This is a genomic window from Citrobacter sp. XT1-2-2 (assembly GCF_023516235.1).
In the GTDB taxonomy this organism is placed as follows: domain Bacteria; phylum Pseudomonadota; class Gammaproteobacteria; order Enterobacterales; family Enterobacteriaceae; genus Citrobacter; species Citrobacter werkmanii.
Genome location: NZ_CP097324.1, coordinates 4598595 through 4656265, shown reverse-complemented (window position 1 = coordinate 4656265; position 57671 = coordinate 4598595). Strand labels below are relative to the sequence as shown.

Genomic DNA, 57671 nt, shown 5'->3' with positions numbered 1-57671 from the left:
TTCAACAAATGGTCCGACAAAAACGTTGTCTTCCAGTATGCAGTCGTACAGGTTCGCCGGTTCATAAACCACCACATTCTCACCGCACGTGACGTTGCGGACAGCGGATTGACGAATATTCATCATTTATATCCTCTTAAATCTGCTTTTCCATAACGTACAAAATACTGGTCTGGGAGGCGGTAGTGAAAGCAGTTTCCTTCACAAGCGTCATCCCTTGCCGTTCATAGAACTGCCGTGCCTTAGGATTATCAGCCAGTACCTCAAGCCAGAGCCATTTTTCATCCTGCTCTTTGGCCTGGCGAATAACTTCGGCAAAAAGCTGCTCACCGTACTGTTTGCCCGTTGCATCTGGCATCAGGTAGATCTTATGTAGCAATGCCCCTGAACGCCCTTCTGGATCAATAGAGTGGCGGAGACTGTATTTGGCAAAGCCAACCGGCGCGTCGGCAAAGGCGATAAGCCAGAAGGTTCCGGGCTCGGCCAGACTGCTGGATATCGCTGGTAAGGAATATTCCTGCTCAAGATAAGCGTCGAGCTCGCTCGGGTTTTTCCACAAAGGCGCAAAGTGATGTCGATAGCTGATATAGCCCATTGCGCTTAGCAAGCTGGCATCGTCGACGGTTGCCATTTCAATCTTAAGCATTTCTATTCCGTTCAAGATGTTAGTGTCAGAAGCATTGTTGCACCATTATTGAGCTGCACAAAACATAAACAAAAAATGTAGATCTCTGTCACATTTCTGCGTTATACAGGAACCTTGTTACTGAACAGGAGGGGCCGTTATGACGTCGTTATCTCGTCCGCGTGTGGAGTTTATCTCCACCATCTTACAGACCGTGTTGAATCTGGGGCTGTTGAGTCTGGGCCTGATCCTGGTTGTATTCCTTGGGAAAGAAACGCTACACCTGGCGGATGTACTGTTCGCGCCGGAACAAACCAGCAAGTATGAGCTGGTGGAAGGGCTGGTGGTTTACTTTCTCTATTTTGAATTTATCGCGCTGATTGTGAAGTACTTTCAGTCAGGGTTTCACTTTCCGCTGCGCTACTTTGTTTATATCGGGATCACCGCAATTGTGCGGTTGATCATCGTCGATCATAAAGCGCCGATGGATGTATTGATCTATTCTGCGGCGATCCTGCTATTGGTGATTACGCTGTGGCTGTGTAACTCTAAACGGCTGAAGCGAGAGTAAAAGACAACACGCCGCAATCCGGCTGCGGCGTGTTGTATGTCAGGGTTACTGCGCAGAGGCTGGCTGGGTTTTCTCTGCTGCGGGTTCCCACAGTTCTTCAAGTTCTTCCAGCGTTTTGCCTTTGGTTTCCGGCACGAACTTCCACATAAACAGCGCCGCCAGAATACCCATACAACCGTAAATCCAGTAGGAGAAACCGTTGTGGAAATGGGAAACCAGCCACGAATTTTTGTCCATCATTGGGAAGGTCCAGGAGACGAAGTAGTTCGCCAGCCACTGAGCGGCGACGGCAATGGCGAGCGCTTTGCCACGAATCGCGTTCGGGAAGATTTCTGCCAACAGCACCCAACAAACCGGTCCCCAGGACATGGCGAATGCGGCGACGTAAAACAGCATCGACAGCAGCGCTATCAGCCCGGAAGCCTGGGTGTAAAACGCGGTGCCAAGGCTGAACATCCCAAGAGCCATACCCAATGCGCCAATTATTTGCAGCGGTTTGCGACCAAATTTGTCCACCGTCATGATTGCCAGCACGGTGAAGCTCAGGTTGATTACGCCGACAATAATAGTCTGCAAGAGCGCCACATCGGTGCTGGCCCCTAACGTTTTAAACACTTCCGGCGCGTAGTACAGCACGACGTTAATACCGACAAACTGCTGGAAGATGGAGAGCATCACGCCGATGACGATAACGCCCACACCAAACATCAACAGGCGTCCGCCGGTCTTACGACCATGCTCCAGTGACTGATTGATCTCCTGCATGGCCTGGGTGGCGAGGCTGTTGCCCATAATTTTGCGCAGAATGCCCTCCGCCTGCTCGTGTCTGCCACGCGCCATCAGCCAGCGCGGGCTTTCCGGTACGGTGTACAGCAGCAGTAAAAACAGCAGGGCGGGAATACTTTCGGAAGCAAACATATATCGCCAGCCATCGGTATTCAGCCAGTTAGCGTCACCGGAACGGGCAATAAAATAGTTAACGCAATACACCAGCAGTTGACCAAAAATAATGGCGAATTGGTTAAAGGAAACCAGTTTCCCACGAATATGCGCTGGAGCCAGTTCTGCAATATACATCGGTGAGAGCATTGAGGCTAAACCAACGCCAATACCACCAATGATGCGATAAATAACAAATTCGGGGACGTATCCGGCCAAATAAACAGGCACGGCATTATCTGGGTTAATCGTGGTAAATCCTAATTCTGGCCACGCAGAACCAATACCGGAAATAAAGAACAGCAGGGCGGCGATTTTCAGCGAGTCCCGGCGACCGAAGCGGTTACTGCAATAACCGCCCAGCGCACCGCCGATGATGCAGCCAATCAACGCGCTGGCAACGCAAAAGCCTAACAGCGAGTTGGCGGCGGATTCACTTAAATGTTGCGGGGCGACAAACACGGTATTTAAGGATTCTACCGTTCCGGATATGACGGCGGTGTCATAGCCGAATAATAGCCCTCCTAATGTTGCTACTAATGTAATCGAAAAAATATAACTGGAATTATATTGGGTGTTCATTCAGACCTGCCTTAGAGGATACAGCTCTTTTGATCAGTGTCGTGATGGTGGATTTAACAGGCAGGGAAGACAATTATCATTTTTTACATTGCAATTATGTTTTGTCTTTTCTGTGATCTTAATTCTGTTTAATTTGTCTGTTTTCAGGTGGTAAATATAATTGCAGTGATGGGGGCCACGAAAGGAAATAATCGTAACAGCAATGCAAAATAACATAAAAAAGGGCGCTCCGTAGAGCGCCGAATAACTGTCACAGGTTGGGATAACATAAGTTGAGGGTTGCAGTGGCATTGCCCGTTGCCGGGCAGGTACTTCGATAAAACTTAACCTTTCACACCACCCGCCGTCAGGCCGTTGACCAGCCAGCGCTGTGCCAGCAGGAACACCAGAGTAATCGGAATGGCTGAAAGTACAGCTGCGGCGGCAAAGTCGCCCCACAAGTAGTTCTGTGGATTGAGGTACTGCTGCATACCAACCGCAAGGGTGTAGCTGTTCACATCACGCAGCAGCAGTGACGCGACCGGTACTTCGGTAATAGCGGCAATGAATGACAGAATAAACACGACCGCCAGAATTGGTACGGAAAGCGGCAGCAGTACCAGGCGGAATGCCTGCCACGGCGTGGCGCCATCCAGCGCGGCCGCTTCTTCCAGCGAACCGTCGATGGTTTCAAAATAGCCCTTAATTGTCCACACATGCAGCGCGATACCGCCGAGATAGGCGAAGATCACGCCGCCGTGAGTGTTCAGGCCGATAAACGGAATGTATTGGCCCAGGCGGTCAAACAAGGCGTACAACGCGACCAGAGACAGCACCGCCGGGAACATCTGGAAGATTAGCATCCCTTTCAGCAGGGTCGCTTTACCCGGGAAGCGCATACGGGCAAAGGCGTAAGCACAGGTGGTGGAAAGCGTCACAATACCAATCGCGGTAATGGTGGCGACTTTCACCGAGTTCCACAGCCACAGCAGCACCGGGAACGGCGGCGGAGTGACGCGGCCATCCGCATGTTCTACGCTAAAGCCCAGCGCCAGTTTCCAGTGTTCCCAGGAAATATTATCCGGGATCAGGCTGCCGGTAGCGAAGTTACCTTCACGCAGCGAAATGGCGATGACCATCAGCAGCGGGAACATGATCGCCGCGATAAAAATCAGCAGCCCTAAGTGCGTTGCGAATAAACGTAACTTTTGTGATTTCGGTTGGACCATAGCCATGTTCGTTGTCTCCCTTAATCAAACTTCATACGTGTGGCTTTCAGGTTCACAATCGCCAGCGCGCCAACCAGCAGGAAGATCAGGGTGGCAATCGCCGCCGCCAGACCGAAGTCCTGACCGCCGCCGCCTTCAAAGGCGATACGGTAGGTGTAGCTGACGAGCAGGTCGGTGTAACCGGCAGGCGTAGTGGTGCCAAGACGGTCCGGACCGCCGTTGGTCAACAGTTGAATCAGCACGAAGTTATTAAAGTTAAAGGCGAAGCTGGCGATCATCAGCGGCGTCAGCGGCTTAATCAGCAGCGGTAATGTAATTTTAAAGAAGTTCTGGAACGGACCCGCGCCGTCCATTGCCGAGGCTTCATACAGATCGTCAGGAATCGCTTTCAGCAGCCCCATGCACAGGATCATCATGTACGGATAACCCAGCCAGGTGTTAACGATGATAATCATCGAACGCGCGGTGGTTGGATCGCTAAACCAGGCCGGCTTGATACCAAACAGCGCGCTGAGCATCATGTTGATTTCACCAAAACTCTGGTTGAACAGCCCTTTGAAAATCAGAATCGAGATAAACGACGGTACGGCGTAGGGCAGAATCAGCAGGACGCGGTAAATCGCTTTGCCCTTCAGAGATTCCCACTGCACCAGACAGGCCAGCACCATACCCACAGCCACGGTCAGAATCACCGTCAGGACTGAGAACACTACCGTCCAGATAAAGATGGCGAAGAACGGTTTCTGGATGCCCTCGTCGGTAAATACGCGGGTGAAATTGTCCCAGCCGATGGTGACGGTATAGCCCGGGCTGAGTTTTTCAGTACCCCAGCTACCGTCTGCGTTAATGGCCTGATAATAACCAATATCGTTATTAGCGCGGTACTTCACGCCGCTTTGGTTGTTGGTGAGCGTCCCATCATCGGCCAGGGAGTAGAGCGGCTGCGTACCGGAGAACTGACGCAGTGAACTCATGATGACTTTGCTTTCGTCCGGCAGAATGGCTGTTAGCTGAGTCAGCGCCTGACGATTCTGGGTGATGATGCGCAGCGTCGCACGTTCGCCCGCTGGTAGCGCCTCGGTTTCTTTTAACTGCAGCTTCTGTTCGCCGCCAAATTTAAAGGCGTCGGAAACATAATTTTTTCCCGTTTCACCGTCGGTGAGGGCCAGTTGCCACTCATCACCCGCCGGATACAGGCCAAAGTTGTAAGTTTTACCTGCCTGATAAGAACGATCCATCAGGACTTGTTGAGCACGTTCAAAGGTCAGTTGGTTGGTGCTGCTGTAGTTGGTAAAAGCAATGGCGATGGTACAAATGAGCGGAAACAGGACAAACAGCCCCATACCGGCCACGCCAGGATAAACATAGCGCCAGGCATAGGCTTTACGGTTAGCGAAAATATACAGGCCAACAGAGCTTAAAATTAGCGTCATGATGGCAAACAGATACTCCCCCTGAGCGTACATCAAAACAACAAGGTAACCGACCAGCAGACCAAGCAGACCCATTACTGACCATTTCAGCATGTCGCTTTGCCACCAGTGTTTCTTTTTAATGACATCCATGGGGTTCAATCCTCAACAACAATGAAAACCTGTTGGTCAGCGTGCCTGATGGCGCTGCGCTTATCAGGCCTACATACGTTGTAGGCCGGATAAGGCATGTATGCCGCCATCCGGCACGTTCACAACTGTATTACTTGGTGATACGACCCTGCGCGTCTTTCAGCGCGGCATCGACGGTCTGACGACCGCTGGCGGCGTTGATCACGGCGGTACGCACGGCATACCAGAATGCGGACATCTGCGGGATGTTCGGCATGATTTCGCCTTTCTGGGCGTTATCCATGGTGGCCGCGATACGCGGATCTTTCGCTAACTGTTCCTGGAAGGATTTCAGCGCAACCGCGCCCAGTGGTTTGTCCTTGTTCACTTCATCCAGACCCTGGTCGGTCAACAGGTAGTTTTCGAGGAACTCTTTCGCCAGTTCTTTGTTCGGGCTGGCGGCGTTGATACCCGCGCTCAGTACGCCAACGAACGGTTTAGACGGCTTGCCTTTGAAGGTTGGCAGCAGCGTAACGCCGTAGTTCACCTTGCTCTTATCGATGTTGGACCACGCCCACGGACCGTTGATGGTCATCGCGGTATCGCCTTTGTTAAAGGCCGCTTCGGCGATGGAGTAGTCGGTATCCGCATTCATGTGTTTGTTTTTGATCAGGTCGACCAGGAAGGTCAGGCCCGCTTTCGCGCCAGCGCTATCCACGCCCACGTCTTTCACGTCGTACTTGCCGTTTTCAAACTTGAACGCGTAACCGCCGTCGGCGGCAATCAGCGGCCAGGTGAAGTACGGTTCTTGCAGGTTGAACATCAGCGCGGATTTACCTTTCGCTTTCAGCTCTTTATCCAGCGCCGGAATTTCTTCCCAGGTTTTCGGTGGGTTCGGAACGAGGTCTTTGTTGTAAATCAGCGACAGCGCTTCCACGGCGATCGGGTACGCAATCAGTTTGCCGTTATAGCGTACGGCATCCCAGGTGAACGGATAGAGCTTGTCCTGGAACGCTTTGTCTGGCGTGATTTCAGCCAGCAGGCCAGATTGTGCGTAGCCGCCAAAACGGTCATGCGCCCAGAAGATGATGTCCGGGCCGTCGCCAGTCGCGGCAACCTGCGGGAACTTCTCTTCCAGCTTGTCCGGGTGCTCAATGGTAACTTTGATACCCGTGTCTTTCTCGAATTTTTTACCCACTTCAGCGAGGCCGTTATAGCCTTTGTCGCCGTTAATCCAGATGACCAACTTACCTTCTTCAATCTTGGCGAGAGCCGAGGCGGAAAACATCATCGTCGTTAATGCAGACAATGCGAGGATGCGTGCGCCAGTTTTGATATTCATAGTTCCCATCCTGTTTGGTGATTTTGCAGAGGTGGCTTAACGGGTACTAGTTTCTTTATACGGCAACCTCTTTCCATCCTCCTTACACCTACGCCCCACCCGTTCTTTATGTGATCTGTGTTACATAAATGTGAGTATTGCGCACTGGCGCACATAAAACCCCACCCATTTTTGCAAGCTGCATCACGAAATTCCTCTGAGGCTGGTGGTCCGGGTCTCAGACGCTGCGCTCTCATCCTCCCGCCTCCTCCCCCATAAAAAAGCTGGGGGGTGGAGGATTCACGCCCGTGAGGGATAACGCATAGTCAGTCCATCATGAATGTTGCTGTCGATGACAGGTTGTAACGAAGGGAGAAGGGCATGGCGAGCGTACAGCTGCGAAATGTAACGAAAGCCTGGGGTGACGTGGTGGTATCGAAGGATATCAATCTCGACATTCACGAAGGGGAGTTCGTGGTGTTTGTCGGACCGTCAGGCTGTGGTAAGTCGACCTTGCTGCGTATGATCGCCGGACTTGAAACCATCACCAGCGGCGACCTGTTTATCGGGGAGACCCGGATGAACGACATTCCACCCGCCGAACGCGGTGTGGGCATGGTCTTCCAGTCCTATGCGTTATACCCCCATTTATCCGTCGCGGAAAACATGTCGTTCGGCCTCAAACTGGCCGGCGCGAAAAAAGAGGTAATGAATCAGCGCGTTAATCAGGTAGCTGAGGTTCTGCAACTGGCGCACCTGCTGGACCGTAAACCGAAAGCGCTGTCCGGTGGACAACGTCAGCGTGTGGCGATTGGCCGTACGTTGGTTGCCGAGCCGCGAGTATTCCTGCTGGACGAACCGTTGTCGAACCTTGATGCCGCGCTGCGCGTCCAGATGCGTATTGAAATCTCCCGCCTGCATAAACGTCTTGGCCGCACGATGATTTACGTCACCCACGATCAGGTCGAAGCGATGACCCTGGCAGACAAAATTGTGGTGTTGGATGCCGGTCGTGTGGCGCAGGTCGGTAAACCCCTGGAGCTGTACCACTATCCTGCCGACCGCTTTGTCGCGGGCTTTATCGGTTCGCCAAAGATGAACTTCCTGCCGGTGAAAGTTACCGCAACGGCAATTGATCAGGTGCAGGTTGAATTACCAAACCGCCAGCAAGTCTGGTTACCCGTCGACAGTGCCCGCGTTCAGGTGGGTGCCAATATGTCTTTAGGTATCCGCCCGGAACATCTGCTGCCCAGCGAAATCGCCGATGTCACCCTTGAAGGTGAAGTCCAGGTGGTCGAACAACTTGGTCACGAAACACAAATTCATATCCAGATCCCCGCCATCCGTCAAAACCTGGTTTACCGCCAGAACGACGTGGTGTTGGTAGAAGAGGGTGCCACATTCGCTATCGGCCTGCCGCCAGAGCGTTGCCATCTGTTCCGTGAGGATGGCACTGCATGTCGTCGGTTGCACCAGGAGCCGGGCGTTTAAGGTCCCCATAAAAAAACGAAACGCAAAACCATTCGCAGTTTCAGAAGGTGGCAGCGTTTAAAGAAAAGCAATGATCTCAGGAGATAGAACGATGATTACTCTGCGCAAACTTCCTCTGGCGGTTGCTGTGGCAGCAGGCATTATGTCTGTTCAGGCAATGGCTGTGGATTTCCATGGTTATGCTCGTTCCGGTATCGGTTGGACGGGTAGCGGCGGCGAACAACAATGTTTCCAGGCAACAGGTGCACAAAGTAAATACCGTCTCGGTAACGAATGTGAAACCTATGCGGAAATCAAATTAGGTCAGGAAGTGTGGAAAGAAGGCGATAAGAGCTTCTACTTCGACACCAACGTCGCCTACTCCGTAGCACAGCAGAATGACTGGGAAGGAACTGATCCAGCCTTCCGTGAAGCCAACGTGCAGGGTAAAAACCTGATTGAATGGCTGCCAGGCTCTACTATCTGGGCCGGTAAGCGCTTCTACCAACGTCATGACGTGCACATGATCGACTTCTACTACTGGGATATTTCAGGTCCTGGCGCCGGTATTGAAAACATCGATCTGGGCTTCGGTAAACTGTCTCTGGCCGCGAGCCGTTCTCAGGAAGCGGGTGGTTCATACGCGTTCAGCAGCCAGAATATCTATGATCGTACCAAAGATACCGCCAACGACGTATTTGACGTTCGTTTAGCGCAGTTGGCAACGAACACTGACGGTATGTTGGAACTGGGTGTTGACTACGGTCGTGCGAATACGACAGACGATTACAGCCTGGCAGACGGCGCATCAAAAGATGGCTGGATGTTCACCGCTGAACATACTCAGAGCATGCTGAAGGGCTACAACAAGTTTGTTGTTCAGTACGCGACAGACTCCATGACCACGCAGGGTAAAGGTTTGAACCAGGGTTCTTACGGTTCTTCTTCCTTCACCATTACTAATCCAGATGGTAGTAAAACCAATTACGCCAATAACGTGATTAATAACAACGGTAGCCTGGTGCGTATTCTCGACCACGGCGCCATCTCCCTGGGCGACAAATGGGATCTGATGTACGTCGGTATGTACCAGAACCTCGATATGGATAACGATCTGGGTACCGAATGGTACACCGTCGGTATCCGCCCGATGTACAAATGGACGCCAATCATGAGCACCCTGATGGAAGTCGGCTACGACAACGTCAAATCTCAGCAGACTGGCGATCGCAACAGCCAGTACAAAATCACCCTCGCGCAACAGTGGCAGGCTGGCGACAGCATCTGGTCCCGCCCGGCAATTCGTGTCTTCGCAACCTATGCCAAGTGGGATGAGGAGTGGGGCTACGTCAAAAATGGTAACGACGTAACCAAATATGCAGCTGCAACGAACTCTGGTATCAGCACCACCAGCCGTGGTGACAGCGATGAGTGGTCCTTCGGTGCTCAGATGGAAATCTGGTGGTAATTCAGCACTAACCTGACGTAAAGACCGAAAGAGGGGCGTAAGCCCCTCTTGATTACGGTTTAGCGCGCTATTGCCTGGCCACCGCTGAACCCATGCTATCTGAGGTGATAACAATGAAAATGAAGAAAAGTCTCGTTGCCCTTTGTTTATCTGCAGGGTTATTTGCCAGCGCGCCTGGCATCAGCCTGGCCGATGTGAATATTGTTCCGCAGAACACTACCGCGGCGCCTGCTATTCCCACTGCAGCGTTGCAACAGCTAACCTGGACGCCTGTTGATCAATCCAAAACTCAGTCCACGCAGCTTGCGAGCGCGGGCCAGCGTTTGGATGTTGCTGGAATTACCGGTCCGGTCGCGGCCTGGAGCGTACCGGCCAATATTGGCGAGTTAACTCTGACGCTAACCAGTGAAGTAAACAAACAAACCAGCGTATTTGCGCCAAACGTCTTAATTCTTGATCAGAACATGACGCCATCTGCGTTCTTCCCCAGCAGCTATTTCACCTACCAGGAGCCCGGCGTAATGAGTGCCGATCGCCTGGAAGGCGTAATGCGTCTGACGCCAGCGCTGGGCCAGCAAAAGCTTTATGTTCTGGTCTTTACGACGGATAAAGACCTCCAGCAGACCACGACCCTGCTTGATCCGGCAAAAGCCTATGCCAAGGGCGTCGGTAACGCCGTACCCGATATTCCGGACCCGATCGCGCGTCATACCACCGATGGTCTGTTGAAATTGAAAGTCAAAACCAGCTCGTCCTCCAGTGTGTTGGTCGGGCCGCTGTTCGGTTCTTCCGGCCCTGGCCCTGTCACTGTCGGCAATACCGCAGCGCCTGCAGTGACTTATGCGGCTCCGGCAGCAGCGGTTGCCGCTCCTGCGCCGCAGCCGGTGAAGAAAAGTGAGCCGATGCTGAACGACACCGAAAGCTATTTTAATCAGGCGATTAAGGATGCCGTGGCGAAAGGCGATGTCGATAAAGCGCTGAAGCTGCTTGATGAAGCTGAACGTCTGGGATCCAAATCAGCCCGATCCACCTTTATCAGCAGTGTAAAAGGCAAGGGGTAAACATCTCCCCACATTGTTGATTTTGCAACAACTGGTGCGTCTCCTGGCGCACCTTTTTTTATCCTTCAGTGCGAATTGTTACGCTTATGTTGCTCTGCCGATCACTTAATTGTGTTTGCTCACCCCGTAATGCCTTTTCTGCGATACAATGCCTTTAGGTTATAAATCGGAGAGTAAGGCATGCCACACCCTGCGTTAACGCAACTGCGTGCGCTGCGTTATTTTGATGCGATCCCGGCGCTGGACCCGCAACTGCTCGACTGGTTGTTACTGGAAGATTCCATGACCAAACGTTTTGAGCAGCAGGGCAAAGAAGTCACCGTCACGTTGATTCGCGAAGCGTTCGTTGGGCAAAATGAGGTGGCTGAAGAACTGGCGCTGCTGCCTAAAGAGTCCCGCTATTGGTTACGCGAAATCCTGTTATGCGCGGATGGTGAACCCTGGCTTGCCGGGCGTACTGTGGTGCCTGAATCCACCCTGTGTGGCCCTGAACTGGCTTTACAAAACCTGGGGAAAACCCCGCTCGGACGCTACCTGTTTACGTCATCGACATTGACCCGAGATTTTATTGAGATTGGCCGCGATGCAGCGCTGTGGGGGCGTCGTTCCCGCCTGCGGCTGAGCGGTAAGCCGTTGATGCTTACCGAGCTTTTTCTGCCTGCATCGCCGTTGTACTGAGAGGAAGATAAAGATGGAGTGGAGTCTGACGCAGAATAAGCTGCTGGCGTTTCACCGCTTGATGCGTACGGATAAGCCAATCGGCGCCTTACTGCTGCTCTGGCCTACGCTGTGGGCATTATGGGTAGCAACCCCTGGCATGCCGCAACTGTGGATCCTGGCGGTTTTTGTCGCCGGCGTATGGTTAATGCGCGCTGCCGGATGCGTGGTGAATGACTATGCCGACAGGAAGTTTGACGGCCACGTTAAGCGTACCGCGAATCGACCGCTGCCGAGCGGGGCTGTCACCGAGAAAGAAGCCCGAACGCTGTTTGTCGTACTGGTATTGCTGGCCTTCCTGCTGGTATTGACGCTCAATACGATGACCATTTTGTTGTCCGTTGCGGCATTAGCGCTGGCGTGGGTTTACCCGTTTATGAAGCGCTATACGCATCTGCCGCAGGTGGTGCTGGGGGCGGCGTTTGGCTGGTCGATCCCGATGGCGTTCGCCGCCGTGAGCGAGTCCGTACCGCTGAGCTGCTGGCTGATGTTCCTCGCCAATATCCTCTGGGCGGTGGCCTATGATACGCAGTATGCAATGGTTGACCGCGATGATGACCTGAAGATCGGTATTAAATCGACCGCGATTCTGTTCGGCCAGAACGACAAGCTGATTATTGGTATTCTGCAGGTGGGCGTGCTGGTGCTGATGGCGCTGGTGGGCTGGTTAAACGGGTTGGGACTGGGCTATTACTGGTCTCTGTTAGTGGCTGGGGCGCTGTTTGTGTATCAGCAGAAACTGATCGTCAACCGTGAACGTGACGCCTGCTTTAAAGCGTTTATGAACAATAACTATGTTGGTCTGGTGCTGTTCTTAGGCCTGGCAATGAGCTACTGGCATTTTTGAGTTTGGCTTAGCCTGCAAAATAAAAACCGGTCATTTCGACCGGTTTTTTTATGCTTATTCGCCTTGTGTGGCGCTCTCGATGGTCAGACGCACATCCGACGTGACCAGTTCGGCCAGCATCTGATAGATCTTCATCGTCTCTTCCGGTTCGGCATCTCCGGTATCGCTGATATATCCCTCGTCACGCAGCGTCAGCACCAGAGAGCTGAACACGGCCTTGTCGAAGAATTCCGGCGCGTTAATGCCGTGCAGGACAGAAAGACGCTGAGCCACGGTGCGGCTCTCTTTCTCCAGCGTACCACGGTTGATAGATGGGTTAGCGCTCAGCAGCCAGAAGGTAATAGCGTAGCGCTGCAACGTCTCACGAGCACCCGCCGCCAGCAGTTGTAGCGTACGGGAGCGGGCCGGATTGATATGCAGTTCGTCATCGTCCAGGGTGATGAGTCCCTGGCGCTGCATTTCGCTGGCCAGTTCGTCGATCACGCCAGCGAGTTCGTCACGCTCCCAGCGCAGGAACAGCTCCGCTTTCAGCATTGGGTATAGCGCTTCAATATGCTGCAGCAGCGCGGCGCGTGAAATATGACGATGCTGGGTTACGATGGCCGCCATTAACGAAGGCAGAACCAGCATATGCGCAATGTTGTTGCGGTAGTACGTCATCAATACCGCCTGCTCGCGCGGCAGAATGATGATGTCGCCAATGGTGTCTTTCTCGACCTCAAACTTGTTCATCTGCAAGGCATGGTCAATCAGTTCACTGGCGCTCTGCGCAGGAACCGTCGCATCCGGGGCATACGGTACGTTGCGCAGCAGACTCAGATAGCAATCGAGTTGTTCAGTCAACTGCTCACGGGTCAGAGAGCGCTGGCGGGAAGCCAGTAACGCGGTACAGCACAGGTTCATGGCGTTGGCCGCGCCTGCGTTGTTAATGCGTACCATCAGATCGGCGGCAATGTTATTTACCGTCGGCGTCAGCCAGGCAGGACGGATAGACTCGATAGGATCGATAGATTCACGCCACTCCGGCACGTGCTGGTTGAGGTAAGTCATCAACGGCATCGGCTCGCCAAAGTTAACGTAACCCTGACCCAGATTACGCAGCTTGCTTAAGCCACGCAGCATTTGCGGCAGGCTCTCTTTCTCTTTCGTCGCGCCCCGCAGTTCTTTCGCATACGTGCCCACTTCCATGACGTGCTCGTAGCCGATGTAGATCGGTACGAGGGTAATCGGACGCGTACCGCCGCGCAGCATCGCCTGAATGGTCATCGACAGCGTGCCGGTTTTCGGGTCGAGCAAACGACCAGTACGTGAACGACCGCCTTCGACAAAGTACTCAACCGAGTAGCCGCGGCTGAACAACTCGCCCAGGTATTCGCGGAAAACGGTGGAATAAAGCTTGTTGCCCTTGAAGGTACGACGAATAAAGAACGCGCCCAGGCGGCGGAAGATCGGACCTGCTGGCCAGAAATTCAGGTTGATGCCTGCCGCGATGTGCGGCGGAACCAGACCCTGATGATACAGAACGTACGACAGCAGCATATAGTCCATATGGCTGCGGTGGCACGGAACATAGACGATTTCATGGCCATCGTGCGCCAACTGGCGTACACGCTCTGCATTATGAACGTTAATGCCCTGATACAGACGGTTCCAGGTAAAGCCCAGAATACGATCTGTCAGACGGATCATCTCGTAGGAGAAGTTGGCGGCAATCTCTTCCATCAGCGCTATCGCATTTTGCTGCGCTTTTTCGTGGGAGATTTTTTTACTGCGCGCTTCATCTTCTACCGCGCGCGCGATAGCTTTTGAGGCCAACAGTTTGTTAAACAGATCCTGTCGGGCAGGGAGGCGCGGACCGACTGCGGCCAGGCGCTGGCGAGCAAAGTGCATACGCGCTACGCGCGCCAGCTTCTGGGCGATAATTTTATCTGTACCGTGTTCATCCGCCATGCGACGCAGGGAAACCGACGGGGAGAAGCGGACAAAGCTGTCGCGACCCAGCCAGGACACAGCAAAGAATTTTTGTACGCCGTTCAGCATACGCAGCGGCGGGTTGACCTCGCCTTTTTCGCGTCCAGGCGCACGGCCAAACATTACCGAAACCGGCACCATCTGCACATCCAGGTCTGGATTGCTGCGATGCAAGTCGAGATAGTTATGGAACAGCTTAATAGACTCTTCTTTTGGCGTGTAATAGGTGAAGACACGTGGGCCGCCGTGAATAAACACGTAGCGCGGCAGTAGAGTTCCGTCTATCTCCAGCGGTTCCAGGGGATCCGGGAGATCGTGCGCCAGACATTGGGCGCGCAGCGTCAGCAAGTCTGCTTTGGAGTTGTACGGTAGGACGTACATAATGGGGCGAGAAGTATCGAGCCCCAATTCCGGTGCGGGTTCCGCCGGAATAGACTTGCTTTTTACCAGTACGCTTAATGGTAAATTCAGTAATTTGTAGTAAATTCGTGGCCAGCCGGACATAAACGATGTAAAGCCTCTGGTTAATAATGCAAATGCGCTGCAAGGATATCAGAAAGTTTAGTGAATTTCTGGTGTATCCGGTCATACTTCGCGCTGCTTTGCCACACCCTGAAACAAACGGGGTAACGTTACAATGACATTGACGCTAATAATGTAAAAAGGTTCTTTTTGATGGCCAATAATACCACTGGATTCACCCGAATTATCAAAGCTGCAGGCTATTCCTGGAAAGGTTTTCGCGCCGCATGGATTAATGAGGCGGCATTTCGCCAGGAAAGCGTTGCCGTTCTGCTAGGCGTTGCCATCGCCTGCTGGCTGGACGTCGACGCCATTACGCGCGTGTTGCTGATTGGTTCCGTGATGCTGGTGATGATCGTTGAAATCCTCAATAGTGCGATTGAGGCGGTGGTTGATCGTATCGGTTCCGAGTACCACGAACTGTCTGGTCGTGCGAAAGACATGGGGTCGGCGGCGGTATTGCTGTCGATTTTTGTCGCCTTGATCACCTGGAGCATCCTGTTGTGGTCGCATTTGCGATAAAGATTCCACAACTTCATCATTCTCCTGTTTTTTGTGCAGTTTGCGGTTCCAAAATCACCTTTAGCTGTATATACTCACAGCATAACTGTATATACACCCAGGGGGCGGAATGAAAGCGTTAACGGCCAGGCAGCAAGAGGTGTTTGATCTTATTAGAGATCACATCAGCCAGACAGGTATGCCACCGACGCGTGCGGAGATCGCGCAGCGTTTGGGGTTCCGTTCCCCAAACGCTGCTGAAGAACATCTGAAAGCGCTGGCGCGTAAAGGCGTGCTGGAAATTGTATCCGGCGCATCGCGTGGCATTCGTCTGTTGCAGGAAGAAGAAGAAGGTTTACCGCTTGTCGGTCGCGTTGCGGCAGGTGAGCCACTTCTGGCGCAGCAACACATCGAAGGACATTATCAGGTCGATCCTTCACTGTTCAAACCGAACGCCGATTTTCTGCTGCGCGTCAGCGGTATGTCGATGAAAGACATCGGGATTATGGACGGTGATTTGCTGGCCGTGCATAAAACACAGGATGTGCGTAACGGTCAGGTTGTTGTTGCGCGCATTGACGACGAAGTGACGGTGAAGCGCCTGAAAAAACAGGGCAACAAGGTTGAACTCCTGCCAGAAAATAGCGAATTCAAACCCATTGTGGTCGACCTGCGCGAGCAAAGCTTCACTATTGAAGGGCTGGCGGTAGGCGTCATTCGTAACGGGGAATGGCTGTAATACTCTGTTGAGTCCCTGTAGGCCGGATAAGACGTTTGCGTCGCCATCCGGCAACTCGCCTGGTGGCACTGCGCTTACCGGGCCAGGGCAACATCTTCCAGTACCTCTAACTTCTTTTCAGGCGCTATTTCATGCCTTTCTTTACCTCCTCCGACAAAGCACTCTGGCGTCTTGCCTTACCGATGATCTTCTCCAATATCACCGTTCCCTTGCTGGGATTGGTCGATACCGCGGTCATTGGTCATCTGGATAGTCCGGTCTATCTTGGCGGCGTTGCCGTTGGCGCCACCGCGACCAGTTTTCTCTTTATGCTGCTGCTTTTTTTACGTATGAGCACCACAGGTCTCACCGCCCAGGCATTTGGCGCGAAAGATCCGCAGGCACTGGCGCGTGCGCTGGTGCAGCCGCTAATGCTGGCGCTGGGGGCGGGGCTGCTTATCGCACTGTTTCGTACGCCGATTATCGATCTGGCTCTGCATATTGTCGGCGGCAGTGAAGCAGTATTGGAGCAGGCCCGACGTTTCCTGGAAATCCGTTGGTTAAGCGCCCCCGCCTCGCTGGCGAATCTGGTACTGCTCGGCTGGCTGCTTGGCGTTCAGTATGCGCGGGCGCCGGTTATCCTGCTGATTGTCGGTAATGTTCTCAACATTGTGCTCGATTTATGGCTGGTGATGGGCCTGCATATGAACGTGCAGGGCGCGGCGCTGGCAACGGTCACCGCCGAATATGCCACTTTGCTGATCGGTCTGTTAATGGTACGCAAAGTCCTGCATATGCGCGGAATTTCGCTGGCAATGTTGAAACAGGCCTGGCGTGGCAATTTCCGCCGCTTACTGGCGCTTAACCGTGACATTATGCTGCGCTCGCTGTTGCTGCAGCTCTGTTTTGGTGCCATTACGGTGCTGGGCGCGCGCCTGGGGAGCGATATCATTGCGGTAAATGCCGTTCTGATGACCCTGCTGACCTTTACCGCCTACGCGCTGGACGGGTTTGCCTACGCCGTTGAAGCGCATTCTGGTCAGGCCTATGGCGCACGGGATGGCAGCCAGTTACTGGATGTCTGGCGCGCAGCCTGTCGACAGTCCGGTCTTGTGGCGATTCTGTTTTCGCTGGTTTATGCCCTGTTTGGCGAGCACATTATAGCGTTGCTGACCTCGCTCCCGCAGATTCAACTGCTGGCCGATCGTTATCTTATCTGGCAGGTGATTTTGCCGCTGGTTGGCGTCTGGTGTTATTTGCTGGACGGTATGTTTATCGGCGCAACACGGGCTGCAGAAATGCGCAACAGCATGGCCGTTGCCGCCGCGGGATTCGCATTAACGTTACTGGCTTTACCGCTGCTGGGTAACCACGGCTTGTGGCTGGCGCTCACCGTGTTTCTTGCCCTGCGCGGGCTTTCGCTGGCCTTTATCTGGCGACGTCACTGGCGCAACGGGACGTGGTTCGTTGAAGCCTGACGGTTAAAAATTCTGAATAGTGAATCGAATGCCGAATCAGTGACTACACTTATTCTCACGTCCAGCAGAAAAGATAGCGGAGTTGGACGAGATACTCTGGCTATTCACAACCTAACGATGAGGATTTGATGATGAATAAAGACGAAGTCGGCGGCAACTGGAAACAGTTCAAAGGTAAAGTGAAAGAGCAATGGGGCAAACTGACCGACGATGATATGACGGTCATTGAAGGCAAACGTGACCAACTGGTCGGTAAAGTCCAGGAGCGTTACGGTTATGCAAAAGATCAGGCGGAGAAAGAAGTCACTGACTGGGAAAACCGCAACGATTACCGCTGGTAATTAGTCCCCTCCTGAGAGTACAAGGATGTACGCTCTCTGGCTTAGCGACCGACTTTCTTTTTCACCAGAATTGAGTGGTCATGCTGGCATTCGCCCGGATGGCGACAGGCTTCAACCTCCACGCATGCCGGGCACAGCCCGTGAGCTTCAATCACGTTATGCCGCAGAGCAAAACCCATTTTTGCCGCCAGCATATGCATGATGTCTTCCACACCCTCCGCACACTCTTCTTTTACCACGCCACAGCGATCGCAAATAAACATCGCAGAACTGTGGGTCGGTTGATCGAACAGGTGACACAGCACGTAGCTGTTGGTCGATTCCACTTTATGTACAAAACCTTGTTCCAGCAGAAAATCGAGCGCACGATAAACGGTCGGTGGCTTGGCCTGCGGCTCGGTTTCCCGTAGCAGGTCGAGCAGGTCATAAGCGCTAATGGCGCCTTCCTGCAGGCTCATCAGGCGCAGCACTTCGAGGCGCTGTGGCGTTAGCCGCACGTTGCGTTGCGCACAGAGTTTTTCAGCTTGAGCCAATAACTCCTGCGTGGTGGTTTTGTCCATTTGGCGCCTCGATTTGTGTGAAAGGTTAATCCCTTACTTTATCATGTTCTGCTTAAAACGCCGAGATCCGCCTCTGTGTGCTATACCTGACGCATCGCATTCTGGAGAATCCACATGAAAAGACCCGACTGTATTCGCCACTGGCGAGAGGTGGAGGGGGCTGATGACTCCACCTACCCCGACAGCAATGAACTTTTTGCTATTGGCGCGCCGCTTGCCCGTAAACTGGGGTTAGGAAGACTAGGTATTCATCATGAACGCCTGCCGCCGGGGCGTCGCACATCTTATCCTCATGCCGAAAGCGATGAAGAAGAGTTTATCTATGTGCTGGAAGGTTATCCGGAAGCCTGGATTAACGGCTATTTATGGAAGCTCGAACCTGGCGACAGCGTCGGTTTTCCGGCAGGAACCGGGGTGTGCCACACCTTTATCAATAACACCAGTGAAGAGGTGCGCTTGCTGGTCGTGGGTGAGGCAAACAAAAAAAATAATCGCATTTATTACCCGCTTAACCCGGTCTATGCCGCCACGCGCGAGGATCGCTGGGTTGACCATCCGCCGCAGTTTTTTGGCCCACATGACGGCAAGCCGGGGCGCAAATAACGCTCTGTGAGAATATGCTGTGCGAGCCACGATGATGGGGCGCACTATCGCATCGGTCTATGCTATAGTAGCGCCCCTTTTTTAACCGGATGCTTGAATATTCGCCATGCTGCCTGAATCTCAGTCTACCGCTTTTCCCGCTCATCGTTTTTCTATCGCGCCGATGCTCGACTGGACGGACAGACATTGCCGCTACTTTTTGCGCTTACTGTCCCGCCAGACGCTGCTGTATACGGAGATGGTGACTACCGGCGCGATCATTCATGGTAAAGGCGATTATCTGGCGTATAGCGAAGAAGAACATCCGGTCGCGTTGCAACTGGGCGGGAGCGATCCGGCTGCGCTGGCGCAGTGTGCGAAGCTCGCTGAACAGCGGGGCTATGACGAAATTAACCTCAACGTGGGTTGTCCTTCCGACCGCGTACAGAATGGCATGTTTGGCGCCTGTCTGATGGGGAATGCGCAACTGGTCGCCGATTGCGTCAAGGCGATGCGCGATGTGGTGTCGATTCCGGTGACGGTGAAGACCCGAATCGGCATTGATGATCAGGACAGCTACGAATTCCTGTGCGATTTCATCAACACGGTATCTGGCAACGGCGAATGCGAGATGTTCATCATTCACGCCCGCAAGGCCTGGCTGTCCGGGTTAAGCCCGAAAGAAAACCGCGAGATCCCTCCGCTGGATTATGACCGTGTTTATCAGTTAAAGCGTGATTTCCCGCATTTGACGATGTCGATCAACGGCGGTATTAAATCGCTGGAAGAAGCGAAAAAGCATCTGCAACATATGGATGGCGTGATGGTGGGGCGTGAAGCCTATCAAAATCCTGGAATTCTGGCGTCAGTCGATCGCGAAATTTTTGCTGCCGCTACTCATGATGCCGATCCGGTCGCCGTGGTGCGTGCCATGTACCCATATATTGAGCGTGAACTGAGTCAGGGTACTTATCTGGGGCATGTGACGCGCCATATGCTGGGACTGTTTCAGGGAATCCCCGGCGCACGTCAGTGGCGTCGTTACCTGAGTGAGAACGCGCATAAAGCCGGAGCCGATATTAACGTCCTGGAACATGCTTTGAAGCTGGTGGCCGATAAGCGTTAGTTTCTCACTAAAAGTTAGTTAATTTCACCACACCCTGTGAGTTGTCACAGGGTTTTTTGTTTTATAAATCAGTGGATTAACTTTGGCATGTTTCTTGTAAAGGAATGGAGAGTATTTTATTTCGGGAGAGAGTCATGCTGGAACTACTTTTTGTGATTGGATTTTTTATCATGCTGATGGTCACCGGCGTCTCGTTGCTGGGGGTGCTGGCCGCGCTGGTGGTAGCCACCGTCGTCATGTTTTTGGGCGGGCTATTTGCCTTGATGATTAAACTGTTGCCCTGGCTGTTACTGGCCGTTGCCGTGGTGTGGGTGATCAAGGCGATAAAAGCGCCAAAAGTCCCACAGTATCAGCGCAATAACCGCCGATTTTACTAAGGTATTGAGTGGTCCGTCACAACCTGAAACATTGCCTTTAGAACCAAATAGGAATTGATTATCAAATCTGTCACTATTGCCTGGTTAACGAATTCATCGAGCTGTACCCTACATACAGCCGAACTAAAAAAAAGAAAGGGCTTCCTGCGGGAAGCCCTAATTCTTTACGGGATCAGCAGACTCGATCCCTGCGTGGCGCGACTTTCCAGCACTTCATGAGCACGCTGCGCGTCGTGCAGCGCAAATGTCTGACCAGGTGCGACATCCACTTTGATCACCCCGCTGGCAATCAGCGAGAAAAGCTCATTGCTGGCTTCGGTTAATTCATGGTGGTTGGTGATGTAACCCTGCAGAGAGGGGCGGGTCACGTACAGCGAACCTTTCTGATTAAGAATCCCTAAATTTACACCAGTCACGGGTCCGGACGCGTTGCCAAAACTGACCATCAGTCCGCGGCGCTGCAGACAATCGAGAGACGCCTCCCAGGTATCTTTCCCCACCGAGTCGTACACCACCCGCACTTTTTTACCGCCGGTGATCTCTTTTACCCGCTCAACGATGCTTTCTTCACGATAGTTAATCACCTGCCACGCGCCGGCCTGCTGCGCAATTTGCGCTTTTTGCGCATTGCCGACGGTGCCAATCAGTTTCGCTCCCAACGCTTTCGCCCACTGACAAGCGATCAGACCGACGCCACCTGCGGCTGCGTGGAATAAAAACGGTTCGTCAGGCTGGATTTCATAGGTTTTGCGCAACAGGTAAAAAACGGTCAGCCCCTTCAGAAACGAGGCGGCTGCCTGTTCAAACGAGATAGCGTTAGGCAGAATAGCGGCTTTATCAGCCGGCACGTTATGCACTGAGCTGTAAGCGCCAAGCGCAGACTGAGCATACACCACGCGATCGCCAGCTTTGATGTGCGTCACTTTGCTGCCAACTTTGCTGACCACGCCTGCGGCTTCGGTACCCAGACCGCTGGGCAGAGAAGGCGGCGGATAAAGACCACTGCGGATGTAGGTGTCGATGTAGTTGATCCCTATCGCTTTATTCTCGACCTGGATTTCGTTTTCCGCCGGGTCAACCGGCGTAAACTCCACAGCCTTGAGTACATCAGGCCCACCATGCTTGTGAAATTCAATACGTGTTGCCATGCTTCCTCCAAAAGAAATGTGGTAATCTTTCGACCCAATCATTATCTCGGTAACTCCATTCACTATGGCAGGAAATAAACCCTTCAACAAACAACAGACTGATGCTCGTGAGCGCGATCCCCAGGTCGCCGGGCTGAAAGTACCGCCGCACTCGATTGAAGCGGAACAGTCGGTGTTGGGCGGTTTAATGCTGGATAACGAACGCTGGGATGACGTGGCCGAACGCGTGGTCGCGGAGGATTTTTATACCCGCCCGCACCGGCATATCTTCACGGAAATGCATCGCCTGCAGGAGATGGGAAAACCCATCGATCTGATTACCCTGGCAGAGTCGCTGGAGGTTCAGGGCCAACTGGACAGCGTCGGCGGTTTTGCGTACCTGGCTGAGTTATCGAAAAATACGCCAAGTGCGGCCAACATTAGCGCTTATGCGGATATCGTCCGCGAACGTGCCGTTGTCCGTGACATGATTTCGGTCGCGAACGAAATTGCGGAAGCCGGATTCGATCCGCAAGGACGTTCCAGTGAAGACCTGCTGGATCTTGCGGAGTCTCGCGTCTTTAAAATCGCTGAAAGCCGCGCCAATAAAGACGAAGGCCCGAAAAACATTACCGATGTGCTCGACGCTACCGTCGCGCGTATCGAGCAGCTATTCCAGCAGCCGCACGACGGCGTCACCGGGGTGAACACCGGTTATGACGACCTCAACAAAAAAACCGCTGGTTTGCAGCCGTCAGACCTCATCATCGTCGCCGCGCGTCCGTCGATGGGTAAAACGACATTTGCAATGAACCTCGTCGAAAATGCGGCGATGTTGCAGGATAAGCCGGTTCTTATCTTTAGTCTTGAAATGCCCTCAGAGCAGATCATGATGCGTTCCCTGGCCTCGCTTTCACGCGTAGACCAAACAAAAATTCGTACTGGTCAACTGGATGACGAAGACTGGGCGCGAATTTCCGGAACAATGGGTATTTTGCTGGAGAAACGAAACATCTATATTGATGACTCCTCCGGCCTGACGCCAACGGAAGTGCGCTCGCGTGCCCGTCGTATCGCCCGTGAACACGGCGGTATCGGACTTATCATGATCGACTACCTGCAGCTGATGCGCGTGCCGTCGCTTTCCGACAACCGTACGCTGGAAATTGCTGAAATTTCCCGCTCGCTGAAAGCGTTAGCGAAAGAACTGCATGTGCCGGTGGTGGCGCTGTCGCAGCTTAACCGCTCTCTGGAACAACGCGCCGACAAGCGTCCGGTCAACTCAGATCTGCGTGAATCCGGCTCCATCGAGCAGGATGCCGACTTAATCATGTTTATCTATCGTGATGAGGTTTATCACGAAAACAGCGACTTAAAAGGCATCGCCGAAATTATTATTGGTAAGCAGCGTAACGGTCCGATCGGAACGGTTCGCCTGACTTTTAACGGACAGTGGTCGCGATTCGACAACTATGCGGGCCCACAATACGACGACGAATAAATCTCCGTCATCCTTCATGCTGCAGATGCGTTGACTTCGCCCGTTCACCCCGGTCACTTAGTTTACTAAGCTTCCGGGGATTCTCAGGCTTGTCGCCTTTCTGCAACACGAATGATTTAGGAGATTCTTTTATTAAGGAATACACATGCAAGCGGCAACTGTAGTTATTAACCGCCGCGCTCTGCGACACAACCTGCAACGTCTGCGTGAACTGGCTCCTGCCAGTAAACTGGTTGCGGTCGTGAAAGCGAACGCCTACGGCCATGGTCTGTTAGAGACCGCGCGAACGCTCCCCGATGCGGACGCTTTTGGTGTCGCTCGTCTTGAAGAAGCCCTGCGGCTGCGCGCGGGTGGCATCACGCAGCCTATCCTGCTACTGGAGGGATTTTTCGATGCCACCGATCTGCCGACTATCTCCGCGCAGCGTCTGCATACCGCCGTACACAACCTGGAGCAGCTCGAGGCCCTGGAGGCCGCAAAACTGGCTGAGCCGGTCACCGTCTGGATGAAACTCGACACGGGCATGCACCGCCTGGGCGTGCGTCCTGAGCAGGCCGAGGCGTTTTATCAGCGCCTGACGCAATGTGAAAATGTGCGCCAGCCGGTCAATATCGTCAGCCACTTTGCACGCGCGGACGAGCCTGAGTGTGGCGCGACTGAAAAGCAGCTCGATATCTTTAATAGCTTCTGTGAAGGCAAACCGGGGCAGCGTTCGATTGCCGCATCCGGTGGTATTCTGCTGTGGCCGCAATCTCACTTCGACTGGGCGCGTCCGGGGCTGATTCTGTACGGTGTATCACCGCTGGAAAACCACTCTATCGGTGCCGATTTTGGCTGCCAGCCGGTGATGTCGCTAACCTCCAGCCTGATTGCGGTGCGTGAGCACAAAGCGGGCGAACCGGTCGGCTATGGCGGTACCTGGCAGAGCGAGCGCGACACGCGTTTAGGCGTGGTGGCGATGGGTTATGGTGATGGTTACCCGCGTGCGGCGCCGTCTGGAACACCGGTGCTGGTCAATGGTCGTGAAGTGCCGATCGTTGGTCGCGTCGCGATGGATATGATCTGCGTCGATTTAGGCCCTGAGGCACAGGATAAGGCCGGTGATTCAGTGATTCTTTGGGGTGAAGGTTTGCCCGTGGAACGCATTGCTGAAATGACGAAAGTAAGTGCTTACGAACTTATCACGCGCCTGACCTCAAGGGTGGCGATGAAGTATATCGACTAAGTTCATGATATGCCGGACAGGCGGAACGCCGCCATCCGGCAATATGCTCGCCAACTGCAACATCCTCTCGATCTTCTTCCGCTTCCGGTTTATTGTGTTCTTATCCTCTGCCTGTAAACCTGGAGAACCACCTCGTGTTTCAAAAAGTTGACGCCTACGCTGGCGACCCGATTTTATCGCTCATGGAGCGATTCAAAGAAGATTCACGTAGCGACAAAGTGAACCTCAGCATTGGTCTGTACTACAACGAAGACGGCATTATTCCTCAGCTTAAAGCGGTGGCGGAGGCGGAAGCCCGACTCAATGCCCAACCGCATGGCGCTTCGCTGTATCTACCGATGGAAGGTCTGAACACGTATCGTAATACCATTGCGCCGCTGCTGTTTGGCGCAGATCATCCGGTTCTCCTGCAACAGCGTGTCGCAACCATTCAGACGCTGGGTGGTTCCGGGGCGCTAAAAATTGGCGCAGACTTCCTGAAACGCTATTTCCCTGACTCTGGCGTATGGGTCAGCGATCCAACATGGGAAAACCATATCGCGATTTTTGAAGGGGCTGGATTCGAAGTGAGTACTTACCCCTGGTATGACAATGAAACCAACGGGGTACGTTTCAATGACCTGCTGGCGACGCTGAATACCTTACCAGCGCGCAGCATCGTGCTGCTGCATCCGTGCTGCCATAACCCGACCGGTGCAGATTTAACCCCTGCGCAATGGGATGCCGTTATTGAGATTCTGAAATCGCGCGATCTGATCCCGTTCCTCGACATTGCCTATCAGGGCTTTGGCGGCGGAATGCAAGACGATGCTTACGCGATCCGCTCTATAGCCAGCGCCGGATTACCCGCTCTGGTCAGCAACTCATTTTCTAAAATTTTCTCTTTATACGGCGAGCGCGTCGGTGGGCTGTCTGTGGTATGTGAAGACGCCGATGCGGCAAGCCGCGTTCTCGGGCAATTAAAAGCGACCGTACGTCGTAACTACTCCAGCCCGGCGAACTTTGGTGCGCAGGTGGTCGCTACGGTACTGGGTGATGACGCGCTGAAAGCCAGCTGGCTGGCGGAGGTCGAAGAGATGCGTACCCGCATTCTGGCAATGCGCCAGGAGCTGGTTAACGTGCTGAGCGCTGAAATTCCTGGCCGTAACTTCGACTATCTGCTGCAACAGCGCGGCATGTTCAGCTATACCGGGCTTAGCGCTGCTCAGGTCGATCGCCTGCGTGATGAGTTTGGTGTGTACCTGGTTGCCAGTGGTCGTATGTGCGTGGCCGGTTTGAATCACGCTAACGTGCAGCGCGTGGCGAAGGCCTTTGCTGCCGTTATGTAACAATCTGGTTTGCCGGATGGCGGCGTCAACGCTTTATCCGGCCTACAAGAGCATTGGTTTTTTTCGTTTGTAGGCCGGATAAGCGTAGCGCCATCAGGCACGCTTTTCTGTGTGATCGTGCTCTTTTTCTGTAACAAAACCAGAGAAAATCCTTCCTTTCCCTCCCCTCAGGGGGTAAGGTCAGATAGTTTTTTGACCAGTTGTTAATAAAAAAATGATAACTAACTGACTACTTAGGGAAAAATATGCGCAAGTTTACGTTGGCACTGAGTGCCGTTTGTTTATTGTTCACGTTAAATCAGTCTGCTCAGGCATTAGTTTCTTCTCCCTCGCAGCTCAATCCAGGCACCAACGTTGCAAAACTCGCCGAGCAGGCCCCCATTCACTGGGTTTCCGTGGCGCAAATTGAAAACAGTCTGACTGGACGCCCGCCGATGGCCGTCGGGTTTGATATCGATGATACCGTCCTTTTTTCCAGTCCGGGCTTCTGGCGCGGTAAGAAAACGTACTCTCCGGACAGTGAAGATTACCTGAAGAATCCGGCTTTCTGGGAGAAAATGAACAACGGCTGGGACGAGTTCAGTATTCCAAAAGAAGTGGCGCGCCAGTTAATTGATATGCATGTGCGTCGTGGCGATAGCATTTTCTTTGTCACCGGACGTAGCCCGACGAAGACTGAAACGGTATCGAAAACGCTGGCTGATAACTTTCACATCCCGGCCGCCAATATGAATCCGGTCATTTTTGCCGGTGACAAGCCGGGCCAGAACACCAAAACGCAGTGGTTACAGGATAAAAACGTGCGCATGTTCTACGGCGATTCTGACAATGACATCACCGCCGCTCGCGACGTGGGTATTCGCGGTATTCGTATTTTACGTGCTTCCAACTCCACCTATAAACCGCTACCTCAGGCTGGCGCGTTTGGTGAAGAGGTGATCGTAAATTCTGAGTATTAAAGGCGCAGGCTGCTATTTGGTGGTTTTTTAAACAAATTTGCGTTACCGGCTTTTACCTTTTGCGGACTTGCTGCACACTGAATAAAAGATGTTCTCATTAGGCGAGTGCTGGTAAGGGGAATAAAGATGACGAATTCGGAGTTGCTGCAATACTGCATGGCAAAAACGGGCGCGGAGCAGAGCGTGCACAGTGACTGGAAAGCCACACAAATCAAAGTCGAAGATGTACTCTTTGCCATGGTAAAAGAGGTAGAAGAACGCCCGGCGGTCTCTCTGAAAACCAGCCCTGAACTGGCGGAATTACTGCGTCAGCAGCATAGCGATGTACGACCAAGCAGACATCTGAATAAAGCGCACTGGAGCACGGTGTATCTGGACGGCTCGCTGCCGGATTCGCAGATTTATTATCTGGTTGATGCCTCTTATCAGCTGGCGGTAAACACGCTGCCGGAAGATAAACGTCGGATATTGGCGCAGCCCTGATCTGTTTTGCCGGATGCGGCGCAAGCGCCTTATCCGGCCTACAAGAAATTATGCATATTCTGTAGGCCAGATAAGTGTTGCGCAATTACAACAGCGGTTTGAGGAAGCGGGCCGTGTGTGAAGCTTCACACTCAGCGACCGTTTCTGGCGTGCCGGAGACCAGAATTTCCCCGCCGCCGCTACCGCCTTCCGGACCGAGATCGACAATCCAGTCAGCGGTTTTGATTACGTCCAGATTGTGCTCAATCACCACGATGGTGTTGCCCTGATCGCGCAACTGATGCAGCACGTCCAGTAACTGCTGAATATCCGCAAAATGCAGACCGGTGGTCGGTTCATCAAGGATATACAACGTCTGCCCGGTGCCGCGTTTTGACAGTTCGCGCGCCAGCTTCACGCGCTGCGCTTCGCCGCCGGAGAGCGTAGTGGCCGACTGGCCGAGACGGATATACGTCAGGCCCACGTCCATCAGCGTTTGTAGCTTACGCGCCAGCGCCGGGACGGCATCGAAGAACTCGCGTGCTTCTTCAATGGTCATATCCAGCACTTCGTGGATGGTCTTGCCCTTGTACTTAATCTCCAGCGTTTCGCGGTTATAGCGCTTGCCTTTACACTGGTCGCACGGCACGTAGATATCCGGCAGGAAGTGCATTTCAACTTTGATCACGCCGTCGCCCTGACAGGCTTCACAGCGTCCGCCGCGAACGTTAAAGCTGAAACGACCCGGCGTGTAACCGCGCGCGCGGGACTCTGGTACGCCAGCAAACAGTTCGCGCACCGGCGTAAACACACCGGTGTAGGTTGCCGGGTTGGATCGCGGAGTACGACCAATCGGGCTTTGGTCAATGTCGATCACTTTGTCGAAATGTTCCAGGCCCTGAACATCGCGGTACGGCGCAGGTTCAGCCAGCGTGGCGCCGTTCAGCGCTGTCTGCGCAATCGGGAACAGCGTGTCGTTGATCAGCGTCGATTTACCGGAACCAGAAACCCCGGTAATGCAGGTGAACAGGCCAACCGGCAGCGTCAGGGTGACATCTTTCAGGTTGTTGCCGCGCGCGCCGGTAAGCTTCAGCACTTTTTCCGGATCGGCCGCCACGCGCTGTTTCGGTACTTCAATTTTACGCTTACCGCTCATGTACTGGCCGGTCAGCGACTCAGGCACCGCCATGATGTCGTCGAGCGTCCCTTCGGCAACCACCTGGCCGCCGTGAACGCCAGCGCCCGGGCCGATATCGATAACGTGGTCAGCGGCGCGAATCGCATCTTCATCGTGCTCGACCACAATCACGGTATTACCCAGATTACGCAGATGGATGAGCGTGCCCAACAGACGTTCGTTATCGCGCTGATGCAGACCAATAGACGGTTCATCCAGGACGTACATCACGCCGACCAGACCCGCGCCGATCTGGCTTGCCAGACGAATACGCTGGGCTTCGCCGCCGGAGAGCGTTTCCGCTGAACGTGACAGCGTCAGGTAGTTGAGGCCGACGTTGACCAGGAATTTCAGACGATCGCCAATCTCTTTAAGAATTTTCTCTGCAATCTTCGCTCGCTGGCCGGCAAGCTTCAGGTTGTTGAAGAAATCCATCGCATGACCGATGCTCATGTCGGAAATTGCGGGCAGCGGCGTATTTTCAACAAATACGTGGCGGGCTTCCCGGCGCAAACGCGTCCCTTCACAGCTGGCGCACGGGCGGTTGCTGATGAATTTGGCTAATTCCTCGCGTACCGCGCTGGATTCCGTCTCTTTATAACGGCGCTCCATATTGTGCAATACGCCTTCGAACGGATGGCGACGTACGGACGTATCGCCGCGATCGTTCATGTATTTAAATTCGATATTCTCTTTACCGGAACCGTACAGCACCACTTTATGCACGGCGGGGTTCAGGCTGGCCCATGGGGCTTCGACGTCGAATTTATAGTGTTCCGCCAGTGACTTAAGCATCTGGAAGTAGTAGAAGTTGCGGCGATCCCAGCCGCGGATAGCGCCACCGGCCAGCGACAGTTCCGGGTTTTGAATCACCCGGTCAGGATCGAAATACTGTTGTACGCCGAGGCCGTCACAGGTCGGGCATGCGCCCGCCGGGTTGTTGAATGAAAACAGACGCGGTTCCAGTTCGCGCATGCTGTAGCCGCAGATCGGGCAGGCGAAGTTGGCAGAGAACAGCAGCTCTTCCGCTTTCGGGTCGTCCATATCGGCAACCACTGCCGTACCGCCGGACAGTTCCAGCGCGGTTTCAAACGATTCCGCCAGGCGCTGGGTGAGATCGCCACGTACTTTAAAGCGGTCAATCACCACTTCAATGGTGTGTTTCTTTTGCAGCTCAAGCTTGGGCGGATCGGACAGGTCGCACACTTCCCCGTCGATACGGGCACGGATATAGCCCTGACCCGCCAGGTTTTCCAGCGTTTTGGTGTGCTCGCCTTTACGCTCTTTAATTATCGGCGCCAGCAGCATCAGACGCTTGCCTTCCGGCTGCGACAGGACGTTGTCCACCATCTGACTCACGGTCTGCGCCGCCAGGGGAACGTCGTGATCCGGGCAGCGCGGTTCGCCAACGCGGGCAAACAGCAGGCGCAGATAGTCGTGAATTTCGGTAATCGTACCTACCGTGGATCGCGGGTTATGGGATGTCGATTTTTGCTCGATTGAGATGGCGGGAGACAGCCCCTCAATGTGGTCGACATCCGGCTTTTCCATCAGTGACAGAAACTGACGCGCGTACGCGGAAAGGGATTCAACGTAACGACGCTGTCCTTCGGCATACAAGGTGTCGAAAGCGAGCGAAGATTTGCCTGAGCCCGAAAGCCCGGTGACGACAATCAGCTTGTCGCGCGGGATGACGAGGTTGATGTTTTTGAGATTATGGGTGCGGGCGCCCCGAACTTCGATCTTATCCATTCATCTTTCCCGGATTAAACGCTTTTTTGCCTGGCTGCATGGTGCTACCGGCGATCACAAACGGTTAATTATGACACAACCTGACCTGAATGGATATACAGTATTGGAATGCAAAACGCAGGTGTCTGTGCAACAATGTCTATCCGGGGTTGTTTACTGGAATCGATCTCGCAACGTAGTAAAAGCGCTATTGGAAATGCTACAATCCCGCGCTTACACTTATTCAGTAACGTTTTTCAGGAGACACGATCATGGCCAGCAGAGGCGTAAACAAGGTGATTCTCGTCGGTAATCTGGGCCAGGACCCGGAAGTACGCTATATGCCGAATGGTGGCGCAGTTGCCAACATTACGCTGGCTACTTCCGAATCCTGGCGTGATAAAGCGACCGGCGAAATGAAAGAGCAGACTGAATGGCACCGTGTCGTGCTGTTCGGCAAACTGGCGGAAGTAGCCAGCGAATATCTGCGTAAAGGTTCTCAGGTCTATATCGAAGGCCAGCTGCGTACCCGCAAATGGACCGATCAGTCCGGCGTAGAAAAGTACACCACTGAAGTTGTGGTTAACGTTGGCGGCACCATGCAAATGCTGGGTGGTCGTCAGGGTGGTGGTGCTCCGGCAGGTGGCGGTCAGCAGCAGGGCGGTTGGGGTCAGCCTCAGCAGCCGCAGGGCGGCAATCAGTTCAGCGGCGGCGCGCAGTCTCGCCCGCAGCAGTCAGCTCCGGCAGCGCCGTCTAACGAGCCGCCGATGGATTTCGACGACGATATTCCGTTCTAATTTTTCTGCTTTATACGAAAAATTATGGCTACCTCATAACAGGGGTAGCCATATGTAATTTTTTATCAGTTCAACACCATCGGCCAGTCTGGCGGTGTGTGGCTCATCACTTCAACCATCACGTTTTCAATGTTCTTCCAGATTGCGGACATATCCACCAGGGTTATGCCGAGCAGCCCGGTTGCAAACCAGCAGGCGAAAACCAGTCCCAAACCGCTACTAATGACGGCCAGGCCAATATAATCTGATTTACGAAAACGGATATTGAGCGTGCTGGCTAAAAACATCAGCACCGCGCTGAGTAGCTGCCATCGCAGAAGAACCACGCCAGTTGTTATCGTTGCCATGAAAAAACGTCCTCAGAAAGTCTTGATGCCCATGACAGCGCGGGGGTGTTCACCGAGGGTGTAGTACTCTGGCTCTCGACGGGCAATAACACGAATGAAACATTGTTTCTGTTACATGAATTGTGTGAACTATATCACATTTGCTCGTTTGTTCACCAGTGTTAGAGGTTATTTTTGCAGGATAATAACCATGTTATTTGCATGGTTATTTTTAATAAAAAAAACGATAACAAATAATCTAATAAAAAGATGCATATGGATTACCTGTTATGTTTATCCTAAATTATTCGTTAAGAAATTTAATGAATTTCTTAAACACGACCAGGATAATGCTCATAAAAAATTACTACTTATTGATAATAATGTTATGAAATAAGCATAACTTTGAGTTTGCCTTACGGAAAAATAATATCAGCATCATCTATTATCAGACTTTTACATAGAGAAGTCTGTTGCTAATAATGATAGATTCATGCAACTTAATCAGTCAGTGTTTATAGCATCCCGCCTAATGGGTTCTGGCATATACGAAACAGGGAAATAGGGCTGACATGAATCACAGTGCGCGACGCAAGATGCTGAAGTTCTTCGGAACATTCATGGTGGTATTGCTCCCCGTGGTGCTGGCGTTATGGTTTGCTCACATCCGGGCGATGTCCGAAACCCGTAATCAACTCAGCTCTTTTGCTCAACTGGTGTTAAATAAAACGGAATTGGTGATCCTCCAGGCTGATTTAGCGCGTGATATGGCCCAATTGTATCAGGGTAAGATGTGTACCCCTGCCCATCAGAAAAGTATGCTGAATATTATTCGTGGTCGTTTATATATCAGTGAGCTAATTTATGCGCAGGGCGATCATTTTTTGTGCTCTACGTCAATGATGCCGCGAGTCCCATATATTATGGCGACAGCCGACTATAAACGCGCGCCAGACGTCTTCATCTATTACTACCGCGACACCCCCTTTTTCGCTGGCTACAAAATGACGTACATGCAACGAGGAAACTACGTTGTCGTCATCAATCCATTATCTTACAGCGAAGTCATGTCTGATGATCCGGATCTGTCCTGGGGAGTGTATGACACGGTAACGGACACCTTTTTCTCTGCCAGCGAAGGGGCGAATATTGCGCAGTTCTCGCCGCTGATAAGCGGTGAATCCTCAACATTCCAGCAGGGCGAGCGATTCTATACCATCGTACATTCAGAAAAACGCCCCATCGCGATTATTGTTTCGACCTCCGACGCTCGTGTGAATCAGATTTTCTATCATGAGGCGGCGTTAACGATCCCCTTTGGGATTATCTGCAGCATCCTGATACTGCTCATGTGGTGGCGTACGCGTCAGGAATACCTCTCTCCCCGCCGCTTATTAAAACGTGCGATCAAGAAACGTCAGCTTTGTCTGTACTATCAGCCGATCATTGACATCAAAAATGGACAATGTGTCGGTGCCGAGGCTTTGCTACGCTGGCCAGGCTGTAACGGTGAGGTGATGAGCCCGACGGAGTTTATTCCGCTGGCGGAAAAAGAGGGGATGATTGAGCAGATCACGGATTACGTTGTTGAGGAGGTCTTCAAAGATTTAGGGGCTTTTCTTTCGGCGAATCCTCAGTTGTATATCTCGATTAACCTCTCGGCTTCTGACTTTCATTCATCCCGACTGATTGCTCTGATTGCCGAAAAAAACCATGAATACTCCGTGGCGGCCCAGCAAATTAAAGTTGAGGTGACGGAGCGCGGCTTTATCGATGTACATAAAATGACACCCATCATCCAGGCGTTTCGGCAGGCCGGTTTTGAAGTGGCGTTTGACGATTTTGGCACGGGATATTCCAACCTCCATAATTTGTCAGCGTTGAATATCGATATCCTGAAGATCGACAAATCGTTTATTAGCACGCTGGCCACTAACAGCACCAGTCACTTGATTGCCGAACATATCATCGAGATGGCGCAAAGCTTAAAGCTGAAGACGATTGCGGAAGGGGTGGAAACGGCGGAGCAAATCGGGTGGTTGCTTGAACACGGCGTACAGTATTGCCAGGGCTGGTATTTTGCGAAGGCGCTGCCGCCGCAGGAGTTCATGCATTGGATAAAACGCTCGCCCGCCATACTGACGCAGAGCGGGCAATAATTTTACAGGCGGTGGCGGTAATCGCTGGGAGTACGATCAAACTCTCGGCGAAATACGCGCGAGAAGGTTTGCTGCGATACATAGCCAAGATCCATCGCAATATCGAATATAGGCCGTTCGGTCGTCCGTAGTTCAACGGCGGCCAGCAGAAGCCGACGTTGGCGGATGTAGTCACCCAGCGTCTGACGCATCACCGTGCGGAACATTCTCTGCAAATACCACTTTGAGTAACCTGATTTTTTCGCAACCGCCTCAATGTTCAGCGGTTGATCGATATGTTCATCAATCCATTCAATAAGGGTCTGAATAATCTGCTGATGGGACATAGAGTTGCCTCTTTCTCAGTGTTCGATTCGTCGTTTTGTCTGTGGGCGAGTATAATTCCTCAAGTTAACTTGAGGTAAAGCGATTTATGGAAAAGAAATTACCCCGGATAAAAGCGTTGCTCACGCCAGGTGAAGTTGCAAAGCGTAGCGGTGTGGCGGTATCGACCCTGCATTTCTATGAAAGCAAAGGATTAATCAGCAGTATGCGCAACAGCGGCAATCAGCGTCGATACAAACGCGATGTGTTGCGTTATGTCGCGATTATCAAGATTGCCCAACGTATCGGCATTCCACTGGCCACGATCGGCGACGCGTTAGGTGTATTACCTGAAGGGCATTCGCTCAGTGCCAAAGAGTGGAAGCAGCTCTCTTCGCAATGGCGCGAGGAGTTAGACCGACGCATTCATACTCTGGTGGCGTTACGCGATGAGCTGGATGGGTGTATTGGCTGCGGCTGTTTATCCCGCAGTGATTGCCCGTTGCGTAACCCTGGCGATCAGCTTGGCGAGCAGGGGACCGGGGCGCGCCTGCTGGAAGATGATTGATTGGTTTAAAGTATGTGGCGGATATAACGGGTATAAAACTAAAGCGCCACAGAGGGCGCTTTAGTTTGGTTCCGGTCTTTGTCTTTCACTCTATCCCGTTGGTTCACGGGAGGGTTTCCCCCGACATCAACACCCCTCAGTCGAGCACGTTTGGGGAGGTTCCGGTCTGTGTTGATAATGTAAGTGTAAGCCACCCCTCTCTATTTGCCAGTAAATTGATTGCTTTTTAGCCAAAAATTTTTCCGCATCTTCATGCATTTTTTGCGCGAGCAGGCGTGAAAAATAAATGCAAATCTTGTAATAACTCAGCGAAATTTGTTGCCAGATTGCGCATTGACGATAACGTTTGCGCATCGTCTGGCTATTTCTTGCGCATTATAAGAAGAAATGAGTAAAAAGCGGCAAAGTTCAGTTGAAAACCAACGTATGATCGCTGGATAATCGTTTGCTTTTTTTTATCACCCGTTTTTTATGCGCGGAGCTAAACGTTTGCTTTTTTGCGACACCCCTATTGACGCAAAGCTGGCACATGGAGAAATCGTTTAGCAGGCAGTGGATTGTCCACCACGCATAATGACGAAAAAATAAACTCTCAGGGGATGTTTTCTATGTCTACGCCTTCAGCGCGTACCGGCGGTTCACTCGACGCCTGGTTTAAAATTTCGCATCGCGGCAGTACCGTTCGTCAAGAAGTCGTTGCCGGATTAACGACGTTCCTGGCCATGGTCTACTCCGTTATCGTGGTTCCGGGGATGCTGGGTAAAGCCGGATTCCCGCCTGCCGCTGTGTTTGTGGCAACCTGTCTGGTTGCGGGCGTCGGTTCTATTGTGATGGGCCTGTGGGCGAACCTGCCGTTGGCGATTGGCTGCGCCATTTCGCTGACCGCGTTTACCGCATTCAGCCTGGTACTGGGACAACATATTAGCGTGCCCGTAGCGCTGGGCGCGGTGTTCCTGATGGGGGTTCTGTTTACCATCATTTCTGCGACCGGTATCCGTAGCTGGATCCTGCGCAATCTGCCGCAGGGCGTTGCGCACGGTACGGGGATTGGTATCGGCCTGTTCCTGCTATTGATTGCGGCCAATGGCGTTGGTCTGGTGATTAAGAACCCGCTGGACGGCCTGCCGGTTGCGCTGGGCGACTTCGATACCTTCCCGGTGATTATGTCGCTGGTTGGTCTGGCGGTGATTATTGGTCTTGAAAAACTGAAAGTACCGGGCGGCATCCTGCTGACCATTATCGGTATCTCCATCGTCGGCCTGATTTTCGATCCGGCCGTGCATTTCTCCGGTATTTTTGCCATGCCGTCACTGAGCGATGAAAACGGCAACTCGCTGATCGGCAGCCTGGATATTATGGGCGCACTGAACCCGATCGTTCTGCCGAGCGTGCTGGCGCTGGTTATGACCGCGGTCTTCGATGCGACCGGAACCATCCGCGCGGTAGCCGGACAGGCGAATCTGCTGGATAAAGACGGACAAATTATCGATGGCGGCAAAGCGCTGACCACCGACTCCCTGAGCAGCGTGTTTTCTGGTCTGGTAGGGGCTGCACCGGCGGCGGTTTACATTGAATCCGCAGCGGGTACGGCGGCAGGCGGCAAGACCGGCCTGACGGCGATCACCGTTGGCGTATTGTTCCTGCTGATCCTGTTCCTTTCTCCGCTCTCTTATCTTGTTCCTGTTTACGCAACGGCGCCTGCGCTGATGTATGTGGGGCTGCTGATGCTGAGCAACGTGGCGAAAATCGACTTTGCTGACTTTGTCGACGCGATGGCGGGTCTGGTCACTGCTGTATTTATCGTCCTGACCTGTAACATCGTTACCGGCATTATGATTGGTTTTGCTACCCTGGTCATTGGTCGCATTGTCTCTGGCGAATGGCGCAAACTGAACATCGGTACGGTGGTGATTGCTATCGCGCTGGTGGCCTTTTACGCGGGCGGTTGGGCTATTTGATTTTACGTCGATGACGCTCCTGAAAACGGGTGGCCCAGGCCGCCCGTTTTTATTTTCAGAACACACTCGTTGTCTTTTGCGATACTCTCAAGTAGATAGAATTAAGGCACGACGCCTTTTTCACCAATCATAAGAAACATCGCAAACAGGGAACGCATGGAAATCTTTTTCACCATACTCATCATGACCCTTGTGGTCTCGCTGTCGGGGGTATTTACTCGCGTATTGCCCTTCCAACTCCCATTACCCCTTATGCAGATCGCCATCGGCGCCTTGCTGGCGTGGCCGACGTTTGGTTTGCATGTGGAATTCGATCCTGAGCTGTTTCTGGTGCTATTTATCCCGCCGCTGCTGTTTGCCGATGGCTGGAAGACGCCGACGCGTGAGTTTCTGGAGCACGGGCGAGAGATTTTCGGCCTTGCGCTGGCGCTGGTTCTGGTCACGGTGGTCGGGATTGGCTTTATGATTTACTGGCTGGTGCCGGGGATCCCTCTCATCCCTGCTTTTGCGCTGGCTGCCGTGCTGTCGCCAACCGATGCCGTCGCCCTTTCCGGTATTGTGGGTGAGGGGCGCATCCCGAAGAAAATCATGGGTATCCTGCAGGGCGAAGCGTTGATGAACGACGCGTCCGGCCTGGTCTCGTTGAAATTTGCCGTTGCCGTGGCGATGGGCACGATGGTGTTTACCGTCGGCGGCGCGACGCTTGAGTTCTTCAAAGTGGCGGTTGGCGGCATCCTGGCCGGTTTTGTCGTCAGTTGGTTATACGGACGCTCCCTGCGTTTTCTTAGCCGTTGGGGCGGTGATGAGCCGGCAACGCAAATCGTCCTGCTGTTCCTGCTGCCGTTTGCGTCTTATCTGATTGCGGAACACATCGGTGTTTCAGGCATTCTCGCGGCGGTTGCTGCCGGGATGACGATTACCCGCTCCGGCGTGATGCGCCGCGCGCCGTTGGCGATGCGTTTACGTGCTAACAGCACCTGGGCGATGCTGGAGTTTGTGTTTAACGGCATGGTCTTCTTGTTGTTAGGACTGCAGTTGCCGGGCATTCTGGAGTCATCTTTGGCGGCGGCGGAAGTCGATCCGAACGTTGAAATCTGGATGCTGTTTACCGATATCGTGCTGATTTATGCCGCGCTGATGTTGGTACGTTTTGGCTGGCTGTGGACCATGAAGAAGTTCAGCCTGCGCTTCCTGAAGAAAAAGCCGATGGAGTTTGGCTCCTGGACGACGCGTGAAATCCTGATTGCCTCCTTTGCGGGAGTTCGCGGGGCCATTACCCTCGCCGGTGTGCTCTCCATTCCTCTGTTGTTACCGGACGGGAGCGGCTTCCCGGCGCGTTATGAGCTGATCTTCCTCGCCGCGGGCGTGATTCTGTTCTCGCTGTTTGTCGGCGTGGTGATGCTGCCGATTCTGCTACAGCATCTGGAAGTTGCAGACCACTCGCAACAGCAAAAAGAGGAGCGCATTGCCCGTGCTGCCACGGCGGAAGTCGCGATTGTCGCGATCCAGAAAATGGAGGAGCGTCTGGCTGCGGATAGCGAAGAGAATATTGATAATCAGCTACTGACTGAGGTGAGCTCCCGTGTCATTGGTAACCTGCGTCGTCGCGCCGATGGGCGAAACGATGTAGAAAGCTCAATGCAGGAAGAGAACCTGGAGCGACGGTTCCGCCTGGCGGCGCTGCGTTCAGAACGCGCCGAGCTTTATCATCTGCGCGCCACGCGTGAAATCAGCAATGAAACGCTGCAAAAGCTATTGCACGATCTGGATTTGCTGGAAGCGCTGTTGATTGAGAACCAATAAAAGGAAGCTCGTTGTAGGCCGGATAAGGCGTTAAGCCGCATCCGGCGAAAGATGTGCCTGATGGCGCTGCGCTTATCAGGCCTACAAAAAATTATCCATCATGTAATTTGCGAGCCGCTTTCCTGAACTGATCTGCTTGTCTTGTCGATTCCCTCTTTTCTCCATACGGTTGAGAAAAGGGGGAAACATGTCCAACTATCGACGAAATTACATCAACGGAGGAACCTGGTTTTTTACGGTGAATCTGCAGGACCGTCGAAGCCAGCTTCTGACAGCCAACATTCACGCGCTTCGGTGTGCAATCGCTGCGGTCAAAACGGCCAGACCATTTCGGATCAATGCATGGGTCGTATTGCCTGAGCATATGCATTGCATCTGGACTTTGCCTGAAAATGACGCTGATTTTTCATCCCGCTGGCGGGAAATTAAGAAGCATTTCACTCGATCGTTGTCTGCCCAACATATTTGGCAACCTCGCTTTTGGGAACACACTCTCCGCGATGAGCACGATTATCGCCAGCATGTTGATTATATTTACATTAACCCAGTGAAGCACGGGTGGGTAAAACAGGTACAGACATGGCCTTTTTCAACATTTCATCGCGATGTGAGGCGTGGTTTGTTCCCGCAAAATTGGGCAGGTGAAATAATGGATTTTAATGCGGGTGAACGTGCCTGATGGTGCTACGCTTATCAGGCCTACGGGGAAGCTCGTTGTAGGCCGGATAAGGCGTTAAGCCGCATCCGGCATTTTACGACTCCTGCGTTAACCAAAACCCTTCGCAGCATTTCAGCCACGCCTGGGCGCTGTGCGACAGATACACACCTTCGCGCCAAATCATGCCCAACTGCCAGCGTAAGTCGCTTTCCAGAGGGATCCAGCGCAGCGTTTGCTTATCCAACCGCTGGCAAATCGGCTCCGGTAAAATGGCGATCCCGACGCCGGCTTGCACCATTGCCGCCAGAAAATCCCACTGCCCGCTGCGCACAGCGATACGCGGTTTTACGTTGTGCTGGTTAAACAACTCAAGCAGTTGACGGCTCAACGCGAAATCTTCGTTGTAGATAAGCAGCGGATGCTCCGCCAGCGCTTCGGGGGAAATGGAGTCGCACGTTGTCCATTGACCGGAGCGGGGGACCAGCACGCAGAGCGGATGACTGAAAAGTGGTAAGGTCGCCAGACCGCTCTCTTCTTCAACCGGCAACGCGGTCATCGCAACATCCAGATCGCCGTTCATCACCGCCTGCTGGACGGTTAAACCGCCAAATTCAGACACTTTCAGTTCCACGCCGGGATAACGCTGGCGAAAAAGGCTGATGGGGCCAGCCATCAACATACCCACCATGGGCGGGATACCGAGGCGCAATATTCCCTTGTTGAGGTGATTAATGTCGCTGAGTTCTGCTTCGAGCTGGCGGAACTCGGCGAGGATCGCCAGGCCGCGTTCGAACACGACCTGGCCGGTATCGGTCAACAACAGCCGCCGTCCGTCGCGGATGAGCAACGTGCAATTAAGCTCGTCTTCAAGGTTCTTCAACATTTTGCTGATAGTGGGCTGGGTGACAAAGAGTTTCTCCGCTGCGCGGGTAAAGCTCTGCTGACGCACCACCTCAACAAAATATCGCAGCGTTCTGATATCCATGATTATTCCTTAAGACTATGCCTGCAATGATTTTAATTCATTTCAGTCCTGGACGGGGGCTCTCTATACTGGCGCTCTCTATTTTTTAAGGACATACCCTCATGGCTGTGGCGATAAGCCGCGTGACGCCTGCCGTTATTCATCGACTCCAGATCCCCGTTCAGGTTCTGTTGTACGCAGGTCTCTTTGTTTTTGCTCAATATCTTGTCTCCTGGCTGCATCTGCCGCTTCCTGCCAACCTGGTTGGGATGGTGCTGATGCTGGCGTTGATTGTCTGCCGGGTTATCCCGCTGAACTGGATCCGCGCAGGCGCTCGCTGGTTACTGGCTGAAATGCTGTTGTTTTTTGTCCCGGCGGTGGTCGCCGTCGTTAACTATACGCAACTGCTACTGGTTGATGGATGGCGTATTTTTGCCGTTATTGCGATAAGTACGATGATGGTGCTCGGCGCAACGGCATGGGTCGTGGATAAAGTGTATCGCTATGAAATGAGCAGGTTAAACCGTGAGTAATTTCCAGTTAAGCGTGCTGTGTCTGGTGATTACGCTGGGCATCTATTTTGCCAACAAGCGCCTGTATCGCCGCTTTCGTAAATTACCGCTGATGCCGTTAGTGCTTACTCCGGCGCTGTTGGTGCTGATGTTGGTCTTTGGACATATCTCCTGGCAAAACTATATTGGTGAATCGCACTGGCTGCTATGGCTGCTAGGTCCCGCAACCATTGCCTTCGCCGTTCCGGTTTATGACAACCTCGCCGTGATTAAACGTCACTGGATGTCGCTGACGGCGGGTGTGGTGACGGCGACACTGGTGGCGGTCACCAGTTCCGTCTGGTTGGCGCGCCTGTTTATGCTGCCTGATGAAATTCAGCGCAGTCTGGCGGTGCGGTCCGTTACTACGCCATTTGCGCTGGCGGCGGCAGAGCCATTGGGCGGTCAGCCGGATCTGGTGGCATTGTTCGTGGTCGTGACGGGCGTATTCGGGATGGCGGTCGGCGATGTGCTGTTTTTGCGGCTCTCTATTCGCGAAGGGATGGCGAAAGGCGCAGGTTTTGGCGCAGCATCGCACGGCGCAGGCACGGCTCGCTCATATGAGCTCGGCCAACAGGAGGGCGTAGTGGCTAGCCTGGTGATGATGCTTTCCGGTGTGGTGATGGTGCTGGTATCGCCGCTGGTCGCAAGGCTGATGTTCTGAGAAAGGCAGTAATCCTCCGGCCCGGAAGCCGGAGGAGAGGGAAGATTAGTGCGCGCGACCTTGTTCTACGCCATACCCGGTCTGGGAACGGATGAACTGAGCACGGAACTGCTCGCGTTCGCGGTTACCTTCTTCTGAGTTATCGGTGGCAGAGAAGAACCAGATCCCGAGGAACGCTACGCTGATGGAGAACAGCGCCGGATATTCATACGGGAAAATGGCTTTTTCGTGACCCAGGATTTGTACCCAAATTGTTGGACCAAGCACCATCAGCACGACGGCCGTCAGGAGACCTAACCAGCCGCCCATCATTGCGCCACGCGTGGTCAGTTTTGACCAGTACATGGAGAGCAGAATGATGGGGAAGTTACAGCTGGCTGCGATAGCAAATGCCAGTCCCACCATGAAGGCGATGTTCTGGTTTTCGAACAGCACGCCGAGCACGATGGCAACCACACCCAGCACCAGTACGGTAATTTTCGACACCTTCAGCTCTTCGCGCTCGGTTGCGCCTTTGCGGAATACGTTGGCGTACAGGTCGTGAGAAACTGCCGATGCGCCCGCCAGCGTCAAACCAGCAACCACTGCCAGAATGGTGGCAAACGCCACTGCCGAGATGAAACCGAGGAACAGGTTCCCGCCCACCGCATTCGCCAGGTGTACCGCCGCCATGTTGTTACCGCCGATAAGCGCGCCAGCAGCGTCTTTATACACAGGGTTCGCGCCAACGAGCATGATCGCGCCAAAGCCGATGATAAAGGTCAGGATGTAGAAATAACCCATAAAACCGGTGGCATAGAACACGCTCTTACGCGCTTCGCGGGCATCGCTGACCGTGAAGAAACGCATCAGGATGTGCGGTAAGCCAGCCGTACCAAACATCAGACCGAGACCTAACGACAGCGCGGAGATCGGATCTTTCACCAGCCCCCCCGGGCTCATAATGGCTGAACCTTTCGGGTGTACCGCCATCGCTTCGGTGAACAGATTGTTGAAACTAAAGCCGACGTGCTTCATCACCATAAAGGCCATAAAGCTGGCGCCGAACAGCAACAGAACGGCTTTAATGATCTGTACCCAGGTGGTTGCCAGCATGCCGCCAAACAGGACGTACATCATCATCAATACGCCAACCAGCACGACGGCAATGTGGTAGTTCAGGCCAAACAGCAGCTCAATCAGTTTACCCGCGCCGACCATCTGCGCGATCAGATACAGCGCGACCACCACCAGGGAACCACACGCCGAGAGAATACGAATCGGACCTTGTTTCAGGCGATAAGAGGCCACGTCGGCAAAGGTGTAGCGACCAAGGTTACGCAGGCGTTCAGCAATCAGGAACAGGATAATCGGCCAGCCGACCAGGAAGCCGAGCGAGTAAATCAGTCCGTCATAACCGGAGGTAAAGACCAGCGCGGAAATCCCGAGGAACGATGCAGCAGACATATAGTCGCCTGCAATCGCCAGCCCGTTCTGGAAGCCGGTGATGTTACCGCCAGCGGTGTAGTAGTCATTACGCGAACGCACGCGTTTAGACGCCCAGTAGGTAATACCAAGCGTAAAGATGACGAAAATCAGGAACATGATAATCGCCTGCCAGTTGGTTGGCTGGCGTTGGACTGCTCCGCTTATAGCATCCGCCGCGTTTGCGGCGAAGGGCAGCGTGGCGGCAAGCGCCGTCAGGACTCTCTTCATGATGCTTTAACCTCGTGCAGAACCGCATTGTTCAGGCGATCGAATTCACCGTTTGCCCGCCAGATATAGATCCCGGTCAGGATGAAGGAGATAAGGATCACGCCGACCCCAATCGGAATACCCCGGGTGACGCTGGTTCCCGCGTGCAGCGGAGTACCCAGCCAACCAGGCGCAAAGGCAATCAGTAAAATAAAGCTGATGTAAACTGCCAGCATGATGATGGACAGAATGGTGGCAAACCGTTGCCGTTTTTCAACTAACTCCCTGAAACGCGCACTGTCTTCTATCCGCTGATAAATATTGTCATTCATCACAGAGCTCTCCAGAGGTCCCCTGCGTCTTTCGCGCTACAGGTTCGTTGGCCGCACTCGCCCACCCCAGTCACATAGTGAACTATGCTCCTGGGGATGTGCTCGCTTGCCGCCTTCCTGTAACACGAAATCCTTTGGGGGAGGGTTTTTATATTTCCCTCCCGCTCAGGGGAGGGGTAGGGATAGGATTTGTAGGCCCGATAAGCAGCGCGCCATCGGGCATTTCACGGTTATGGTTATGATGGCATCGCGATGGCCTGCTTCTCTTCGAGCAGTTTCTCAACGACGCCTGGATCGGCGAGGGTTGAGGTATCGCCCAGATTGCTGGTATCGCCCGCCGCGATTTTGCGCAGAATGCGGCGCATAATTTTGCCGGAGCGGGTTTTCGGCAGTGAATCGGTCCAGTGCAGCACATCTGGCGTTGCCAGCGGGCCAATTTCTTTACGCACCCAGTTGCGAACTTCGGCATACAACTCAGGCGACGGTTCTTCGCCGTGATTCAGCGTGACGTAGGCGTAGATCGCCTGGCCTTTAATATTATGCGGAATACCGACCACCGCGGCTTCGGCAATCTTCGGATGCGACACCAGCGCCGATTCGATTTCTGCCGTGCCCAGACGGTGACCAGAGACGTTTAGCACATCGTCCACACGTCCGGTGATCCAGTAATAACCATCTTCATCACGGCGTGCGCCGTCGCCGCTGAAGTACATATTCTTGAAGGTAGAGAAGTAGGTCTGTTCAAAACGTTCATGATCGCCAAACAGCGTTCTCGCCTGGCCTGGCCACGAGTCAATAATCACCAGGTTGCCTTCGGTTGCGCCTTCCAGCGGATTACCTTCGTTATCGACAATCGCAGGCTGCACGCCAAAGAACGGACGGGTAGCGGAACCGGCTTTCAGCTCGGTGGCGCCCGGCAGCGGGGTGATCATGAATCCACCGGTTTCGGTCTGCCACCAAGTATCGACGACCGGACATTTTTCGTTGCCGATCTTCTTCCAGTACCACTCCCACGCTTCCGGGTTGATTGGCTCGCCAACGGAACCCAGGATGCGCAGCGACGAACGGTCAGTACCTTCAATCGCTTTATCGCCTTCTGCCATCAGAGCGCGGATGGCGGTCGGCGCGGTATACAGAATATTGACCTGGTGCTTATCCACAACCTGCGCCATACGCGCCGGGGTAGGCCAGTTGGGCACGCCTTCGAACATCAGCGTGGTTGCGCCGCAGGCCAGCGGACCGTACAGCAGGTAGCTGTGCCCGGTTACCCAACCCACGTCAGCGGTACACCAATAGATATCGCCCTGATGGTAGTCAAACACGTACTTAAAGGTGGTTGCGGCGTAGACCAGATATCCGCCGGTGGTGTGCAGCACGCCCTTCGGCTTGCCGGTTGACCCGGAGGTGTACAGGATAAACAGCGGATCTTCGGCGTTCATCTCTTCCGGCTGATGTTCCGGGCTGGCTTTCTCGATAAGATCGGACCACCACAGGTCACGACCTTCCTGCCATTCCGTTTTTCCACCGGTACGTTTGAGAACGATAACGTGTTCGACGCTTTTCACGTTCGGGTTTTTCAACGCATCATCGACGTTCTTTTTCAACGGGATAGCGCGTCCGGCGCGCACGCCTTCATCGGCGGTGATCACCAGGCGAGAATTGGAGTCGATGATACGTCCGGCGACGGCTTCCGGGGAGAAACCACCGAAGATGACCGAATGCACCGCGCCAATACGGGCACAGGCCAGCATGGCGACCGCCGCTTCCGGCACCATCGGCATATAAATAGCCACCACATCACCTTTTTTAATGCCTAAATCCAGTAACGTATTGGCAAAACGACAGACATCGCGATGCAGCTCGCGGTAGGTAATATGTTTGCTTTGGCTGGCGTCGTCGCCTTCCCAGATGATGGCGGTACGATCGCCATTTGCCTGCAGGTGACGGTCAAGGCAGTTCGCCGCCAGGTTTAGCGTGCCATCCTCATACCATTTAATAGAGACGTTGCCTGGCGCAAACGAGGTGTTCTTCACCTGGCTGTACGGCTTGATCCAATCAAGAATCTTTCCCTGCTCGCCCCAAAATGTGTCGGGTTCGTTAACAGATTGCTGGTACTTCGCTTCGTACTGCTCCGGATTTATCAGGCAACGATCCGCAATGTTTGCGGGAATAGCGTGTTTATGTATTTGGCTCATGGCTTTTGTTCTCCTTGTAGGATGTTAATAATATGTCGCATAAACGTTAAATGTAGGGGCTTTGCGAGTTTTGTTTAGTATTTGGGCGGCAGATCACGCAATAAACGAATTGTGCAAATTAGCGACAAACTGAATTTTGAAGAGAACTAGCAAAAATTGATTAATTCTCGCGATAACATGGGGTTATCTGAGAATTGTTGAAAAGGTGATCTGTCTCAGAATTAAACAAAAGAGTGAGTGGTTTGAGGGGGTAACTAACTCCAAAGTGGTATTTTACATACACTTACAATTGATTAAAGACAACATTTTCAGTGTGGTTTCTTGTTACAAATTGGGGGGAGCAATGTCATGACAGTATTCGTGTGGTTGCTGTTATGGAAAACAATAAAAGAACCGCCATTGCAGATAATGGCGTCATCTGGATGAGACCCCTATGGCAAGGACAAAATCACGCGTACGCCGTTTCTTCAGCCTGTTATTACCTTTATTATTTATCTCTGCTGTTCACGCTGAACAAACTCCTGTACCCGCAAAGACCGTCACCGTTGAAGCGAAGAATGAAACCTTCGCCCCTCAGCATCCCGATCAATACCTCTCCTGGAAAGCCACGTCTGAGCAATCAGCCCGTGAAGATGCGCTGGCAGAAGATCCGCGTCTGGTGATCCTGTGGGCGGGATATCCATTCTCGCGCGATTACAACAAACCGCGCGGGCACGCGTATGCGGTGACCGATGTACGTGAAACCTTACGTACCGGCGCACCTAAAACAGCAGAAGACGGCCCGCTGCCGATGGCTTGCTGGAGCTGTAAAAGCCCGGATGTGGCGCGTCTGATCCAGAAAGACGGTGAAGATGGTTACTTCCACGGTAAATGGGCGCGCGGCGGTCCGGAAATTGTTAACAACCTCGGTTGTGCAGATTGCCATAACACCGCGTCGCCGGACTTCGCCAAAGGCAAGCCTGAGCTGACGCTGTCGCGTCCTTACGCTGAGCGCGCGATGGAAGCCATCGGCAAACCGTTTGAGAAAGCCGGTCGCTTTGATCAGCAATCCATGGTCTGCGGCCAGTGCCACGTGGAGTACTACTTCGACGGTAAGAACAAAGCCGTTAAGTTCCCGTGGGATGAGGGTATGAAAGTCGAGAACATGGAGAAATACTACGACACCATCGCCTTCTCTGACTGGACTAACTCTCTGTCCAAAACCCCGATGCTGAAAGCGCAGCACCCGGAATATGAAACCTGGAGCGCGGGCATTCACGGTAAGAACAACGTGACCTGTATCGACTGCCACATGCCGAAAGTGCAAAACGCGGAAGGTAAGATCTATACCGATCACAAGATTGGTAATCCGTTCGATAACTTCGCCCAGACCTGTGCGAACTGCCATACCCAGGACAAAGCGTCCCTGCAAAAAGTGGTCGCCGAGCGTAAACAGGCCATTCATGACCTGAAAATCAAGGTTGAAGATCAACTGGTACATGCGCACTTCGAAGCGAAAGCCGCATGGGATGCGGGTGCGACCGAAGCGGAAATGAAGCCGATTCTGGAAGATATCCGTCACGCACAATGGCGCTGGGACCTGTCTATCGCCTCACACGGTATTCACATGCATGCGCCGGAAGAAGGTCTGCGGATGCTGGGTAGCGCAATGGATAAAGCCGCCGACGCACGTACCAAACTGGTTCGTCTGCTGGCGACCAAAGGCATCACGCATGAAATCCCGTTACCGGATATCTCTACCAAAGAGAAAGCCCAGGCGGCGATTGGTCTGAACATGCAGCAAATCAATGCTGAGAAGCAGGACTTCATCAAAACGGTGATTCCGCAGTGGGAAGAGCAGGCGCGTAAAAACGGTCTGTTAAGCCAATAACCCCATTTCGCCCCGTAAGGGGCGGATAACTCAACGGAGTGAATATGAGCGTATTACGTTCGTTATTAACTGCTGGGGTGCTGGCGTCAGGCCTGTTCTGGAGCCTGAGTGGAATCACTGCCACGCCAACGCCGCAGGAGTCGGATCAACGCTGGACGGTTACTCAGCAGCGTAATCCGGATGCTGCCTGTCTGGATTGTCACAAGCCGGATACCGAAGGCATGCATGGTAAACATGCGGAAGTCATTAACCCGAACAACAAACTGCCGGTCACCTGCACCAACTGTCACGGCCAGCCGTCACCGAACCACCGCGAAGGGGTGAAGGATGTGATGCGCTTTAATGAGCCAATGTATAATGTGGAGCAGCAGAACAGCGTCTGTATGTCCTGTCACCTGCCTGAGCAGTTGCAAAAAGCGTTCTGGCCGCACGATGTCCACGTCACAAAAGTGGCGTGCGCCAGTTGTCACTCACTGCATCCGAAGCAAGACACGATGCAGACGTTAAGCGATAAAGGACGGATCAAGATTTGCGTCGATTGCCACAGCGATCAGCGTAACAATCCGAACTTTAACCCGGCGTCGGTTCCGTTGCTTAAGGAGCATCCATGAGTTGCTCTCGTCGCCAGTTTATCACCGGCGTCGGCGCGCTGGTGGCAGTGAGCGGGACGGCGGGACGCGTTGTGGCGAAGACGCTGAATATCAACGGCGTGCGTTACGGAATGGTACACGATGAGTCATTATGCATCGGCTGCACGGCCTGCATGGATGCTTGTCGGGAAGTCAACAATGTACCGGAAGGCGTATCGCGTCTGACGATTATTCGCAGCGAGCCGCAGGGGACGTTTCCTGATGTGAAATATCGCTTTTTCCGCCACTCGTGCCAGCATTGCGACCATGCCCCCTGCGTTGACGTCTGCCCGACGGGGGCATCGTATCGCGATGCCGCCAATGGCATTGTGGATGTGAACCCTGATCTTTGCGTTGGCTGTCAGTACTGTATCGCCGCGTGTCCTTATCGCGTGCGCTTTATCCATCCGGTGAGCAAAACGGCGGATAAATGCGATTTCTGCCGGAAAACCAACCTGAAAGCGGGCAAACAGCCCGCCTGCGTTGAGTCATGCCCGACGAAGGCGCTGACGTTTGGTAATCTGGACGATCCCAACAGCGATATCTCCCGTTTGTTGCAGCAGAAAACCACCTACCGTTACAAGCTGGCGCTGGGCACAAAACCGAAGGTCTACCGCGTTCCCTTTAAATATGGGGAGGTGAGCCAATGACACCCGCTTCTGCATTTCATTTTGAATCACTGGTGTGGGACTGGCCCATCGCCATCTATCTGTTCCTGATTGGCATCTCCGCCGGACTGGTTACGTTGGCGATTCTGCTGCGTCGTTTCCATCCTGAGGCGGGCGGTTCGGACAGCACGCTGCTGCGCACCACGCTGGTGTTAGGGCCGGGGGCGATTATCTTCGGTCTGCTGATTCTGGTATTCCACCTGACGCGGCCATGGACCTTCTGGAAACTGATGTTCCACTACAGCTTCACCTCGGTGATGTCGATGGGGGTCATGCTGTTCCAGTTGTATATGGTGGTCCTGGTGCTGTGGTTGGCAAAAATCTTTGAAAAAGAGGTGATTGCCCTGCAGCAGCGTTGGCTGCCGCGGTTAGGGATCGTGCAGAAAGCGTTGACGCTGATAACGCCGTTCCACCGTGCACTGGAGACGTTAATGCTGGTGCTGGCGGTTCTGCTTGGGGCGTACACCGGGTTTTTGCTGTCGGCGCTGAAGTCCTACCCGTTCCTGAATAACCCGATCCTGCCGGTACTGTTCCTGTTCTCCGGGATCTCCTCCGGCGCGGCGGTGGCGCTGATCGCCATGGCGTTACGCCATCGTAGCAACCCGCACAGCACTGAAGCGCACTTTGTGCATCGCATGGAGGTCCCGGTGGTATGGCTGGAGATCTTCCTGCTGGCGGCGTTCTTCGTCGGTCTGGCGCTGGGCGATGACGGCAAAATGCGCGCGCTGGCGGCGGCGCTGGGCGGCGGATTCTGGACCTGGTGGTTCTGGCTTGGCGTGGCTGGGCTTGGGCTGATACTGCCGATGCTGCTAAAACCCTGGGCCAACCGCAGTTCGACGTTTCATGGCGTATTGGCAGTCTGCGGCGCCAGCCTGACCGGCGTACTGTTGCTGCGCTTTTTCATTCTCTATGCGGGTCAGCTAACCGTTGCGTAAGGTGATATCTGGACGTTCTCCTTCCTGAAGCCGGTTTTCTGGCACTGTTATTAAGCCTCGGGGTCAACGTGTTGACCCCACTTGCCGTGTTGGTGGGTGTCCGCCAGCGCTGGCAGGGCGTGATGCGCCTGGCAAGCGTGGGCGTATGGACGCAGTTTGCGCTGCTGCTGCTGGCTTTTGCCATTCTGGTATTCTGCTTTCTGACCAGCGACTTTTCGGTGGTCTATGTTGCTCAGCACAGCTACAGCCTGCTGCCGTGGGGATTAAAACTGGCGGCGGTTTGGGGCGGCCATGAAGGGTCGCTGCTGTTGTGGGTGCTCTTTCTTTCCGGCTGGAGCGCGCTGTTCGCTCTGTGCTATCGGCGTGATTCTGATCCACTGTTTCCGCTGACGCTCAGCGTCCTGTCAATGGTGACGGCCCTGTTGCTGCTGTTTGTGGTGGTCTGGTCCGATCCCTTCGTGCGTATTTTCCCGCCTGCTATAGAAGGACGGGACCTTAACCCGATGCTGCAACATCTTGGGTTAATCCTCCACCCGCCGCTGCTGTACCTGGGTTACGGTGGTTTGATGGTAGCCGCGGGCGTGGCGCTGGCCTCGCTACTGCGCGGTGACTTTAACGCGCAAAGCGCCTGGGTGTGCTGGCGCTGGGCGTTGCCCGGCTGGTGCGCGCTGACGCTGGGGATAATCCTCGGTTCCTGGTGGGCCTACTGCGAGCTGGGCTGGGGGGGGTGGTGGTTCTGGGACCCGGTCGAAAATGCCTCCTTATTACCCTGGCTCTCCGCCAGCGCGCTGCTGCATAGCCTGTTTGTCACGCGTCAGCGTGGGATCTTCCGCCACTGGTCGCTGCTGCTGGCGATTGTCACGCTGATCTTATCGCTGCTGGGGACGCTGATTGTGCGTTCCGGCATTCTTGTTTCGGTACATGCCTTTGCGTTGGATAACGTGCGCGCCGCGCCGCTGTTTGCGCTGTTTAGCGTATTGAGCCTGGCGTCGCTGGGGTTGTACGCCTGGCGAGGCCAGCAAATTCGCCAGAATGCGCGTTTTGGCGGCTGGTCGCGCGAGATGCTGATTCTGGTCGCGCTATTACTTTTTTGCGCGGTGCTACTGATTGTGCTGATTGGCACGCTCTATCCGATGATTTACGGGTTGTTCGGCTGGGGAAGGCTCTCCGTTGGCGCGCCGTACTTTAACCGCGCCACCCTGCCGTTTGGGCTGCTGATGCTGCTGGTTATCGTGCTGGCAACGATCAGAAGCCGCAAAGTCTCTTTGCGTTGTCAGCTTCCGGCACTGCTGGCGCATGCCGGGGTATTGGTATTTGCGGCTGGGATCGTTTTTTCCAGCGGTAGTCGTCAGGAGATAAGCCTGAATCTGAGCCCCGGGCAGCAGGTCGCGCTTGCGGGCTACATTTTCCGTTTTGAGCGTCTCGACCTGGAAGCCAAAGGCAACTACACCAGTGAAAAAGCGCTGATCACGTTGTGGCAAAATGAGCAGCGTATCGGTAGCCTGCAGCCCGAAAGGCGCTTCTATGCCGCGCGTCGTCAACAGATGATGGAGCCGGGTATCCGCTGGAATCTGATGCATGACTGGTACGCGGTGATGGGAGAAAAAACCGGACCGGACCGTTACGCCATGCGCTTATACGTGCAGTCTGGCGTGCGTTGGATCTGGGGAGGGGGATTGTTGATGGTGTTTGGCGCGCTGCTGAGCGCATGGCGGGGGAGGAAGCATGATGCGTAAATTAATCACAGCATTGCCGGATGGCGGCGTAAACGCCTTATCCGGCCTACAGGGGGCGCAAACCGTAGGCCGGATAAGCGTAGCGCCATCCGGCAGAACGTTTTTACTCTTAACGATCCTCCAGTTTTTCATTACTTTCACTACGCATGCCCAGGTGGTGGACACCTGGACGTTTGCCAACCCGCAGCAGCAGGAGAAAGCGCTGTCTATTGCCAGTCAGTTGCGCTGTCCGCAGTGTCAGAACCAGAACTTGCTGGAATCCAATGCGCCCGTGGCGGTCAGTATGCGCCATCAGGTTTACAGCATGGTTGCTGAAGGTAAAAGCGAAGCAGAAATCACCGCCTGGATGACCGAGCGTTACGGTGATTTCGTGCGCTACAACCCGCCGTTGAATGAGCAAACGCTGCTGTTGTGGGCGCTGCCGTGCCTGCTGTTATTGCTGGTGGGCGTGGTGGTCTGGCAGGTGAGGAAGCGTCAGCACGCAGAAGAGGATGAGCAATGAGCCAGGCCGAACATTCCACTGCGCCGTTACGTCCCATGCCCGTGAAGCGGCTGGCTGCTGCGGCGGTGCTGATGGTGGTGGCCTGCATCGGCGGTTACCTGTTAACGCCAAAATGGCAGGCGGCACGTCAGGAGCAGGCGCGTCTGGCTGACCCCTTACATGCTTTTTCTGATGAAAATATTCAGGAAAAACAGCTATTTTCTCTGCAATCGCAAATTCGTGCGAATCCGCAGGACGCAGTGAAATGGGCGCAACTGGGTGAGTACTATCTGTGGCAAAACGCGTATCATAATGCGCTGCTGGCCTACGAGCAGGCGCTGCGTATACGCGGTGAAAACGCCGAAATCTATTCCGCGCTGGCGACGGTGCTGTACTATCAGGCCGGGCAACATATGACGCCGCCCACCCGCGAGATGATTGATAAGGCTCTGGCGCTGGACCCGGCAGAGGTCACTGCGCTGATGCTGTTAGCTTCCGATGCGTTTATGCAGGCAGACTACGCCCAGGCTATCTCAGTGTGGCAAAAGGTTATGGATTTAAACTCGCCGAGGGTGAATCGGGCACAGCTCATTGACTCTATTAATATGGCGAAGTTGTTGCAGAATCGGCAAAAATAAATTTGTTTTATTTGTGATTTGTATCATTTTGCCTGTTTAAAAAACAGGCAAACGAACAAGCGAGCAAAAAAAACTCATGCCCTGACTTCTTCATTTTTGAACATATTAAAATTCTTTTATAACAAAAAGTTATTCATCATTACCCCGATAAAATTGCATTTTTATGCAAATAATCAGCGAAAGGCCCTGTTCTCAGAGGGTTGCGCTGAATGCCATGCAGATGATAATGATAATAAGCGTTAAAAAACTCCATAAACGAACGCAACACAAATCATACCCTTTCAGTATGTACTATTCCCATACGCTGCATGTGGAATAGCGCTTCATCGAGGAAGTCCGTTGTTATGAAAAATTTGAAAGTCAGCCTGGCATGGCAGATTCTAATCGCTATGGTGCTGGGCATTCTGCTAGGGAGTTACCTGCATTACCATAGTGACAGCCGTGAATGGCTGATTGTAAACCTGCTGTCTCCGGCGGGCGATATCTTTATCCACCTGATCAAAATGATCGTCGTGCCGATTGTCATCTCTACGTTGATTGTCGGCATAGCCGGGGTGGGCGATGCCAAACAGCTGGGCCGTATTGGCGCCAAAACGATTATCTATTTCGAAGTGATCACCACCGTGGCGATTATCCTTGGTATCACGCTGGCGAATGTGTTCCAGCCCGGTACCGGGGTTGATATGTCGCAGCTGGCAACCGTCGATATTTCGAAATATCAGAGCACCACCGCAGAAGTACAGAGCCACGCGCATGGCCTGATGGGCACGATTTTGTCACTGGTGCCGACCAACATCGTCGCGTCGATGGCAAAAGGCGACATGCTGCCGATTATCTTCTTCTCGGTACTGTTTGGTTTAGGTCTGTCTTCTCTGCCGGCAACTCACCGCGAGCCGCTGGTTACCGTGTTCCGCTCGATCTCCGAAACCATGTTTAAAGTGACGCACATGGTGATGCGTTACGCGCCAGTCGGGGTTTTTGCGTTGATCGCCGTTACCGTTGCGAACTTCGGTTTTGCCTCCCTGTGGCCGCTGGCGAAGCTGGTGCTGTTGGTGCATTTCGCCATCCTGTTCTTCGCGCTGGTGGTGCTGGGGATCGTCGCGCGCATCTGCGGTTTGAGCATCTGGATCCTGATCCGCATTCTGAAAGACGAGCTGATTCTGGCCTACTCGACCGCCAGTTCTGAGAGCGTGCTGCCGCGTATTATTGAGAAGATGGAAGCCTACGGCGCGCCGGCGTCAATCACCAGCTTTGTGGTGCCGACCGGTTACTCATTCAACCTTGATGGCTCAACGCTGTACCAGAGCATCGCCGCTATCTTTATTGCTCAACTGTACGGTATCGATCTGTCGCTGTGGCAGGAAATCGTGCTGGTGCTGACGCTGATGGTGACCTCAAAAGGGATTGCGGGCGTGCCGGGCGTATCGTTTGTGGTGTTGCTGGCAACGCTTGGCAGCGTGGGGATCCCGCTGGAAGGTCTGGCGTTTATTGCCGGTGTTGACCGTATCCTCGATATGGCGCGTACTGCGCTGAACGTGGTGGGTAATGCGCTGGCCGTGCTGGTTATCGCCAAGTGGGAACACAAATTTGACCGCAAGAAAGCGCTGGCCTATGAGCGCGACGTGCTGGGCAAATTTGATAAGACGGCTAATCAGTAATTAATGACAGATTGCCGGATGGCGCTTGCGCCGCCATCCGGCAATGCAAACCATTAGCCGTTGGCTAACTTATCAAACTCTTCGCAGCCGGTATCGAATCCTTCCATACAGCTCAGATTCAACCAGTGCAGCGCTTTCTGTTTATTCTTCTCGATAAAACCCTGCTCGCCGTTTAAGAACATCATCCCGGCCCAGTATTCGGAATACCCGGTGCGGGAAATGGCTGAACTACGCTTGAAATACCACGTCGCTTTCTCATCGTCAGCAGGAATACCGACGCCGTTGGCGTAAATCAGTCCGAGCAGCATTTGCGCGTCGACGGCGGAGTCATTTTCCAGATCCTCGGAGGCGTTTTGCAGCAAGGTAATGGCTTTGGGGTAATCGGTGCGGCCTGCCTGGGTGTTCACCAGAATACGCGCCAGCGTAATTTCCCCGGCCTTACTGCCCGCCTGCGTCGCTTTTTCCGCCAGCGTTTTGGCCTGAGGGTAATCCAGACTGACCGGGTTGGTTATCTTAATTTGCGCCAGCAAAGCATATGCATCCGCATCACCGTTGTCGGCGGCTTTTTGCGCCCAGTATTCGGCTTTGCTTAAATCGCCTGAACTGAACCAGGTATCGGCGAGGAAATACTGCGCGCGTCGGTCACCTGCCTCTGCTGCCTGTAGATACTGGCTTCCGGGTTCAGTATCACTGGCATGGGCAAAGAATGTCACGAAGAACATCAATGCAAGAAGTTGTTTCATTTTGAGTTTTATTTAGGGTACGGAGTAGACAGTATAAAGAGATCGCGTGCATAAAAAAACGGCCTCCGAATGGAGGCCGTAGGCTCAGGCTTAACCCATCGCGCTTTCGCGCAGGCTGGCTTTCAGCTTGGTGTACTCATCAATAACATACTGTTCGGCAGCGCGCTGATCGGCAATGCGTTCAACGTTAACGGCACAGTATTTATACTCCGGCGTTTTGGTAATCGGGCTTAAGTTCTCGGTTACCAGTTCATTACATGCCCCAATCCACCACTGGTAGGTCATGTAAATCGCGCCTTTGTTTGGACGATCGCTGACTGCCGCGCGGGTAATAACCCGGCCTTTACGTGAGTTAACCCACACCAGATCTTCATCCTGAATACCCAGACGCTCTGCGTCAGCGGTGTTGATCTGGGCATAGCCCGGCTCATCCGCCAGCGCGGCCAGCGCCGCACAGTTACCGGTCATCGAACGGCAAGAGTAGTGGCCGACTTCACGCACCGTCGACAGTACCATCGGGTACTCTGGGGTGAGTTTGTCGATTGGCGCTACCCAGTCGCAGGTGAAGAACTGCGCCAGGCCGTTCGGGGTGTCAAACTTCTCTTTGAAGAGGTAAGACGTACCCTGGTCGGCATCTGAGGTGTCGCGGCAAGGCCACTGGATATAGCCCAGTTCGCCCATTTTCTCGTAAGTGGCGCCGTAGAAATCCGGGCACAGATGACGCAACTCGTCCCAGATTTCCTGGGTGTTGTTGTAGTGCATCGGGTAGCCCATACGGGTGGCGATTTCACTGATAATCTGCCAGTCCGTTTTCAGATCCCACTTCGGCTCAACGGCTTTAAAGAAGCGCTGGAAGCCACGGTCCGCCGCAGAGAAGACGCCTTCATGCTCGCCCCATGACGTAGACGGTAAAATAACGTCTGCGGCAGCGGCGGTTTTGGTCATGAAGATATCCTGCACGATGACCAGTTCCAGATCCTCAAAGCCTTTGCGCACTGCGGAGAGCTCAGCATCGGTCTGTAATGGATCTTCACCCATAATGTACGCCGCGCGCACTTCGCCATGCGCCGCACGGTGCGGCAGTTCGCTGATGCGATAGCCGGTATGCGCAGGCAGGCTTTCCACGCCCCAGGCTTTAGCGAATTTCTCGCGGTTTTCCGGGAATTTCACGTACTGATAGCCCGGATAGGTATCCGGCAGCGCGCCCATGTCGCATGCGCCCTGAACGTTGTTCTGGCCACGAACCGGGTTAACGCCCACGCTTGGCTTACCGAGGTTACCGGTCAGCATCGCGAGGCTGGTCAGTGAACGCACGGTTTCCACACCCTGATAGAACTGGGTCACACCCATGCCCCACAGAATTGCCGCGCTTTTTGCCGTGGCGTACATACGTGCAGCCTGACGAATATCGTGCGCGCTAACGCCCGTGATATCTTCGACGGACTCCGGCGTATAGCCTTCGACAATCTTGCTGTACTCTTCGAATCCTTCCGTACGGGAGGCGACGAACGCCTGGTCGTACAGTTTTTCTTCGATGATGACATGCCCCATGGCGTTGAGCAGCGCGATGTTCGAGCCGTTTTTCAACGCAATGTGCATGTCGGCAATACGCGCGGTTTCAATTTTGCGCGGATCGCAGACGATAATTTTCGCCCCGTTACGTTTAGCGTTAATCACGTGATTCGCCACGATCGGGTGGGAATCCGCCGGGTTATACCCGAAGATGAACACTAAATCCGTGTTATCAATTTCATTGATAGCATTACTCATTGCGCCGTTACCGACCGATTGGTGCAGACCTGCAACCGAAGGGCCGTGTCAGACGCGAGCGCAGCAGTCGACGTTATTGGTACCAATAACGGCGCGCGCGAATTTTTGCATTACATAGTTGGTTTCGTTACCTGTACCGCGAGATGAACCGGTCGTCTGAATAGCGTCCGGGCCGTACTTCGCTTTGATGGCGCTCAGGCGATCGGCGACGTAATTCAGCGCTTCATCCCAGGAAACAGATTCCAGTTTGCCGCCACGCTGGCGACGGATCATTGGGGTTTTCAGGCGAGGGGTCAGGATCTGGGTATCATTAATAAAATCCCAGCCATAGTAGCCCTTCAGACACAGGGTACCCTGGTTGGTTTTCCCCTGCGCCGCCTCAGCCCGGACGATTTTGCCGTTATCGACCACCAGGTTGATTTTGCAACCTGATGCGCAATATGGGCAAACCGTGACGACTTTTTTCATCGGTCTCGCTCCAGTTAATCAAATCGCGCATACGCGCTTGTCGCTTTGCTTATGCATCTTTTATGCCATGTTTTTTTCAGGGGCATTAGTCGATATTACGGGCGATTTTTGGTCAAAACTCTGACGAAAAACAGGCTGTCGTCATATTTGACGTGACGAATCTCCAATACGTGACGGTGCGGCAGTGTGACCGAGGTTATGTTTCCCGCATATCCTTGTGCCTTATCGCTGTCACTCTGTGCAGAATCAATCACACTCATTTAAGTTGGCCAGAAATGGGGAAAAACAATGAAGCCAGCCATACTGGTTGTGGATGATGACGAGGCTGTCTGCACGCTATTACAGGATGTGCTGAGCGAGCACGTCTTTGCAGTGAGCGCGTGCCATAGCGGACAGGAGGCGCTGCGCTGCATTGAGACTCAGCCGGATATCGCTCTGGTATTGCTGGACATGATGTTGCCCGATATCAACGGTCTGATGGTGCTGCAGCAGGTGCAAAAGATGAGGCCCGGATTACCGGTAGTCATGCTGACGGGCTTAGGCAGCGAGTCGGATGTGGTGGTCGGACTGGAAATGGGCGCTGACGACTATATCGGGAAACCGTTCAATGCGCGGGTGCTGGTGGCGCGGGTAAAGGCGGTGCTCAGACGCGTGGGCGTGTTGACGCCTGAAAGCGGCAGCCCGCAAACCACGGGGCTTTCCTTTAATGGCTGGCATCTGGATACCGCCGGTTGCCAGTTACATAACCCTCAACAACTGAAGGTGGAGCTGACGCAGGGCGAATACAGCCTGCTGCTGGCGCTGGCGCAAAACGCTCGTCGGGTGCTCAGCCGCGAGCAATTGCTGGAACTGACGCGCAGCGACAGCGTTGAGGTATTTGACCGCACCATTGATGTGTTAATCATGCGGCTGCGGCGCAAAATAGAGAACAACCCGCACCAGCCAATGCTGATCAAAACCCTGCGCGGGCTGGGCTATGTGTTTGCCGCCGATGTGCAGCATCACGATAAGGCGGCGTGATCGTGCGCAGTTGCGCGATGCGGCGTAAACGCCTTATCCGGCCTACAAAAGCGATAACGGCCCC

At 53.6% G+C, this 57671-nt stretch carries 51 protein-coding genes and 1 pseudogene (1 of these 52 only partly in view); 34 read left to right on the top strand and 18 right to left on the bottom strand.

All coding sequences use genetic code 11. The features are described 5' to 3' along the window. Both M4I31_RS22120 and M4I31_RS22115 read right to left on the bottom strand, forming a co-directional pair. Positions 1 to 123, bottom strand: the 5' end (the start) of a protein-coding gene (locus M4I31_RS22120; protein WP_069325179.1) for an acyltransferase. It extends 330 nt beyond the left edge of the window; only the first 123 of its 453 coding nucleotides appear in the window; its start codon is at positions 121 to 123; its stop codon lies off the left edge, out of view. A 13-nt stretch (positions 124 to 136) separates the two neighbouring features. After that, a complete protein-coding gene (locus M4I31_RS22115) occupies positions 137 to 646 on the bottom strand; it encodes a GNAT family N-acetyltransferase (RefSeq protein ID WP_038636237.1) in 510 nt (169 codons plus the stop codon). Positions 647 to 785: 139 nt separating this feature from the next. On the opposite strand from M4I31_RS22115, the gene psiE reads away from it, so the two are divergent. Next, complete coding sequence (gene psiE / locus M4I31_RS22110; RefSeq protein ID WP_003031674.1) at positions 786 to 1196, top strand: phosphate-starvation-inducible protein PsiE; 411 nt, start codon at positions 786 to 788, stop codon at positions 1194 to 1196. A gap of 45 nt (positions 1197 to 1241) precedes the next feature. Here psiE and xylE read toward each other — a convergent pair whose 3' ends face one another. The 4 genes from xylE to malE form a co-directional block, all read right to left on the bottom strand. Beyond that, entirely contained in the window at positions 1242 to 2717 is a 1476-nt protein-coding gene (gene xylE, locus M4I31_RS22105; protein ID WP_038636240.1) for a D-xylose transporter XylE, read from the bottom strand. Positions 2718 to 3040: 323 nt separating this feature from the next. Next, positions 3041 to 3931, bottom strand: a complete 891-nt coding sequence (gene malG / locus M4I31_RS22100) for a maltose ABC transporter permease MalG (protein ID WP_038636242.1) — start codon at positions 3929 to 3931, stop codon at positions 3041 to 3043. A gap of 14 nt (positions 3932 to 3945) precedes the next feature. Beyond that, complete coding sequence (gene malF / locus M4I31_RS22095; RefSeq protein ID WP_085049590.1) at positions 3946 to 5490, bottom strand: maltose ABC transporter permease MalF; 1545 nt, start codon at positions 5488 to 5490, stop codon at positions 3946 to 3948. 130 nt (positions 5491 to 5620) lie between these two features. After that, positions 5621 to 6811 carry a maltose/maltodextrin ABC transporter substrate-binding protein MalE gene (gene malE, locus M4I31_RS22090; protein ID WP_032940895.1) on the bottom strand — a complete coding sequence of 397 codons (1191 nt, stop codon included), beginning with the start codon at positions 6809 to 6811 and terminating at the stop codon, positions 5621 to 5623. A 360-nt stretch (positions 6812 to 7171) separates the two neighbouring features. On the opposite strand from malE, the gene malK reads away from it, so the two are divergent. From malK to ubiA, 5 genes are all read left to right on the top strand, one after another. After that, on the top strand, positions 7172 to 8281 hold the full coding sequence (gene malK / locus M4I31_RS22085; protein ID WP_038636246.1) for a maltose/maltodextrin ABC transporter ATP-binding protein MalK: 1110 nt from the start codon (positions 7172 to 7174) through the stop codon (positions 8279 to 8281). 91 nt (positions 8282 to 8372) lie between these two features. Next, positions 8373 to 9728, top strand: a complete 1356-nt coding sequence (locus M4I31_RS22080) for a maltoporin (RefSeq protein ID WP_038636248.1) — start codon at positions 8373 to 8375, stop codon at positions 9726 to 9728. Between the two features lie 113 nt (positions 9729 to 9841). Further along, positions 9842 to 10789: a maltose operon protein MalM gene (malM, locus tag M4I31_RS22075; RefSeq protein ID WP_069325183.1), complete on the top strand. Its 948-nt coding sequence runs from the start codon at positions 9842 to 9844 to the stop codon at positions 10787 to 10789. Between the two features lie 180 nt (positions 10790 to 10969). Beyond that, positions 10970 to 11467 carry a chorismate lyase gene (gene ubiC, locus M4I31_RS22070; protein ID WP_085049591.1) on the top strand — a complete coding sequence of 166 codons (498 nt, stop codon included), beginning with the start codon at positions 10970 to 10972 and terminating at the stop codon, positions 11465 to 11467. A gap of 13 nt (positions 11468 to 11480) precedes the next feature. Further along, the gene (gene ubiA / locus M4I31_RS22065) at positions 11481 to 12353 is read left to right on the top strand and encodes a 4-hydroxybenzoate octaprenyltransferase (RefSeq protein WP_003826589.1); all 873 of its coding nucleotides are present in this window, start codon (positions 11481 to 11483) and stop codon (positions 12351 to 12353) included. Between the two features lie 54 nt (positions 12354 to 12407). Here ubiA and plsB read toward each other — a convergent pair whose 3' ends face one another. Further along, a complete protein-coding gene (gene plsB / locus M4I31_RS22060) occupies positions 12408 to 14828 on the bottom strand; it encodes a glycerol-3-phosphate 1-O-acyltransferase PlsB (protein WP_038636254.1) in 2421 nt (806 codons plus the stop codon). A gap of 171 nt (positions 14829 to 14999) precedes the next feature. On the opposite strand from plsB, the gene M4I31_RS22055 reads away from it, so the two are divergent. The 4 genes from M4I31_RS22055 to M4I31_RS22040 all read left to right on the top strand — a co-directional run bounded on the left by M4I31_RS22055 (position 15000) and on the right by M4I31_RS22040 (position 17884). Continuing rightward, complete coding sequence (locus tag M4I31_RS22055) at positions 15000 to 15368, top strand: diacylglycerol kinase (protein WP_085049592.1); 369 nt, start codon at positions 15000 to 15002, stop codon at positions 15366 to 15368. 109 nt (positions 15369 to 15477) lie between these two features. Then, positions 15478 to 16086, top strand: coding sequence for a transcriptional repressor LexA (gene lexA, locus M4I31_RS22050; protein WP_003031703.1), 609 nt, complete (start codon positions 15478 to 15480; stop codon positions 16084 to 16086). A 131-nt stretch (positions 16087 to 16217) separates the two neighbouring features. Continuing rightward, positions 16218 to 17543: an MATE family efflux transporter DinF gene (dinF, locus tag M4I31_RS22045; protein ID WP_085049593.1), complete on the top strand. Its 1326-nt coding sequence runs from the start codon at positions 16218 to 16220 to the stop codon at positions 17541 to 17543. Positions 17544 to 17674: 131 nt separating this feature from the next. Continuing rightward, on the top strand, positions 17675 to 17884 hold the full coding sequence (locus M4I31_RS22040; protein WP_085049594.1) for a CsbD family protein: 210 nt from the start codon (positions 17675 to 17677) through the stop codon (positions 17882 to 17884). Positions 17885 to 17925: 41 nt separating this feature from the next. Here the strand turns inward: M4I31_RS22040 and zur are convergent, their stop codons facing one another. Further along, entirely contained in the window at positions 17926 to 18444 is a 519-nt protein-coding gene (gene zur, locus M4I31_RS22035; RefSeq protein WP_038636258.1) for a zinc uptake transcriptional repressor Zur, read from the bottom strand. 114 nt (positions 18445 to 18558) lie between these two features. Between zur and M4I31_RS22030 the strand changes: the two genes are divergently transcribed. The 3 genes from M4I31_RS22030 to pspG all read left to right on the top strand — a co-directional run bounded on the left by M4I31_RS22030 (position 18559) and on the right by pspG (position 20529). Next, on the top strand, positions 18559 to 19047 hold the full coding sequence (locus M4I31_RS22030; RefSeq protein WP_085049595.1) for a cupin domain-containing protein: 489 nt from the start codon (positions 18559 to 18561) through the stop codon (positions 19045 to 19047). Between the two features lie 106 nt (positions 19048 to 19153). Then, positions 19154 to 20152: a tRNA dihydrouridine(20/20a) synthase DusA gene (dusA, locus tag M4I31_RS22025; protein WP_038636262.1), complete on the top strand. Its 999-nt coding sequence runs from the start codon at positions 19154 to 19156 to the stop codon at positions 20150 to 20152. 134 nt (positions 20153 to 20286) lie between these two features. Then, a complete protein-coding gene (pspG, locus tag M4I31_RS22020; protein ID WP_016155352.1) occupies positions 20287 to 20529 on the top strand; it encodes an envelope stress response protein PspG in 243 nt (80 codons plus the stop codon). A 164-nt stretch (positions 20530 to 20693) separates the two neighbouring features. On the opposite strand, the gene M4I31_RS22015 is transcribed toward pspG, so the two are convergent. After that, entirely contained in the window at positions 20694 to 21677 is a 984-nt protein-coding gene (locus M4I31_RS22015) for a quinone oxidoreductase (RefSeq protein WP_038642960.1), read from the bottom strand. 64 nt (positions 21678 to 21741) lie between these two features. Between M4I31_RS22015 and dnaB the strand changes: the two genes are divergently transcribed. The 5 genes from dnaB (at position 21742) to M4I31_RS21990 (ending at position 27152) form a co-directional block, all read left to right on the top strand. Next, positions 21742 to 23157, top strand: coding sequence for a replicative DNA helicase (gene dnaB, locus M4I31_RS22010; protein WP_003826610.1), 1416 nt, complete (start codon positions 21742 to 21744; stop codon positions 23155 to 23157). Between the two features lie 145 nt (positions 23158 to 23302). Beyond that, the gene (alr, locus tag M4I31_RS22005) at positions 23303 to 24382 is read left to right on the top strand and encodes an alanine racemase (protein ID WP_085049635.1); all 1080 of its coding nucleotides are present in this window, start codon (positions 23303 to 23305) and stop codon (positions 24380 to 24382) included. Positions 24383 to 24516: 134 nt separating this feature from the next. Beyond that, positions 24517 to 25710, top strand: a complete 1194-nt coding sequence (gene tyrB / locus M4I31_RS22000) for an aromatic amino acid transaminase (RefSeq protein ID WP_085049636.1) — start codon at positions 24517 to 24519, stop codon at positions 25708 to 25710. A gap of 245 nt (positions 25711 to 25955) precedes the next feature. Next, positions 25956 to 26669 (top strand): acid phosphatase AphA, encoded by a 714-nt coding sequence (gene aphA, locus M4I31_RS21995; RefSeq protein ID WP_085049637.1) that lies wholly within the window; start codon positions 25956 to 25958, stop codon positions 26667 to 26669. Positions 26670 to 26795: 126 nt separating this feature from the next. After that, complete coding sequence (locus tag M4I31_RS21990; RefSeq protein WP_038636271.1) at positions 26796 to 27152, top strand: MmcQ/YjbR family DNA-binding protein; 357 nt, start codon at positions 26796 to 26798, stop codon at positions 27150 to 27152. Positions 27153 to 27237: 85 nt separating this feature from the next. On the opposite strand, the gene uvrA is transcribed toward M4I31_RS21990, so the two are convergent. Continuing rightward, entirely contained in the window at positions 27238 to 30060 is a 2823-nt protein-coding gene (uvrA, locus tag M4I31_RS21985; protein WP_085049638.1) for an excinuclease ABC subunit UvrA, read from the bottom strand. Between the two features lie 251 nt (positions 30061 to 30311). Between uvrA and ssb1 the strand changes: the two genes are divergently transcribed. Beyond that, complete coding sequence (ssb1, locus tag M4I31_RS21980) at positions 30312 to 30836, top strand: single-stranded DNA-binding protein SSB1 (protein WP_003826621.1); 525 nt, start codon at positions 30312 to 30314, stop codon at positions 30834 to 30836. 65 nt (positions 30837 to 30901) lie between these two features. On the opposite strand, the gene M4I31_RS21975 is transcribed toward ssb1, so the two are convergent. Then, positions 30902 to 31183, bottom strand: coding sequence for a YjcB family protein (locus M4I31_RS21975; RefSeq protein ID WP_038636276.1), 282 nt, complete (start codon positions 31181 to 31183; stop codon positions 30902 to 30904). A 551-nt stretch (positions 31184 to 31734) separates the two neighbouring features. Between M4I31_RS21975 and M4I31_RS21970 the strand changes: the two genes are divergently transcribed. Further along, the gene (locus M4I31_RS21970; RefSeq protein ID WP_085049639.1) at positions 31735 to 33321 is read left to right on the top strand and encodes an EAL domain-containing protein; all 1587 of its coding nucleotides are present in this window, start codon (positions 31735 to 31737) and stop codon (positions 33319 to 33321) included. Between the two features lie 2 nt (positions 33322 to 33323). Here M4I31_RS21970 and soxS read toward each other — a convergent pair whose 3' ends face one another. Next, positions 33324 to 33647 (bottom strand): superoxide response transcriptional regulator SoxS, encoded by a 324-nt coding sequence (gene soxS, locus M4I31_RS21965; protein ID WP_005132611.1) that lies wholly within the window; start codon positions 33645 to 33647, stop codon positions 33324 to 33326. Positions 33648 to 33733: 86 nt separating this feature from the next. On the opposite strand from soxS, the gene soxR reads away from it, so the two are divergent. From soxR to M4I31_RS21945, 4 genes are all read left to right on the top strand, one after another. Then, a complete protein-coding gene (soxR, locus tag M4I31_RS21960) occupies positions 33734 to 34192 on the top strand; it encodes a redox-sensitive transcriptional activator SoxR (RefSeq protein ID WP_003826630.1) in 459 nt (152 codons plus the stop codon). A 608-nt stretch (positions 34193 to 34800) separates the two neighbouring features. Further along, positions 34801 to 36150, top strand: coding sequence for a guanine/hypoxanthine transporter GhxP (gene ghxP, locus M4I31_RS21955; RefSeq protein WP_038636284.1), 1350 nt, complete (start codon positions 34801 to 34803; stop codon positions 36148 to 36150). Positions 36151 to 36306: 156 nt separating this feature from the next. Next, positions 36307 to 37953 carry a Na+/H+ antiporter gene (locus M4I31_RS21950; RefSeq protein ID WP_038636287.1) on the top strand — a complete coding sequence of 549 codons (1647 nt, stop codon included), beginning with the start codon at positions 36307 to 36309 and terminating at the stop codon, positions 37951 to 37953. A gap of 187 nt (positions 37954 to 38140) precedes the next feature. Next, positions 38141 to 38632, top strand: a complete 492-nt coding sequence (locus tag M4I31_RS21945) for a transposase (RefSeq protein ID WP_085049640.1) — start codon at positions 38141 to 38143, stop codon at positions 38630 to 38632. Between the two features lie 73 nt (positions 38633 to 38705). On the opposite strand, the gene M4I31_RS21940 is transcribed toward M4I31_RS21945, so the two are convergent. Next, positions 38706 to 39596: a LysR family transcriptional regulator gene (locus M4I31_RS21940; protein ID WP_038636290.1), complete on the bottom strand. Its 891-nt coding sequence runs from the start codon at positions 39594 to 39596 to the stop codon at positions 38706 to 38708. 101 nt (positions 39597 to 39697) lie between these two features. Here M4I31_RS21940 and M4I31_RS21935 point away from each other — a divergent pair, with 101 nt between their 5' ends. Further along, complete coding sequence (locus M4I31_RS21935; protein WP_038636293.1) at positions 39698 to 40108, top strand: CidA/LrgA family protein; 411 nt, start codon at positions 39698 to 39700, stop codon at positions 40106 to 40108. Next, positions 40101 to 40790 carry an LrgB family protein gene (locus M4I31_RS21930; protein ID WP_038636296.1) on the top strand — a complete coding sequence of 230 codons (690 nt, stop codon included), beginning with the start codon at positions 40101 to 40103 and terminating at the stop codon, positions 40788 to 40790. The genes M4I31_RS21935 and M4I31_RS21930 overlap by 8 nt, the downstream gene beginning before the upstream one ends. A 45-nt stretch (positions 40791 to 40835) precedes the next feature. Here M4I31_RS21930 and actP read toward each other — a convergent pair whose 3' ends face one another. From actP to acs, 3 genes are all read right to left on the bottom strand, one after another. Next, on the bottom strand, positions 40836 to 42485 hold the full coding sequence (gene actP / locus M4I31_RS21925; protein WP_085049641.1) for a cation/acetate symporter ActP: 1650 nt from the start codon (positions 42483 to 42485) through the stop codon (positions 40836 to 40838). Continuing rightward, on the bottom strand, positions 42482 to 42796 hold the full coding sequence (locus tag M4I31_RS21920) for a DUF485 domain-containing protein (RefSeq protein WP_006688274.1): 315 nt from the start codon (positions 42794 to 42796) through the stop codon (positions 42482 to 42484). Before M4I31_RS21920 ends, actP begins: the two co-directional genes overlap by 4 nt. Positions 42797 to 43032: 236 nt before the next feature. Continuing rightward, complete coding sequence (acs, locus tag M4I31_RS21915; RefSeq protein WP_038636301.1) at positions 43033 to 44991, bottom strand: acetate--CoA ligase; 1959 nt, start codon at positions 44989 to 44991, stop codon at positions 43033 to 43035. A gap of 433 nt (positions 44992 to 45424) precedes the next feature. On the opposite strand from acs, the gene nrfA reads away from it, so the two are divergent. The 7 genes and pseudogenes from nrfA to gltP all read left to right on the top strand — a co-directional run bounded on the left by nrfA (position 45425) and on the right by gltP (position 53606). Then, positions 45425 to 46861, top strand: coding sequence for an ammonia-forming nitrite reductase cytochrome c552 subunit (nrfA, locus tag M4I31_RS21910; protein ID WP_038636304.1), 1437 nt, complete (start codon positions 45425 to 45427; stop codon positions 46859 to 46861). Positions 46862 to 46905: 44 nt separating this feature from the next. Continuing rightward, positions 46906 to 47472, top strand: coding sequence for a cytochrome c nitrite reductase pentaheme subunit (gene nrfB, locus M4I31_RS21905; RefSeq protein WP_005132587.1), 567 nt, complete (start codon positions 46906 to 46908; stop codon positions 47470 to 47472). Beyond that, complete coding sequence (gene nrfC, locus M4I31_RS21900; RefSeq protein ID WP_038636309.1) at positions 47469 to 48140, top strand: cytochrome c nitrite reductase Fe-S protein; 672 nt, start codon at positions 47469 to 47471, stop codon at positions 48138 to 48140. The genes nrfB and nrfC overlap by 4 nt, the downstream gene beginning before the upstream one ends. Beyond that, positions 48137 to 49093, top strand: coding sequence for a cytochrome c nitrite reductase subunit NrfD (nrfD, locus tag M4I31_RS21895; RefSeq protein ID WP_006688269.1), 957 nt, complete (start codon positions 48137 to 48139; stop codon positions 49091 to 49093). Before nrfC ends, nrfD begins: the two co-directional genes overlap by 4 nt. Positions 49094 to 49101: 8 nt before the next feature. Next, positions 49102 to 51331 (top strand): annotated as a pseudogene (gene nrfF / locus M4I31_RS21890) (heme lyase NrfEFG subunit NrfF). Then, positions 51328 to 51948: a heme lyase NrfEFG subunit NrfG gene (gene nrfG / locus M4I31_RS21885; protein WP_085049645.1), complete on the top strand. Its 621-nt coding sequence runs from the start codon at positions 51328 to 51330 to the stop codon at positions 51946 to 51948. Before nrfF ends, nrfG begins: the two are co-directional and overlap by 4 nt. 344 nt (positions 51949 to 52292) lie before the next feature. Continuing rightward, the gene (gene gltP / locus M4I31_RS21880) at positions 52293 to 53606 is read left to right on the top strand and encodes a glutamate/aspartate:proton symporter GltP (RefSeq protein WP_038636320.1); all 1314 of its coding nucleotides are present in this window, start codon (positions 52293 to 52295) and stop codon (positions 53604 to 53606) included. A 53-nt stretch (positions 53607 to 53659) separates the two neighbouring features. Here the strand turns inward: gltP and yjcO are convergent, their stop codons facing one another. Together yjcO and fdhF are read right to left on the bottom strand one after the other, a co-directional pair. Next, entirely contained in the window at positions 53660 to 54349 is a 690-nt protein-coding gene (gene yjcO / locus M4I31_RS21875) for a Sel1 family TPR-like repeat protein YjcO (protein ID WP_038636323.1), read from the bottom strand. Between the two features lie 90 nt (positions 54350 to 54439). After that, complete coding sequence (fdhF, locus tag M4I31_RS21870; RefSeq protein ID WP_079225655.1) at positions 54440 to 56587, bottom strand: formate dehydrogenase subunit alpha; 2148 nt, start codon at positions 56585 to 56587, stop codon at positions 54440 to 54442. Positions 56588 to 56875: 288 nt separating this feature from the next. Here fdhF and M4I31_RS21865 point away from each other — a divergent pair, with 288 nt between their 5' ends. Then, positions 56876 to 57607 carry a response regulator gene (locus M4I31_RS21865; protein WP_042312951.1) on the top strand — a complete coding sequence of 244 codons (732 nt, stop codon included), beginning with the start codon at positions 56876 to 56878 and terminating at the stop codon, positions 57605 to 57607. The last annotated feature ends 64 nt before the right edge of the window (positions 57608 to 57671 follow it).

Coding starts and splice junctions, on each gene's coding strand:
- M4I31_RS22115 (WP_038636237.1), bottom strand. CDS start 646: ATGCTTAAGATTGAAATGGCAACCGTCGACGATGCCAGCTTGCTAAGC.
- psiE (WP_003031674.1), top strand. CDS start 786: ATGACGTCGTTATCTCGTCCGCGTGTGGAGTTTATCTCCACCATCTTA.
- xylE (WP_038636240.1), bottom strand. CDS start 2,717: ATGAACACCCAATATAATTCCAGTTATATTTTTTCGATTACATTAGTA.
- malG (WP_038636242.1), bottom strand. CDS start 3,931: ATGGCTATGGTCCAACCGAAATCACAAAAGTTACGTTTATTCGCAACG.
- malF (WP_085049590.1), bottom strand. CDS start 5,490: ATGGATGTCATTAAAAAGAAACACTGGTGGCAAAGCGACATGCTGAAA.
- malE (WP_032940895.1), bottom strand. CDS start 6,811: ATGAATATCAAAACTGGCGCACGCATCCTCGCATTGTCTGCATTAACG.
- malK (WP_038636246.1), top strand. CDS start 7,172: ATGGCGAGCGTACAGCTGCGAAATGTAACGAAAGCCTGGGGTGACGTG.
- M4I31_RS22080 (WP_038636248.1), top strand. CDS start 8,373: ATGATTACTCTGCGCAAACTTCCTCTGGCGGTTGCTGTGGCAGCAGGC.
- malM (WP_069325183.1), top strand. CDS start 9,842: ATGAAAATGAAGAAAAGTCTCGTTGCCCTTTGTTTATCTGCAGGGTTA.
- ubiC (WP_085049591.1), top strand. CDS start 10,970: ATGCCACACCCTGCGTTAACGCAACTGCGTGCGCTGCGTTATTTTGAT.
- ubiA (WP_003826589.1), top strand. CDS start 11,481: ATGGAGTGGAGTCTGACGCAGAATAAGCTGCTGGCGTTTCACCGCTTG.
- plsB (WP_038636254.1), bottom strand. CDS start 14,828: ATGTCCGGCTGGCCACGAATTTACTACAAATTACTGAATTTACCATTA.
- M4I31_RS22055 (WP_085049592.1), top strand. CDS start 15,000: ATGGCCAATAATACCACTGGATTCACCCGAATTATCAAAGCTGCAGGC.
- lexA (WP_003031703.1), top strand. CDS start 15,478: ATGAAAGCGTTAACGGCCAGGCAGCAAGAGGTGTTTGATCTTATTAGA.
- dinF (WP_085049593.1), top strand. CDS start 16,218: ATGCCTTTCTTTACCTCCTCCGACAAAGCACTCTGGCGTCTTGCCTTA.
- M4I31_RS22040 (WP_085049594.1), top strand. CDS start 17,675: ATGAATAAAGACGAAGTCGGCGGCAACTGGAAACAGTTCAAAGGTAAA.
- zur (WP_038636258.1), bottom strand. CDS start 18,444: ATGGACAAAACCACCACGCAGGAGTTATTGGCTCAAGCTGAAAAACTC.
- M4I31_RS22030 (WP_085049595.1), top strand. CDS start 18,559: ATGAAAAGACCCGACTGTATTCGCCACTGGCGAGAGGTGGAGGGGGCT.
- dusA (WP_038636262.1), top strand. CDS start 19,154: ATGCTGCCTGAATCTCAGTCTACCGCTTTTCCCGCTCATCGTTTTTCT.
- pspG (WP_016155352.1), top strand. CDS start 20,287: ATGCTGGAACTACTTTTTGTGATTGGATTTTTTATCATGCTGATGGTC.
- M4I31_RS22015 (WP_038642960.1), bottom strand. CDS start 21,677: ATGGCAACACGTATTGAATTTCACAAGCATGGTGGGCCTGATGTACTC.
- dnaB (WP_003826610.1), top strand. CDS start 21,742: ATGGCAGGAAATAAACCCTTCAACAAACAACAGACTGATGCTCGTGAG.
- alr (WP_085049635.1), top strand. CDS start 23,303: ATGCAAGCGGCAACTGTAGTTATTAACCGCCGCGCTCTGCGACACAAC.
- aphA (WP_085049637.1), top strand. CDS start 25,956: ATGCGCAAGTTTACGTTGGCACTGAGTGCCGTTTGTTTATTGTTCACG.
- M4I31_RS21990 (WP_038636271.1), top strand. CDS start 26,796: ATGACGAATTCGGAGTTGCTGCAATACTGCATGGCAAAAACGGGCGCG.
- uvrA (WP_085049638.1), bottom strand. CDS start 30,060: ATGGATAAGATCGAAGTTCGGGGCGCCCGCACCCATAATCTCAAAAAC.
- ssb1 (WP_003826621.1), top strand. CDS start 30,312: ATGGCCAGCAGAGGCGTAAACAAGGTGATTCTCGTCGGTAATCTGGGC.
- M4I31_RS21975 (WP_038636276.1), bottom strand. CDS start 31,183: ATGGCAACGATAACAACTGGCGTGGTTCTTCTGCGATGGCAGCTACTC.
- M4I31_RS21970 (WP_085049639.1), top strand. CDS start 31,735: ATGAATCACAGTGCGCGACGCAAGATGCTGAAGTTCTTCGGAACATTC.
- soxS (WP_005132611.1), bottom strand. CDS start 33,647: ATGTCCCATCAGCAGATTATTCAGACCCTTATTGAATGGATTGATGAA.
- soxR (WP_003826630.1), top strand. CDS start 33,734: ATGGAAAAGAAATTACCCCGGATAAAAGCGTTGCTCACGCCAGGTGAA.
- ghxP (WP_038636284.1), top strand. CDS start 34,801: ATGTCTACGCCTTCAGCGCGTACCGGCGGTTCACTCGACGCCTGGTTT.
- M4I31_RS21950 (WP_038636287.1), top strand. CDS start 36,307: ATGGAAATCTTTTTCACCATACTCATCATGACCCTTGTGGTCTCGCTG.
- M4I31_RS21945 (WP_085049640.1), top strand. CDS start 38,141: ATGTCCAACTATCGACGAAATTACATCAACGGAGGAACCTGGTTTTTT.
- M4I31_RS21940 (WP_038636290.1), bottom strand. CDS start 39,596: ATGGATATCAGAACGCTGCGATATTTTGTTGAGGTGGTGCGTCAGCAG.
- M4I31_RS21935 (WP_038636293.1), top strand. CDS start 39,698: ATGGCTGTGGCGATAAGCCGCGTGACGCCTGCCGTTATTCATCGACTC.
- actP (WP_085049641.1), bottom strand. CDS start 42,485: ATGAAGAGAGTCCTGACGGCGCTTGCCGCCACGCTGCCCTTCGCCGCA.
- M4I31_RS21920 (WP_006688274.1), bottom strand. CDS start 42,796: ATGAATGACAATATTTATCAGCGGATAGAAGACAGTGCGCGTTTCAGG.
- acs (WP_038636301.1), bottom strand. CDS start 44,991: ATGAGCCAAATACATAAACACGCTATTCCCGCAAACATTGCGGATCGT.
- nrfA (WP_038636304.1), top strand. CDS start 45,425: ATGGCAAGGACAAAATCACGCGTACGCCGTTTCTTCAGCCTGTTATTA.
- nrfB (WP_005132587.1), top strand. CDS start 46,906: ATGAGCGTATTACGTTCGTTATTAACTGCTGGGGTGCTGGCGTCAGGC.
- nrfC (WP_038636309.1), top strand. CDS start 47,469: ATGAGTTGCTCTCGTCGCCAGTTTATCACCGGCGTCGGCGCGCTGGTG.
- nrfD (WP_006688269.1), top strand. CDS start 48,137: ATGACACCCGCTTCTGCATTTCATTTTGAATCACTGGTGTGGGACTGG.
- nrfG (WP_085049645.1), top strand. CDS start 51,328: ATGAGCCAGGCCGAACATTCCACTGCGCCGTTACGTCCCATGCCCGTG.
- gltP (WP_038636320.1), top strand. CDS start 52,293: ATGAAAAATTTGAAAGTCAGCCTGGCATGGCAGATTCTAATCGCTATG.
- yjcO (WP_038636323.1), bottom strand. CDS start 54,349: ATGAAACAACTTCTTGCATTGATGTTCTTCGTGACATTCTTTGCCCAT.
- M4I31_RS21865 (WP_042312951.1), top strand. CDS start 56,876: ATGAAGCCAGCCATACTGGTTGTGGATGATGACGAGGCTGTCTGCACG.